General features: G+C 72.2%; 49 protein-coding genes and 1 pseudogene (1 of these 50 cut by a window edge). 29 read left to right on the forward strand and 21 right to left on the reverse strand.

Features of this window, described 5'->3' with window-relative positions:
• The first annotated feature begins 308 nt into the window (after positions 1-308).
• From AB0F56_RS00005 to AB0F56_RS00045, 9 genes are all read left to right on the forward strand, one after another.
• A complete protein-coding gene (locus AB0F56_RS00005; RefSeq protein WP_362003176.1) occupies positions 309-1,190 on the forward strand; it encodes an alpha/beta hydrolase in 882 nt (293 codons plus the stop codon).
• A 106-nt stretch (positions 1,191-1,296) separates the two neighbouring features.
• Positions 1,297-2,133, forward strand: coding sequence for an inositol monophosphatase family protein (locus tag AB0F56_RS00010; RefSeq protein WP_362002328.1), 837 nt, complete (start codon positions 1,297-1,299; stop codon positions 2,131-2,133).
• Positions 2,134-2,208: 75 nt separating this feature from the next.
• Positions 2,209-3,621 (forward strand): NAD(P)/FAD-dependent oxidoreductase, encoded by a 1,413-nt coding sequence (locus AB0F56_RS00015; RefSeq protein ID WP_362002330.1) that lies wholly within the window; start codon positions 2,209-2,211, stop codon positions 3,619-3,621.
• Between the two features lie 78 nt (positions 3,622-3,699).
• Positions 3,700-4,233 (forward strand): O-acetyl-ADP-ribose deacetylase, encoded by a 534-nt coding sequence (locus tag AB0F56_RS00020; protein WP_362002332.1) that lies wholly within the window; start codon positions 3,700-3,702, stop codon positions 4,231-4,233.
• A 116-nt stretch (positions 4,234-4,349) separates the two neighbouring features.
• On the forward strand, positions 4,350-4,535 hold the full coding sequence (locus tag AB0F56_RS00025) for a hypothetical protein (RefSeq protein WP_362002334.1): 186 nt from the start codon (positions 4,350-4,352) through the stop codon (positions 4,533-4,535).
• A gap of 91 nt (positions 4,536-4,626) precedes the next feature.
• Complete coding sequence (locus AB0F56_RS00030; protein ID WP_362002335.1) at positions 4,627-6,159, forward strand: MFS transporter; 1,533 nt, start codon at positions 4,627-4,629, stop codon at positions 6,157-6,159.
• A 93-nt stretch (positions 6,160-6,252) separates the two neighbouring features.
• Complete coding sequence (locus tag AB0F56_RS00035; protein ID WP_362002336.1) at positions 6,253-7,770, forward strand: SDR family oxidoreductase; 1,518 nt, start codon at positions 6,253-6,255, stop codon at positions 7,768-7,770.
• A 78-nt stretch (positions 7,771-7,848) separates the two neighbouring features.
• Positions 7,849-9,225, forward strand: a complete 1,377-nt coding sequence (locus tag AB0F56_RS00040) for a deoxyribodipyrimidine photo-lyase (protein WP_362002337.1) — start codon at positions 7,849-7,851, stop codon at positions 9,223-9,225.
• Between the two features lie 120 nt (positions 9,226-9,345).
• Positions 9,346-9,912, forward strand: coding sequence for a sigma-70 family RNA polymerase sigma factor (locus AB0F56_RS00045; protein ID WP_362002338.1), 567 nt, complete (start codon positions 9,346-9,348; stop codon positions 9,910-9,912).
• Between the two features lie 13 nt (positions 9,913-9,925).
• Here AB0F56_RS00045 and AB0F56_RS00050 read toward each other — a convergent pair whose 3' ends face one another.
• Entirely contained in the window at positions 9,926-10,909 is a 984-nt protein-coding gene (locus AB0F56_RS00050) for a MerR family transcriptional regulator (RefSeq protein WP_362002340.1), read from the reverse strand.
• Positions 10,910-11,032: 123 nt separating this feature from the next.
• Between AB0F56_RS00050 and AB0F56_RS00055 the strand changes: the two genes are divergently transcribed.
• Together AB0F56_RS00055 and AB0F56_RS00060 are read left to right on the forward strand one after the other, a co-directional pair.
• Complete coding sequence (locus AB0F56_RS00055; protein WP_362002342.1) at positions 11,033-11,638, forward strand: fasciclin domain-containing protein; 606 nt, start codon at positions 11,033-11,035, stop codon at positions 11,636-11,638.
• Positions 11,639-11,768: 130 nt separating this feature from the next.
• Positions 11,769-12,332, forward strand: coding sequence for a TerB family tellurite resistance protein (locus AB0F56_RS00060; protein ID WP_362002344.1), 564 nt, complete (start codon positions 11,769-11,771; stop codon positions 12,330-12,332).
• 46 nt (positions 12,333-12,378) lie between these two features.
• Here AB0F56_RS00060 and AB0F56_RS00065 read toward each other — a convergent pair whose 3' ends face one another.
• A complete protein-coding gene (locus AB0F56_RS00065; RefSeq protein WP_362002346.1) occupies positions 12,379-12,837 on the reverse strand; it encodes an Lrp/AsnC family transcriptional regulator in 459 nt (152 codons plus the stop codon).
• Between the two features lie 200 nt (positions 12,838-13,037).
• Here AB0F56_RS00065 and AB0F56_RS00070 point away from each other — a divergent pair, with 200 nt between their 5' ends.
• Complete coding sequence (locus AB0F56_RS00070) at positions 13,038-14,006, forward strand: DMT family transporter (protein ID WP_362002347.1); 969 nt, start codon at positions 13,038-13,040, stop codon at positions 14,004-14,006.
• Positions 13,999-15,231, forward strand: a complete 1,233-nt coding sequence (locus AB0F56_RS00075) for an aromatic amino acid transaminase (RefSeq protein WP_362002349.1) — start codon at positions 13,999-14,001, stop codon at positions 15,229-15,231. The genes AB0F56_RS00070 and AB0F56_RS00075 overlap by 8 nt, the downstream gene beginning before the upstream one ends.
• Here AB0F56_RS00075 and AB0F56_RS00080 read toward each other — a convergent pair.
• A complete protein-coding gene (locus AB0F56_RS00080) occupies positions 15,170-17,098 on the reverse strand; it encodes a cellulase family glycosylhydrolase (protein WP_362002351.1) in 1,929 nt (642 codons plus the stop codon). The two genes, AB0F56_RS00075 and AB0F56_RS00080, sit on opposite strands and share 62 nt — an antisense overlap.
• Before the next feature lie 280 nt (positions 17,099-17,378).
• Between AB0F56_RS00080 and AB0F56_RS00085 the strand changes: the two genes are divergently transcribed.
• Entirely contained in the window at positions 17,379-19,436 is a 2,058-nt protein-coding gene (locus tag AB0F56_RS00085; RefSeq protein ID WP_362002352.1) for a SpoIIE family protein phosphatase, read from the forward strand.
• Positions 19,437-19,469: 33 nt separating this feature from the next.
• On the opposite strand, the gene AB0F56_RS00090 is transcribed toward AB0F56_RS00085, so the two are convergent.
• Positions 19,470-22,241, reverse strand: a complete 2,772-nt coding sequence (locus AB0F56_RS00090; protein WP_362002353.1) for a SpoIIE family protein phosphatase — start codon at positions 22,239-22,241, stop codon at positions 19,470-19,472.
• Positions 22,242-22,495: 254 nt separating this feature from the next.
• Between AB0F56_RS00090 and AB0F56_RS00095 the strand changes: the two genes are divergently transcribed.
• Both AB0F56_RS00095 and AB0F56_RS00100 read left to right on the forward strand, forming a co-directional pair.
• A complete protein-coding gene (locus AB0F56_RS00095; protein ID WP_362002355.1) occupies positions 22,496-23,977 on the forward strand; it encodes an AlkA N-terminal domain-containing protein in 1,482 nt (493 codons plus the stop codon).
• A 7-nt stretch (positions 23,978-23,984) separates the two neighbouring features.
• Positions 23,985-24,488, forward strand: a complete 504-nt coding sequence (locus tag AB0F56_RS00100) for a methylated-DNA--[protein]-cysteine S-methyltransferase (RefSeq protein ID WP_362002357.1) — start codon at positions 23,985-23,987, stop codon at positions 24,486-24,488.
• 7 nt (positions 24,489-24,495) lie between these two features.
• On the opposite strand, the gene AB0F56_RS00105 is transcribed toward AB0F56_RS00100, so the two are convergent.
• A complete protein-coding gene (locus AB0F56_RS00105) occupies positions 24,496-25,212 on the reverse strand; it encodes a Sir2 family NAD-dependent protein deacetylase (RefSeq protein WP_362002359.1) in 717 nt (238 codons plus the stop codon).
• Positions 25,213-25,277: 65 nt separating this feature from the next.
• Between AB0F56_RS00105 and AB0F56_RS00110 the strand changes: the two genes are divergently transcribed.
• The 4 genes from AB0F56_RS00110 (at position 25,278) to AB0F56_RS00125 (ending at position 29,153) form a co-directional block, all read left to right on the forward strand.
• The gene (locus AB0F56_RS00110; RefSeq protein WP_362002361.1) at positions 25,278-25,757 is read left to right on the forward strand and encodes an NUDIX domain-containing protein; all 480 of its coding nucleotides are present in this window, start codon (positions 25,278-25,280) and stop codon (positions 25,755-25,757) included.
• Positions 25,758-25,853: 96 nt separating this feature from the next.
• On the forward strand, positions 25,854-27,074 hold the full coding sequence (locus AB0F56_RS00115; protein WP_362002362.1) for a saccharopine dehydrogenase C-terminal domain-containing protein: 1,221 nt from the start codon (positions 25,854-25,856) through the stop codon (positions 27,072-27,074).
• Positions 27,075-27,178: 104 nt separating this feature from the next.
• A complete protein-coding gene (locus AB0F56_RS00120) occupies positions 27,179-28,732 on the forward strand; it encodes an APC family permease (RefSeq protein WP_362002364.1) in 1,554 nt (517 codons plus the stop codon).
• A 1-nt stretch (position 28,733) separates the two neighbouring features.
• Positions 28,734-29,153, forward strand: a complete 420-nt coding sequence (locus AB0F56_RS00125; RefSeq protein WP_362002365.1) for a universal stress protein — start codon at positions 28,734-28,736, stop codon at positions 29,151-29,153.
• Positions 29,154-29,162: 9 nt separating this feature from the next.
• Here the strand turns inward: AB0F56_RS00125 and AB0F56_RS00130 are convergent, their stop codons facing one another.
• Genes AB0F56_RS00130 through AB0F56_RS00140 form a run of 3 tightly spaced genes read right to left on the reverse strand, consistent with a single transcriptional unit; the run spans position 29,163 to position 32,461 of the window.
• Positions 29,163-29,654: an NUDIX hydrolase gene (locus tag AB0F56_RS00130; RefSeq protein ID WP_362002367.1), complete on the reverse strand. Its 492-nt coding sequence runs from the start codon at positions 29,652-29,654 to the stop codon at positions 29,163-29,165.
• Positions 29,651-30,724 carry an ADP-ribosylglycohydrolase family protein gene (locus AB0F56_RS00135; RefSeq protein WP_362002368.1) on the reverse strand — a complete coding sequence of 358 codons (1,074 nt, stop codon included), beginning with the start codon at positions 30,722-30,724 and terminating at the stop codon, positions 29,651-29,653. Before AB0F56_RS00135 ends, AB0F56_RS00130 begins: the two co-directional genes overlap by 4 nt.
• A 45-nt stretch (positions 30,725-30,769) precedes the next feature.
• Complete coding sequence (locus AB0F56_RS00140) at positions 30,770-32,461, reverse strand: BCCT family transporter (RefSeq protein ID WP_362002370.1); 1,692 nt, start codon at positions 32,459-32,461, stop codon at positions 30,770-30,772.
• 112 nt (positions 32,462-32,573) lie between these two features.
• Here AB0F56_RS00140 and AB0F56_RS00145 point away from each other — a divergent pair, with 112 nt between their 5' ends.
• Complete coding sequence (locus AB0F56_RS00145) at positions 32,574-33,728, forward strand: glycerate kinase (protein ID WP_362002372.1); 1,155 nt, start codon at positions 32,574-32,576, stop codon at positions 33,726-33,728.
• Positions 33,729-34,234: 506 nt separating this feature from the next.
• Here the strand turns inward: AB0F56_RS00145 and AB0F56_RS00150 are convergent.
• Positions 34,235-35,440, reverse strand: coding sequence for a helix-turn-helix domain-containing protein (locus AB0F56_RS00150; RefSeq protein WP_362002374.1), 1,206 nt, complete (start codon positions 35,438-35,440; stop codon positions 34,235-34,237).
• Between the two features lie 179 nt (positions 35,441-35,619).
• Here AB0F56_RS00150 and AB0F56_RS00155 point away from each other — a divergent pair, with 179 nt between their 5' ends.
• From AB0F56_RS00155 to AB0F56_RS00180, 6 genes are all read left to right on the forward strand, one after another.
• Positions 35,620-36,444 (forward strand): ABC transporter ATP-binding protein, encoded by an 825-nt coding sequence (locus tag AB0F56_RS00155; RefSeq protein WP_362002376.1) that lies wholly within the window; start codon positions 35,620-35,622, stop codon positions 36,442-36,444.
• Complete coding sequence (locus tag AB0F56_RS00160; protein WP_362002377.1) at positions 36,441-37,259, forward strand: ABC transporter ATP-binding protein; 819 nt, start codon at positions 36,441-36,443, stop codon at positions 37,257-37,259. Before AB0F56_RS00155 ends, AB0F56_RS00160 begins: the two co-directional genes overlap by 4 nt.
• A complete protein-coding gene (locus tag AB0F56_RS00165) occupies positions 37,256-38,146 on the forward strand; it encodes a branched-chain amino acid ABC transporter permease (protein ID WP_362002379.1) in 891 nt (296 codons plus the stop codon). The genes AB0F56_RS00160 and AB0F56_RS00165 overlap by 4 nt, the downstream gene beginning before the upstream one ends.
• A complete protein-coding gene (locus tag AB0F56_RS00170) occupies positions 38,139-39,248 on the forward strand; it encodes a branched-chain amino acid ABC transporter permease (protein WP_362002381.1) in 1,110 nt (369 codons plus the stop codon). Before AB0F56_RS00165 ends, AB0F56_RS00170 begins: the two co-directional genes overlap by 8 nt.
• Complete coding sequence (locus AB0F56_RS00175; RefSeq protein WP_362002383.1) at positions 39,245-40,519, forward strand: ABC transporter substrate-binding protein; 1,275 nt, start codon at positions 39,245-39,247, stop codon at positions 40,517-40,519. Before AB0F56_RS00170 ends, AB0F56_RS00175 begins: the two co-directional genes overlap by 4 nt.
• A 92-nt stretch (positions 40,520-40,611) precedes the next feature.
• A complete protein-coding gene (locus AB0F56_RS00180; protein WP_362002385.1) occupies positions 40,612-41,154 on the forward strand; it encodes a GNAT family N-acetyltransferase in 543 nt (180 codons plus the stop codon).
• A gap of 75 nt (positions 41,155-41,229) precedes the next feature.
• Here AB0F56_RS00180 and pssA read toward each other — a convergent pair whose 3' ends face one another.
• The 9 genes and pseudogenes from pssA to AB0F56_RS00225 form a co-directional block, all read right to left on the reverse strand.
• Positions 41,230-42,102 (reverse strand): CDP-diacylglycerol--serine O-phosphatidyltransferase, encoded by an 873-nt coding sequence (gene pssA / locus AB0F56_RS00185; protein WP_362003178.1) that lies wholly within the window; start codon positions 42,100-42,102, stop codon positions 41,230-41,232.
• Positions 42,095-42,751, reverse strand: coding sequence for a phosphatidylserine decarboxylase (locus tag AB0F56_RS00190; protein WP_362002386.1), 657 nt, complete (start codon positions 42,749-42,751; stop codon positions 42,095-42,097). Before AB0F56_RS00190 ends, pssA begins: the two co-directional genes overlap by 8 nt.
• 168 nt (positions 42,752-42,919) lie before the next feature.
• Entirely contained in the window at positions 42,920-44,125 is a 1,206-nt protein-coding gene (locus AB0F56_RS00195; protein WP_189834655.1) for an acyl-CoA dehydrogenase family protein, read from the reverse strand.
• A 2-nt stretch (positions 44,126-44,127) separates the two neighbouring features.
• A complete protein-coding gene (locus tag AB0F56_RS00200) occupies positions 44,128-44,652 on the reverse strand; it encodes a MaoC family dehydratase (protein ID WP_030320137.1) in 525 nt (174 codons plus the stop codon).
• A 5-nt stretch (positions 44,653-44,657) separates the two neighbouring features.
• Complete coding sequence (locus AB0F56_RS00205) at positions 44,658-45,632, reverse strand: CoA ester lyase (protein WP_362002387.1); 975 nt, start codon at positions 45,630-45,632, stop codon at positions 44,658-44,660.
• A pseudogene (locus AB0F56_RS00210) lies at positions 45,629-47,647 on the reverse strand (protein meaA); the annotation flags it as partial. The pseudogene AB0F56_RS00210 and the gene AB0F56_RS00205, both read right to left, overlap by 4 nt.
• A gap of 149 nt (positions 47,648-47,796) precedes the next feature.
• Positions 47,797-49,134, reverse strand: coding sequence for a crotonyl-CoA carboxylase/reductase (ccrA, locus tag AB0F56_RS00215; protein WP_362002389.1), 1,338 nt, complete (start codon positions 49,132-49,134; stop codon positions 47,797-47,799).
• 382 nt (positions 49,135-49,516) lie between these two features.
• Positions 49,517-50,368 (reverse strand): TetR family transcriptional regulator, encoded by an 852-nt coding sequence (locus AB0F56_RS00220; RefSeq protein WP_362002391.1) that lies wholly within the window; start codon positions 50,366-50,368, stop codon positions 49,517-49,519.
• Between the two features lie 121 nt (positions 50,369-50,489).
• Entirely contained in the window at positions 50,490-52,271 is a 1,782-nt protein-coding gene (locus AB0F56_RS00225) for a 3-hydroxybutyryl-CoA dehydrogenase (RefSeq protein WP_362002393.1), read from the reverse strand.
• 355 nt (positions 52,272-52,626) lie between these two features.
• Here AB0F56_RS00225 and AB0F56_RS00230 point away from each other — a divergent pair, with 355 nt between their 5' ends.
• Positions 52,627-53,223 (forward strand): adenylosuccinate lyase, encoded by a 597-nt coding sequence (locus AB0F56_RS00230; RefSeq protein WP_362002395.1) that lies wholly within the window; start codon positions 52,627-52,629, stop codon positions 53,221-53,223.
• Here AB0F56_RS00230 and AB0F56_RS00235 read toward each other — a convergent pair.
• From AB0F56_RS00235 to AB0F56_RS00245, 3 genes are all read right to left on the reverse strand, one after another.
• Positions 53,220-53,633 carry a RidA family protein gene (locus tag AB0F56_RS00235; protein ID WP_362002396.1) on the reverse strand — a complete coding sequence of 138 codons (414 nt, stop codon included), beginning with the start codon at positions 53,631-53,633 and terminating at the stop codon, positions 53,220-53,222. The genes AB0F56_RS00230 and AB0F56_RS00235 overlap by 4 nt on opposite strands.
• A gap of 86 nt (positions 53,634-53,719) precedes the next feature.
• Positions 53,720-55,330 (reverse strand): alpha/beta hydrolase, encoded by a 1,611-nt coding sequence (locus AB0F56_RS00240; protein ID WP_362002398.1) that lies wholly within the window; start codon positions 55,328-55,330, stop codon positions 53,720-53,722.
• A gap of 121 nt (positions 55,331-55,451) precedes the next feature.
• On the reverse strand, positions 55,452-56,483 hold the full coding sequence (locus AB0F56_RS00245; RefSeq protein ID WP_362002400.1) for an Rv2578c family radical SAM protein: 1,032 nt from the start codon (positions 56,481-56,483) through the stop codon (positions 55,452-55,454).
• Positions 56,484-56,668: 185 nt separating this feature from the next.
• On the opposite strand from AB0F56_RS00245, the gene AB0F56_RS00250 reads away from it, so the two are divergent.
• On the forward strand, positions 56,669-56,758 hold the 5' end (the start) of the coding sequence (locus AB0F56_RS00250) for an SRPBCC family protein (protein ID WP_362002402.1). 354 nt of this gene lie beyond the right edge of the window; only the first 90 of its 444 coding nucleotides appear in the window; the start codon lies at positions 56,669-56,671; its stop codon lies off the right edge, out of view.

Below are 56,758 nucleotides of genomic sequence, written 5' to 3' on the forward strand. Positions count from 1 at the left end.
AGCCCCGCGACCCCGCAGTCGACGGATCCCGCGGTCAAGGATTCCCGTTCGCACACCGGGCGTCCCGGTTCCCACCCCCAGCCTCCGGGCCGGGGTGGGAACCGGGTGGACACGGCTCACTCATGCCCGGGAAGAGGGCGGACCGCCCGGTCGGGCCGCTTGACTGGCCACGTCGGGTAACCGCTCGGTCCGAGGGAGAATCCATGCAATCCACCGCTGACGACGCACCGGACCAGGTGCGGGGGCTCCGCCCTGCCGCCCGGTGCTCGGGGGCGCCCGGAGCGGAAGCCGGGTCCGGCGCCCCGGAGATCCGCAGTATCACGCTCGACGCCGCGGGCGTTCCGCTGTCCGCCCTGCTCGCCGAGCCGGCCGGCCCACCCCGCGCGGTGGTGGTGGCCATCCACGGCGGCGGCATGAGCGCCGGCTACTTCGACAGCCGGGCCACACCCGGTCTCTCCCTGCTCGAACTGGGCGCCCGGCTCGGCTACTCCGTCCTGGCGGTGGACCGGCCCGGGTACCGGGCGTCCGCCCCCTGCCTGCCCGAAGGGCAGACGGTCCGGCGGCAGGCGGCGACCCTGCACGCCGCGCTCGCCGACTTCGCCTCCACCCACGCCACCGGTGCCGGCTTCTTCCTGGTGGCGCACTCCAACGGGGGCAAGCTCGCCCTGGCCGCCGCGGCCGACTCCCCCCGCCCGCTCGTGGGCCTGGACATCTCCGGGCTCGGCACCACCCTGGCCGTGGACACCCACCGGCTGCCCGGCCTGGACGGCCACGGCGACTGGCGTCGGCACTGGGGCCCCCTGCGGTTCTATCCGCCCGACGCGTTCCGGCTCGGCCGCGCGCTGGTGTCGCCGGTGCCCGTCCTGGAGGCGAAGGAGGGCCCCCTGTGGCCCCGCCTGTACCCGGACATCGCCGCCCGGGTCACGGTCCCGGTCAGGTTCACCTTCGCCGAGCAGGAACAGTGGTGGCGCTTCGACGAGGAGGCCGTCGCGGCGCTCAGAGCACCTCTGTCCGCGGCGAAGGTGACCGTGGAGCTCCAGCCGAACGCCGGACACAACATCAGCCTCGGCTGGGCCGCCCGCACCTACCACCTGCGGGCGCTGGGATTCCTGGAGGAGTGCCTGCTGGCGCGGGACGCGGCCTGCCCCGCGGACCGCTCGCCCGCCGTGTGTGAGGCCACCAAGGGGTGAACCGGTCCAAAGCACACTCCGTGGGTGAACGGAGGGTTACGAAGGCGACGCTTCGGGTGTCAGACCGCCGTGCTTAGCTGGAGGCATGACTGCAGTGACTGGACGCATGACCGAAGAGTTCCTCGAGCACGTCCTCGCCGGTGGCACGACCGAGGTGGAAGAGGCGGTCCGCAAGGCCGCCGCCGCCGAGATCATGCCCCGCTTCCGGCAGCTCGCCGCCCACGAGATCGACGAGAAGAACGGGCCGCACGACCTCGTGACGGTCGCCGACCGGGCCGCCGAGGAGCACCTCACCGCTTCCCTCACGGCCCTGCTCCCCGGCTCCGTGGTCGTCGGCGAGGAGGCCGTCCACGCCGACCCGACGGTGTACGAAGCGATCCAGGGCGACGCCCCCGTGTGGATCGTGGACCCCGTCGACGGCACCCGCCAGTTCGTGCGCGGCGAGGCCGGATTCTGCACCCTCGTCGCCCTCGCGGTCCGCGGCGAGCTCCTCGCCTCCTGGACGTACGCCCCCGCGCTCGACGAGATGGCGGTCGCCGTCCGCGGACGCGGCGCGACGCTCAACGGCGCGCCGATACGGTCCGGTTCGCCGACCCCCGGGGCCGCACTCGAAGTCGCCTCCTCCCACCCCGACTACACCACCGACAGCGAGAAGGCCGCCCTGCTCCGCCTGAACGTCGAGGGCGTACGGCCGCGTCCCTGCGGCTCCGCCGGACTCGAATACCTGGCCGTGGCCCGGGGCCTCCTCGACGCCACCGCCTTCTCCTGGGAGTACGCCTGGGACCACGCGGCGGGACTGCTCCTGGTGGCCGAGGCGGGCGGCGCGGACACGACCGTCGCGGGCGAGCCCTTCCGTATCACCGGAGGCAACGCGCTGCCGTTCACCGCGGCGCGCGACCAGACCACCGCCGAGCGGATCCGGACACTGCTCAGGGGTCGGTGAAGCGCGCCGACGCGCCGGAATATCCTGGGAGTCTTGGCCATCGGCTGACTGACGAAGGAGTCCAAGGTGCCGTCGATGCTCGATGCTGTCGTCGTGGGGGCGGGGCCCAACGGACTGACCGCCGCGGTGGAACTCGCCCGACGGGGCTTCTCCGTCGCCGTGTTCGAAGCCAAACCCACCGTCGGGGGCGGCGCCAGAACCGAGGAGCTGACCCTCCCCGGCTTCCGCCACGACCCCTGCTCCGCCGTGCACCCGCTCGGGATCGGCTCGCCCGTCTTCAAGACGATGCCGCTCGACCGGTACGGACTTGAATGGCTGCAGCCACGGCTGCCCATGGCGCACCCGTGGGACGACGGCACCGCCGCTGTGCTCTCCCGCTCCGTCGCCGAGACCGCCGCCTCCCTCGGGCCGCGCGACGCCGGCACGTACCGCCGCCTGGTCGCCCCGTACCTCGGCAAGTGGGACACCCTGACACGGGACTTCATGTCCCTGCCGCTCACCGCGCTGCCCCGGGACCCGATCACGCTGGCCCGGTTCGGCCTCGACGGGCTGCGCCCGTCGACCTGGCTCACCCGCCGCTTCCGGGACGAGAAGGCGCGCGCCCTCTTCTCGGGCCTCGTCGGCCATGTCATCGCCCCGCTCGACGGGTTCGCCACCTCGGCGGTCGGCCTCGTCTTCGCGCTCGCCGCGCACGAGGGCGGCTGGCCGCTGCCCCGGGGCGGCTCCCAGTCGATCTCGGACGCCCTCGCCGCGTACCTGAAGGACCTGGGCGGCGCGGTCCACACCGACTACGAGGTCAAGCGGCTCGACGACCTCCCGCCGGCCCGCGCGTACGTCTTCGACACCTCACCCACCGCCCTCGCCCGGATCGCCGGCTTCGGCGGCTATTACGACCACTACCGGTACGGCGCCGCCGCCTTCAAGATCGACTACGCGCTCGACGGCCCCGTGCCCTGGACGGCCGAGGAGGCCCGCCAGGCCGGCACCGTCCAGATCGGGCCCACCAGCGGGGAGATCGGCACCGCCCTGCGCCAGGCCTCCTCCGGCACGGCCCCCCGGACACCGTTCCTCATCACCGCGCAGCCCAGCCTCGTCGACCCCGGCCGCGCCCCCGAGGGCAAGCACGTCTTCTGGGCCTACGGCCATGTGCCGAACGGCTGGGACGGCGACCTCACGGACGCCATCGAGCGCCAGATCGAGCGCTTCGCGCCCGGCTTCCGCGACCGCGTCCTGGCCCGCGCCACGGCGGGCCCGGCGGAGCTGGCCGCCCGCAACGTCAACTACGTGGGCGGCGACATCGCCTGCGGCGCGGCGCGCGGACTCCAACTGCTGCTGCGCCCCAAGCTCTCCCTCTTCCCGTACGCGACCCCGCACCCGGCCGTGTTCCTCTGCTCCTCCGCGACCCCGCCGGGCCCGGGCGTGCACGGCATGTCCGGGCACAACGCGGCGAAGGCGGTCTGGCGCAGGCTCCGGGCGACGGGGCGATGACGGGGCGAGACGGGCGAGGCCGGGCGACGACTGGTAAATGACCCCGATCGCCGGCGACGACCGGGAGATGATGGCCTTATGACCACACATCCGGGCATCGTCCTCGTGTTCGGCGACATCACGGACCAAGACGCCGACGCCGTCGTCAACGCCGCGAACTCCTCCCTCCTCGGCGGAGGCGGCGTCGACGGTGCGATCCACCGCAAGGGCGGCCCCGAGATCCTGGCGGAATGCCGCGCGCTGCGCGCCGGCCACTACGGCAAGGGCCTCCCCACCGGCCGGGCCGTCGCCACGACGGCCGGCCGGCTCGACGCGCGCTGGGTGATCCACACGGTCGGCCCGGTCTGGTCCCGAGACGAGGACCGCTCGGACCAGCTCGCCTCCTGCTACCGCGAGTCGCTCCGCGTGGCGGACGAACTGGGCGCCCGTACCGTCGCCTTCCCGGCCATCTCGACGGGCGTCTACGGCTGGCCCATGGACGACGGCGCCCGCATCGCGGTCGAGACGGTACGGAGCACGAAGACCGCCGTCGAGGAGGTCAGGTTCGTCCTCTTCGACGAGGAGGCGTACCGGACGTTCGCCCAGCGGACCCGCTCCGCGCCAGGCAGGTGAAATCGGAACCCTGACGCGGCGTGGTCCTCCACGTGGGAGCTCGGGATTGGGGAGTCTTCGTGGCACACCTGATCTTGGAGGAACCGATGGCCAGCAGTTTCGCAGTCGGGGACAGGGTGACGACACAGGATCTGGGCCAGACCGCGGGCTCGACACCGGTCTCGCGCGCCGACCTCCCGGTCGGCCGCATCACCGCGTTGTCCGGCGACACCGCCACCGTCGAGTGGTACGACGGCGAGAACCTCGACGCCACCACGGACGTACCCGTGGCGCAGCTGCACCTCGTCACGCAGCAGCCGTAGGCGACCCGGCACCCCCAGGCGTGTCTCCGCCGGTTCGGGGCACAAGGAGGGGCGGACAGAGGGTCGCTCGACGGCTCGACGAGAGGGAACCATGACCGCGGAATCGAATCCGGCCTCCGTGCCCGCGTCCTCCGGCACCGTGACCACCGCCGTCCCGGCCCGTCTGGACCGCCTCCCGTGGTCGCGCTGGCACTGGATGATCGTGATCGGTCTCGGCACCGTCTGGATCCTGGACGGGCTCGAGGTCACGATCGTCGGCAACATGGCCGGCCGGCTCGCCGAGGAGGGCAGCGGGCTCCCCATCACCTCGGCCCAGGTCACCGGTGTCGCCGCCGCGCTGTACGTGGCCGGCGCCTGTTCGGGAGCGCTGTTCTTCGGCTGGTTGACCGACCGTTACGGGCGCAAGAAGCTCTTCATGGTGACCCTCGCGGTCTACCTCGCGGCGACCGCGCTCACCGCGCTGTCGTTCGAAACCTGGTGGTTCTTCCTCTTCCGTTTCCTCACCGGTTTCGGCATCGGCGGCGAGTACGCGGCCATCAACTCCGCGATCGACGAGCTCATCCCGTCCACGTACCGCGGCCGTGTCGACCTGATCATCAACGGCAGCTACTGGCTCGGCGCCATCGGCGGCGCCCTGCTCTCCATCGTCATGCTCGACACCGACATCTTCGCGATCAACGTCGGCTGGCGGCTCAGCTTCGCCCTCGGTGTCGTCCTCGGCCTGGTCATCCTGCTGGTCCGCAGACATGTCCCGGAGAGCCCGCGCTGGCAGTTCATCCACGGCCGGGGCGAAGAGGCCGACGCGCTGGTGTCCTCCGTCGAGCAGGAGATCGAGCGGGAACACGGCCGGCCCCTGCCGCCACCCGCCGGTGAGATCACCATCCACCAGCGCAAGAGCATCGGGTTCGGGCTGATCGCCAAGACCGTCTTCCGCAGCTACCCCCGCCGCGCGGTCCTCGGTCTGTCGCTCTTCATCGGCCAGGCCTTCCTCTACAACGCCATCACCTTCGGCTTCGGCGCGATCCTCACCACCTTCTTCGACGTGCCCACCGACCGCACCGGCTACTACTTCGCCGTCATCGCGGCCGGCAACTTCATCGGCCCCCTGCTGCTGGGGAAGCTCTTCGACACCGTCGGGCGCCGGATCATGATCTCCTCGACGTACATCCTGTCGGGCGTGCTCCTCTTCGGCACGGCATGGCTCTTCGGCCAGGGCTCCCTCACCGCCTCCACGCTCACCGCCTGCTGGTGCGTGGTGCTGTTCTTCGCGTCGGCGGGCGCCTCCAGCGCGTACCTGACCGTCTCGGAGATCTTCCCCATGGAGACCCGGGCGATGGCCATCGCCTTCTTCTACGCGATCGGTACGGCCGCCGGCGGAATCAGCGGTCCCCTGATCTTCGCCAGCCTCACCGAGTCCGGTGTCGTCTCCGACACCGTCCTCGCGTTCCAGATCGGCGCCGGGCTGATGTGCGCCGCGGGCATCGTGGCGGCGTTCCTCGCCGTCAAGGCCGAACGCCGGTCGCTGGAGGACATCGCCGAGCCCCTCTCCGTGGCACGCGGAACGTCCTCGCCCGGGAGCTCCTCGGCCGGCGGCGGGTCGCCGGAGAAGCCGGTGCCGTCATAGGGCCGCATCCATGAGAGCGGCCCAGGCAGAACACTCTGGGTGGAACAACGTGTGTCGTCATCGTCCGGAGCTGAGGGAAAGAGGCGGTCGTTCATGAAGTGCCTGGTCACCGGCCCGGGTGGGTACATCGGCGGGCGGCTCGTGCCCGAGCTCCTCGACGCCGGGTACGACGTCCGCTGTCTGGCCCGTACGCCCGCCCATCTCCGCGACCACCCGTGGGCGGACCGCGTCGAGGTGGTCCGGGGCGACGTCAGGGACGCGGACAGCCTCCGGCCCGCCTTGCGCGACGTGGAGGTCGCGTACTACCTCGTGCACTCGATGAGCTCCGGGCGGGACTTCGAGGAGACGGACCGGCTCGCCGCCAGGACCTTCGCCGCGGAGGCCCGGGCCGCCGGGATCCGCCGCATCGTGTACCTCGGCGGCCTCACCCCCGTCGGGATCCCGGACGACGAACTCTCCCCGCACCTGCGCTCCCGGGCCGAGGTCGGCCGGATCCTGCTCGCGTCCGGGGTGCCGACGACCGTCCTGCGGGCCGCCGTCGTGGTGGGTTCCGGCTCCGCCTCCTTCGAGATGCTCCGCTACCTCACCGAACGCCTCCCCGTCATGGTCACCCCCAGCTGGGTCAGCACCCGGGTCCAGCCCATCGCCGTCCGCGACGTCCTGCGCTACCTCGTCGGCAGCGCCCGCATGCCCGCCGACGTCAACCGGACCTTCGACATCGGCGGGCCCGACGTCCTCACGTACCGGGAAATGATGGAGCGGTACGCCCAGGTCGCCCGGCTGCCCCGGCGGCTGATCCTGCCGGTGCCCATGCTCACCCCGGGTCTGTCCAGCCACTGGATCGGCCTGGTCACGCCCGTACCCGCCGCGCTCGCCCGGCCCCTCGCCGAGTCCCTCCGGTACGAGGTCGTGTGCGCCGAGCACGACATCGCCCGCCATGTGCCCGACCCGCCGGGCGCGCCCCTGTCCTTCGACCGGGCCCTCGCCCTCGCCCTCCAGCGCGTACGCGACGCCCAGGTCGTCACCCGCTGGTCCTCGGCCGCGCTGCCCGGCGCCCCCAGCGACCCGCTGCCCACGGACCCCGACTGGGCGGGCGGCAGCCTGTACACCGACGAACGGGAACGGGACGTCGAGGCCGATCCCGAGGCCCTGTGGCGGGTCATCGAGGGGATCGGCGGGCAGAACGGCTGGTACTCGTTCCCGCTCGCCTGGGCCGTACGCGGCTGGCTCGACCGCGTCCTCGGCGGGGCCGGCCTGCGCCGAGGACGCCGCGACGCCGCCCGGCTGCGCGTCGGCGACGCCCTGGACTTCTGGCGCGTGGAGGAGATCGAGCGGGGGAGCATGCTCAGGCTCCGGGCGGAGATGCGGCTGCCGGGCAAGGCCTGGCTGGAGATGTACGCGGAGCGCGACGGCGACGGCCGGTCCCGGTACCGGCAGCGCGCCCTCTTCCACCCGCGCGGCCTCTCCGGGCAGCTCTACTGGTGGAGCGTCGCCCCCTTCCACGCGGTCGTCTTCGGCGGCATGGCCCGCAGGATCGCCCGTACGGCCGAGGAAGCGACCGGGGAGGGTGGTCAGAAGGCTGTTGAGGAGGCCGTCGAGCGGCGGCTTTAGCCGTCCGGCGCATCCATGCGGGGCCCCGGGGCGAAGAAGAAGCGCAGTGCACGCGCGACAACAGCCAGGAACGGTGCCATGAACCCCTCGGTCGTCCTGTTCACCTCCGACCTCCGCCTCCACGACCACCCACCCCTGCGGGCCGCCCTCGAAACGGCGCCCGAGGTGGTGCCGTTGTTCGTACGGGACCCGGCCGTGGACCGGGCGGGCTTCGCCGCGCCCAACCGGCTGGCCTTCCTCGCCGACTGCCTCACCGACCTCGACGCCGGGCTGCGCGCACGCGGCGGCCGGCTCGTCGTCCGGCAGGGGGACACGGTGGCCGAGGTCCGCGCCCTGGTCCGGGAGGTCGACGCGGACGAGGTGCACATGGCGGCGGGGTACAGCGCCTTCGCCCGCGAGCGGGAGCGGCGGCTGCGTCACGCCCTGGAGTCCGACGGACGTCGGCTGTACGTCCACGACGGCGTGATCACCGTGCTGCCCGCGGGGGAGGTCACCCCGGCGGGCGGAGCGGACCACTACGCCCTGTTCACGCCGTACTACCGGCGCTGGTCGGGCGTGCCGCTGCGTTCCCCGGCTCCCGCGCCCAGGACGGTTCGGGTGCCCGCCGGAGTGCGGTCGGAGGCGGTGCCCTCGCGGGCCGACGTCCCCTCCGTGTCCGAGGGCCTTGCCGTCGGCGGCGAGCGCGCGGGGCGCGAGCGGCTGACGGCGTGGATGGCCCGGCAGGTCGACGCGTACCAGGACCGGCACGACGACCTTGCGGGGGACGCCACCTCCCGGCTCTCCCCGTACCTGCACTTCGGCGCCCTCTCCGCGGCCGAGGTGGTGCACAAGGCCAGGGCCGCGGGAGGCGCGGGCGCGGAGGCGTTCGTACGGCAGGTCTGCTGGCGGGACTTCCACCACCAGGTCCTGAACGCCCGCCCGGACATCGCCACCGAGGACTACCGGCCGCGGCACGACCGCTGGCGCCACGGCAAGGGGGCCGAGGCGGATCTCCGCGCCTGGCAGGAGGGCCGGACCGGCTACCCCCTGGTCGACGCGGCCATGCGTCAACTCGCGTACGAGGGCTGGATGCACAACCGCGGCCGGCTGCTCGCGGCCTCCTTCCTCACCAAGACGCTCTACCTCGACTGGCGGCTCGGCGCCCGCCACTTCCTCGGGCTCCTCGTCGACGGCGATGTCGCGAACAACCAGCTCAACTGGCAGTGGGTCGCGGGCACCGGCACGGACACCCGGCCCAACCGGGTCCTCAACCCCGTTCTCCAGGCGAGGAAGTACGACCCGGACGGCGCGTACGTCCGCCGCTGGGTCCCCGAACTCGCCGACCTGGAAGCCCCGTCGATCCACGAACCGTGGAAACTCGCCCCGCACGAGAGGGCGTCGGGCGACTATCCGGAGCCCGTCGTGGGGCTCGCGGACGGCCTGGCGCGGTTCCGCCGCGCCCGCGAGCTCGACTGAGGACGGCTGACGACGCCCGACTGGTCCAAGGAGCGCAAAACGACGCACAAGCGATGCGTTTTGCGTCGCCGCTTCCGTTCGCCGGAACCTGAGGGGGCCGGAAGCGGAGGAGGATCCGTCATGACCACAGCCCTCACAGCGCTCGCGGCGCAGCCGACGGACGCGGAGATCGGCGCCGGGCTCGCCCGGGGCGACGAGGAGTGCCTGGCCCTGGCGTACCGGCGCTGGGGCGGCCTCGTCCACGCGCTCGCCCAGCGGACGGTCGGCGACGCGCGCGAGGCGGAGGACATCACGCAGCAGGTCTTCCTCGCCGCCTGGCGGGGGCGCCAGGGTTACCGGCCCGAGCGCGGGCCCGTCCCGGCCTGGCTGGTCGGCATCGCCCGGCGGAAGATCGCCGACGCCCTCTCGGCCCGGACCCGCAGGACCGCTCTCGTCGCCGCGGCGGGCGCCGCGCTCGCCCCGCACCGCGCACCGGTCGACGGCGCCGACCAGCTGCTCGACCGGATCGTGGTCACCGGCGAACTCGCCCGGCTGCCGAGCGTCCAACGGGACGTCCTGACCCTCGCGTTCTTCGGCGGCCTGACGCAGACACAGATCGCGCGCCGCACCGGGATGCCCCTGGGCACGGTCAAGAGCCACGCCCGCCGCGGCCTCCAGCGGCTCCGCCTCCGCCTGGATCAGAGCTGATGCTCCGCCCGGATCAGAGCTGAGGCAGGCTCGCGTACCGCTGAGTGAGGAGGCCGAGCGCCTCGCGCAGGCCGGCGGGGCGGAGCATGCCCGGAGCGGGCGTCCTGCCGGCCCAGCCGGGACCGGCGAGGAGCACCAGGGGGTGGGTGCGGGCGCCTCGGACGCCGAACGAGGTGTCGGCGACGTGCCGGGCCAGGGCGTGGGCGGCGGTGGAGCGCGACTGGGACCAGAGGACGACGGCCGTGGGGCCGAGCCGCCGGACGGCCGAGTCGAGGGCTTCGGCGGGCACGGAGGCGCCGAACATCCGAGTGGGCAGGGACTGTTCGGCCAGACCCGCCGTCAGGGCCTCCAGAGGGAGGGTGTGTTGCTCGCCGGGAACACAGGCGAGCAGGACCGGTGGGAAGTCGCCGCGGCGGGGGTCGACGGTGTCGGACATGCGGCGCAGGGCCGTGGAGATGTGCCAGGAGAGCAGGTGCTCGACCTCGACGTACCGGTCGCCCGACGACTCCCATTTACGGCCGACGGCGTGCAGCGTGGGCCCCATGACCTCCTCCCAGGAGGTGACGAGTCCGTGCGCGGCCAGCAGGTCGCGCAGCAGCGTGTCCAGGGCCGGGCTGTCGAGCCGTACCGCGGCCCGGGCAAGCCCACGGAACACCTGATGGACGGGGGTGGGCGGCGGCTCGTCGCCGGACCCGGCGGCGGGCGTGGGCGGCTCGTTCCGGAGCCCTGCTTCGGCGTCGGGCTCTATGCCGGTCCCGGTCCCGGCGCCCGTCAGGGCCAGGCGGGCGGCCTCGGCGGGGGGCACGCCGGACGTGGTGAGCCGGCACATCGCCTCGAGCACGGCGACGTCCGCCGGCGACCAGCGCCGGTGGCGGCCGTCCTCGTGCGTGGCCGGGCCGATGCCGTACCGCTGGTCCCAGGACCGCAGCGTGGTGGGGGAGACCCCGAGGCGTCGCGCCACGGCCCCCGTCGTCATACCGGTCACCGGGTCACCCATGTGTCCACTCTACGACCGTCCGACGCACAAGCGATGCGAGCGCTGGAAGGTGCCTCGACGGAGGCTCATCCGACAGGGGGTGTCGCGCCGAATACCTTCCGGGGGACCGGCAGGAGGAAGACCATGAACACCTCACATCCCACCTATCCCACACGCCCCACCCACCTCAGGGGCCGCGCGGCAGCCGCCGTGGCCGCCTTCTCACTCCCGGTGCTGCTGGGCGTACTCGCCCCGCAGGCCGTCGCCGCGGAGACGGACGGGCCGTTCGGTCCGGGCTGTGCCGCGGTACCGGCTCAGGGTGAGGGCAGCCTCGACGGCATGGCCGACGACCCGGTCGCGACCGCCGCGTCGAACAACCCGGAGCTGTCCACGCTCGTCTCGGCCGTCAAGGCCGCCGGACTCGTCGACACCCTGAACAACGCCGAGGACATCACCGTCTTCGCGCCGACGAACGACGCCTTCGCCAAGATCCCGAAGGCCGACCTGAACAAGGTCCTCGCCGACAAGGAGCAGCTCACCAAGATCCTCACCTACCACGTCGTGGGCGAGAAGGTCGACAAGGGCGACCTCGCCGACGGCTCGTTCAAGACGCTCCAGGGCGGCACCGTGACGACCGACGGTTCCGGCGACGCCTTCGTCGTCAACGACACCGCCAAGATCGTCTGCGGCGACGTCCCGACCCGGAATGCCAACGTCCACATCGTCGACACGGTCCTGATGCCGCAGTGACCGTTCCCTCCCGTCCCTCCCGTCCCTCCCGTCCGGCCCGCGCGGGGAACTCGCGGGCGTGCGCCGGAGTTCTCAGGGGGACCGCGCGGTACTCGCGCGGAGGAGCGAACGCGTACGCGAGGTGGCACGGATGGCGATGTGGGACCGGATCAAGGACCAGGCCAAGGGGCTGCAGCAGCAGGCGCAGGGAGCACGCGGTTCCGGCGCCGGCGCCGGAGGCACGGCGCGGCCTGGTCCGGGAGCGGGCGGGGGGTCGAAGGCGCAGCTCGTGGGCGTCCTCAAGACCCAGCTCGCCTCCCTCAAGACGGAGCTCAAGAGCGGCGCCTACCGGGACGCCAGCATGGCCATGTGCGCGCTGGTCGCGGCGGCCGACGGGTCCGTCGACCCGGCCGAGCGCCAGCACGTGGAGTCGCTGATCCTGCAGAACGACGTCCTGAAGAACTTCCCGCCGGACCAGCTGCGGCAGCGGTTCAACAAGCACGTCGACCAGCTGACGTACAACTTCCAGCAGGGCAAGGCCGAGGCGCTGCAGGAGATCGCCAAGGCGGCGAAGAAGCCCGTGGAGGCCAAGGCGGTCGTGCAGACCGGCTTCGTCGTCGCCGGCGCGGACGGCTACGTCGCCCCGGCGGAGGAGCAGGTCCTGCGCGAGGCGTGCGCGGCGCTCGGCGTGTCCCCGCAGGAGTTCGGCCTCTGACAGGCCCTTGAGAACGTCCCCCGCGCCCGCCCGAGGCCTCAGGGTCTCAGGCCGGGCGCGGGTAGATCTTGGACTGCTTCACGCTGCCGTAGGCGAAGCTGGACTCGATCGAGGCGATGCCCGGGATGGCGTGGATCCGGTGGCGTACCAGGGACTCGTACGCCTCCAGGTTCTCGATCACGACCCGGAGCAGGTAGTCGCTGCTGCCCGCCATCAGATAGCAGTCCTGGATGTGCTCGATCCGGCCGACGTGGTCCTCGAAGACGTCGACGATCTCGCGCGTGTGGCGCTCGAGCCGGATCCGTACGAAGACGGTGATCGGCAGGCCGAAGGTGACCTGGTCCACCACGGCCGTGTAGCCGCGGATCAGGCCCGCCTCCTCCAGGCGCCGCACCCGGCGCAGGCAGGGTGACGGGGAGAGCCGGATCCGGTCGGCGAGGTCCTGGTTGGAGAGGCGGCCGTCCGCCTGCAACTCGCGGATGATCTGGAAATCCACGGCGTCCACGTCGTCCACTCCTTCGCACGTCCTCGACCGCTCTTCGGCGGATCCCCGACAGATCCCCGGCCGCTCCACGACCGGTCCCGGCCGATCCTTGGCAGATTCTGCCCTCACGCTAGGTCTGGAGGGCAGAACTGGCAATCGGCTGCCCCGCCCCAAGCCCTACCGTTGCTCGAAAGCAGTGGATTCGAGCGGGAGGCTCCTTCGTGGGGGGTATACGGACGGCGGGAGCACCGCCGCTGGGTCAGGCGCGCCGCGCCACCCGGACCGGCATTACGCTCTCGCCGCAGGCCGTGGGCCTCGTCGCCCTGCTCCTCACCGTCGCCATCTGGGCCGCCTTCGCGCTCAGCGCCCGCGCCCTCGGCGCCTCCACCCTCCTGCCCGCCGACGCGGCCCTCCTCCGCTTCGGCGTGCCGCTCGTCGTCCTGGCCCCGGCCCTCTGGCGGCGCCGACGGCAGCTCGTCGCGGTACGCCCCGCGACCGCCGCCAAGATCGTCTGCGGGGCGGGCGTCCCCTTCTTCCTCGCCGCCATGTACGGCGGCTCGCTGACCTCGGCCGCCTTCGTCGGCGCGATCGTCCCCGGCATGGTCCCGCTCTTCGTCTCCGCGCTCATGGTCGCGGGCGGCAAGAGCGCCCCTCGCGGTACGCAGGCGGCGGGGCTCGCCCTGATCGTCGCCGGAGTCGCCGCCCTGGTCTGGCGGTACACGGCCGCCCTGGACGCGGACGTCCTGCTCGGTGCAGGAACGTTGCTGCTCGCCAGCGGGCTCTGGGCCCTCTACACCGTCGGCCTGCGCGAGGTCGACCTCGACCCGGTCGGCTCCATCGGTCTGCTCTGCCTGCCGTCCTTCGCCGTCGTCGCCCTGCTCGCGCTCACCGGCGTCCTGCCGACCGGGATCGCCCACGCCGCCGCCGGTGACATCGCCCTCTTCCTCGTCGTCCAGGGCCTGGGCGTCGGGCTGTGCGCAGGACTGCTGTACGCGTTCGCCATCCGCCGCCTCGGCCCCGAGCGCAGCTCGGTCGTCGGCTCCCTCAGCCCGGTCGCCGTCGTCCTGCTCGCCGTACCCCTCCTCGACGAGTCGCCGACCCTGTCCGTCCTCGTCGGCGTCCCCCTCATCACCCTCGGCGTCGCGCTCGCCAACCGGCGCCCCCGAACCAAGGTCGCCGCCCATGCTTGAGCTGCTCTCCGCCCCGCCCGTGGACCCGCTGTGGGACCTGTCGGCCGAGTTCGCCGCCGACCCGCGCCCCGAGCGCCTCGACCTCGTCCTCGGGGTCTACCGCGACCACACCGGGGCCACCCCGGTCATGGCCGCCGTCAAGGAGGCCGAGATACGCCTGGCGGACCGGGCCGTCTCCAAGGAGTACCGGGGCCTGTCCGGCAACACCGCCTTCAACCGGGCCATGCTCTCCATGGTCCTCGGCACCGACGCCAGGACCGCCCGCGCGACGGCCGTCCAGACCGTGGCCGGCACCGGGGCCCTGCGCCTGCTCGCCGATCTCGTCCGCCAGACCCGCCCCGGCACCACGGTGTGGATCAGCGACCCCGCGTACGTCAACCACCGCCCCATCCTCGAAGGCGCAGGCCTCACGGTCCGTACGTACGGATACGGCGGCGGCGACGACGTCATGCTGGAGGATCTGCGCGCCGCGCGCCGGGGCGACGTGGTCCTGCTCCAGGGCTGCTGCCACAACCCCACCGGAGCCGACCCCGCCGCGGAGACCTGGGAGGCGCTGGCCGGGCTCGCCGAGGCGAACGGCTGGGTCCCCTTCGTCGACCTCGCGTACCACGGGCTCGGCGACGGCCTCGACGCCGATCTGTGGGCCACCCGGATGCTGGCCGACCGGCTGCCCGAGGTCCTGATCGCCGTCAGCTGCTCCAAGAACTTCGGCCTCTACAGCGACCGCACCGGCTGCGCCATCGTCCTCGGCCCGTCACGGCAGACGCTGCGACACGTCGAGACGGCCCTGCAGAACGCCGCCCGCGTCCTGTACTCGATGCCGCCCGACCACGGCGCGGCCGTCGTCGCCACCGTCCTGGAGGACGCCGGGCTACGGGCCACCTGGCGGGCCGAACTCGACGCCATGCGCGGCCGGATCGCCGCCAACCGGGCCGACCTCGTCGCCCACCTGGAGGCCCTCGGCTGCCCGGACGTGGCGGCCTCGCTCCGGCGCCAGAAGGGCATGTTCTCCATGCTGCCTCTGACACCGGAGCAGATGCGCCGGATGCGCGGACAGTCCGGCGTCTACGGGACGAACGCCGGACGCATCAACATCGCGGGCGTCTGCGCGCACCGGATCCCGTTCCTGGCGCAGGCCGTCGCCGCCACGCTGGACTCCCCGGCTACGCCGCCGGGCGGCACAGCAGGGCTGCCGGCGACGGCCGGGCCCCGAACCGCGTGGTGAACGCGATCCCGGCCGCGTACTCGCCCGGCGCGCACTGCCCCTTGTAGTGGCCCTGCGCGTACTCGCCGCCGGGCGCGCCGGCCGGGCGGTTGTCGCCGCGGTCGAACCACAGCGTGCGGCCCGCGGCCGCCGGGAGCGCCGTGCCCGCGGGGGCGCACAGCGCGGCGGAGACACGGGCGCCCCGCAGGCTGTACCCGATGAGGAACTGCCCTGACGGGCACTGATACTTGGTGTAGCCCGAGGCCCAGTCGCCGCCCGCCGGGACGTGCGACTCGTCGCGGACGACGGTGTGCCCGCCGGAGGCGGCCCGCAGCCCCGAGCTCACGCAGAGGCCCCGGCCCCCGGTGTGGCTGAGCCCGGCGAGCCGCGAACCGTCGGGGCAGACGGCCTTACGGGCGCCGCTGTCCCAGTCGCCTCCGGCCCGCACCCGCAGGGAGGCGTTGTGGTCGCGGTGGTCGGTCGTGAGCTGGTACCACGCCGTGGAGACGGGAACGGGCCCGGTGCGCCCCGGAGTGGAGGCCAGGCCGTTCCAGGCGGGGGTGCGCCAGTCGCCCGCGTCCAGGACGCCGGTCCGCCGGCCCTCGGAGTCGTACCGCAGCAGCGCCCAACTGTCCCCGCCGCCCGAGCCGTTGTTCCAGCCGACCAGCGGCCAGTACGCGAAGTCCACGTCGGCGTCCCGCAGCAGCTCGGTCAGGTTGCCGAACCAGGCGCGCGGCTTGTCGACACGCTCGTCGGCGCCGATGCCGAACTCGCTGACCCATACCGGGGCGGTGAAGTGCGTACCGGTCTCGGCGGAGACGTAGAGCGCCTGGTCGTGGACGACCTGGCGGAGCTGCTCGCGGGTGAGGTCCTGGTAGCGGGGGTCGGTGGTCTCGCCCATGCCGGTGGCGCCGCTGTGGTTCGGGCCGGTGTAGCCGTAGAAGTGCGCCGAATAGACGAGCTTGTTGGACACGACCAGGGTGTGCGAGAGGGTACGGACCGGGGTGAGGGTGGGGCGGCCGTGCGGGAGGCCGTCCACCGGGATGCCCTGCCAGTTGATGCCCTCGACCACGATGAGCAGGTCCGGGTTGGCCTCGGCCAGAATGCGGTCGCCCGCCTCCTGCGCGGCCGCGTGCCAGTCGTGGTTGTCGCCGAGGCCCCAGTTGGGGTCGTCCCAGATGTCCCGGCGGACCTCGTTGTACAGGTCGGCGCCGACCACGCGCGGGTTGGCGCGGTAGCGCTTGGCCATGAAGACCCAGTCGTCGGCCCACTGGGCGGTGGACTGACCGCTGCTGTTCCAGCGCTCGTTGCCGTCCACGGCGCAGCACCAACGGGTCGTCACGGTGTGGTTGTTGAGGACGACGGCGAACCCGCCGTCGGTGAGGGCGGCGACGACGGCGTCGAAGACCTGGAGCGGGTTCTTGCCGCGCAGCCCCGGGTTGGCGGCGACGGCCGAGTCCGGCACGGGCGCCGTGGCGCGCAGCATCTCGTTGGAGAACGGCAGCCGGATGCTGTTCAGGCCGAGGGCGCGGAAGTCGGCGAGGAGCGTGGACAGCGGGGTGCGGTCCAGGCCGATCGGGATGCCGTTCGCGTTCTGCCCGGCGTGGTGGTTGGCGGGGTCGGCGATGTCGCCCGAGCCGTTCCACGAGCCCTGGGCGCCGTCCCAGTTGGCGGAGCGGAGCCGGAAGCGGCCGCCGTCGGCGTCGACGATGTACCGGCCGCGCGTGGACAGCGGCGGCGTCCAGTCGACGGCGGCCGCGACGGGCGCCGCGGAGGGGGTCACGGAGGAGGGGCCGGGCTGCGCCGCGGCGGCGCCCGGCACGACGGCCGGGACCAGCAGGGCGCCCACGAGCAGGGCGCCTCGGGCTGTGCGTAACAAGCTCTGCATCTCGTACCTGCCAGGACGGTGGGGAGTGGGCGGCGCCAAGTTACCGGCGGGTCGGTGACGGCGGAACCCCCGGCGGCCCCGCTTCCCCGGCGGCCCCACTGCCCCAGCGGCCCCTGCTTCCCCGGCGGCCCCGCTTCCCGGGCGGCCCCCGCTTCCCGGGTGGCCCCCGCTTCCCGGTCGCCGCCCCGCCACCCGCTGGAGCCGTACCGCAGGGCTCCGTGACTAGGGCTCGGATAGGGTGATCGGGTAGGAGAGCACCCCCCGGGGTTAGGTCGAACCGTTGGACACTACTGAGTCGGCGAGCCAGATGCCGGAGCGACCGCCGGCGGCCATCGGTTACGCCGGTGTCCTGCGGGAAGTCCTCCCGATCGCCCTCTGGCGGGAGGACGGGGACGGGCGCGTCGTCGAGTGGTCGCTGGCCGCCCAGGACCTGCTCGGATACCGCCCCGAGGACGTGATCGGCCGCCCCGCCGCCCCCATTCTGGTGCCCGACGCCAACCGGCAACTCGCCGACCAGCTGACCCGGCGCGTCCATTCCGGCGAGACCGTCGTCGGCACCCTGCCCGTGCGGCACCGGGACGGTCACGAAGTGACCATGGAGATGTGGATCGTCCCCGAGGTCGACCCCCAGGGGCGGCCCGGGGCCATGCTCATCGCGGTCGAGACCTCCGAGGTCCTGCGCATGCGGGACTCGCTCGCCGCGCTCCAGAGCCTCTTCACCCAGTCGCCGATCGGCCTCGCCACCCTCGGCACCGACCTGAAGTTCATCCGCGTCAACGACGCCCTGGCGCGGATGAACGGCCTCCTGCCCGCCGAACACCTCGGGAAGCGGCTCACCGAGGTCGTGCCCGGCGTCAACGCCGTCGCCCTGGAAGCGACCATGCGGCAGGTCCTGGAGAGCGGCCGGGCCGTCGTCGACGTACGCCGCACCGGCCGGACCCCGGCCGACCCCGACCACGACCGCACCTGGTCCTGCTCCTACGCCCCGCTGGTCGACGGCTCGGGCCGCCGGCTCGGCCTGATCGCCTCCCTCATCGACATCACCGAGGGCCAGCGGGCGCTCGTCGAGGCCGAACGGGCCAACCGGCGCTTCGCCCTGCTCGCCGAGGCGGGCACCCGGATCGGCACCACCCTCGACCTGCGCCAGACCGCCGAGGAGATCGTCCACCTCCTCGTCCCGCAGCTCGCCGACTCCGCCGACGTCCAGCTGCTCGAATCCGTCCTCGAACCCGACGACGCGGGCGCCTCCACCCACGGACTGCTGCGCCGCCTCGCCGCCGTCTTCCCCGACCCGACCGCCCCCACCGCGGTGCTCGTCCCCGGACAGACCTTCCAGATCCCGCTGGGCACGGTGTACGAGCAGGTCATCACCGACGCCCGGCCGATGAACCTCTACCACTCCGACCTGCCCGCGCTCTTCCCCGACCCGCGCACCGAACCCCTGCGCGCCTACTTCGAGGCCAGCATCGGCTGCGCCCGCATCGTGCCGCTCGTCGCCCGCGGCAAGGTGCTCGGTACCGTCTCCGTGACCCGGCTCTACGACCGCGAGATCTTCGACGAACAGGACTTCGTCCTCATCGACGAACTCGTCGCCCGCGCCGCCCTGAACATCGACAACGCCCGCCTGTACACCACCCAGCGCGAGGCCGCCCTCACCCTCCAGCGCAGCCTCACCAGCAACGTCCTGCCCAAGGCCGAAGGCCTGGAGCTGACCGGCCGCTACCTGCCCGCGAGCGACCACGACGTCGGCGGCGACTGGTTCGACGTGATCTCCCTGCCCGAGGGCAGGACCGGGCTCGTCATCGGCGACGTCATGGGCCACGGCATCCACGCGGCGGCCGTCATGGGCCAGCTCCGTACGGCCGTACGGACCCTCGCCCGGCACGGCGTGCCCCCCGCGGAGCTGCTCCGCTCCCTCGACGCCGTCGTCGCCGACCTGGGCGAGGACGAGATGGCGACCTGCGTGTACGCGGTCCACGACGCGGCCACCGGCAGCGTCGTCCTCGCCCGCGCCGGACACCCGCCACCGGCCGTGGCCACCGCCGACGGGTTGATCACCTTCCTGGAGGGGCCGCCCGGCACCCCGCTCGGCACCGGCGGCCAGGACTTCGCCACCGAGGAGGTGCTGCTGCCCCCGGGCAGCCTCCTGGTGCTGTACACCGACGGCCTCATCGAGGCCCGGGACCGCGACCTCGACGAGGGCATGGACCGGCTCGCCGAGGCACTGGTCGACCTCGAACGGCCGCTCAGCCAGGTCTGCGACGCCATCCTCGACCAGCTCCTGCCCTGCGCGCCCCCGGACGACGTGGCGGTGCTGCTGGCCCGTACGTCTCTTTGAGGTGACGTCCGCCCGCAGGGGCCGGGCCCCGGCTCACCAGGCGAGGTCCTCCAGGGCGTCCAGGTCCGGCTCCGGCAGCGGCGGCAGCTCCGAGCCGGCGGTGGTCAGGGGCAGTTCGGCCCAGATGACCTTGCCCCGGTCGGTGTAGCGGGTGCCCCACCGCTCGGCGAACTGCGCCACGAGGAAGAGCCCGCGGCCGCCCTCGTCGGTGGTCGCCGCGTACCGCAGGTGCGGGGCCGTACTGCTGCCGTCGGAGATCTCGCAGATCAGCCGGCGGTCGCGGAGCAGCCGGACCCGGATGGGCTCGGCGCCGTACCGGATGGCATTGGTGATGAGCTCGCTGAGGATGAGCTCGGCCGTGAACGCGACCTCGTCCAGGCCCCAGGCGGCGAGCTGCGCCGCGCCCGCGCCCCGGATCCGGGAGACCTCCGCCGGGTCCGGCGGAACGTCCCACTCCGCGATCCGCTCGGGTTCGAGGCGGCGGGTGTCGGCGACGAGCAGCGCGATGTCGTCGTCCGGCGCGGGCACGAGCACCTTCGTCAGGACGTCGGCGCAGGCCTGCTCGGGGCTGCGGGCCGTGGTGCCCAGCGCGTCGCGCAGCAGCGCGAGACCGGTGTCGAAGTCCCGGTCGCGGTCCTCCAGGAGGCCGTCGGTGAACAGCACCAGACGCGAGCCCTCGGGCAGGTACAGCTCGGTCGTCTCGAACGGCATCCCGCCCACCCCGAGCGGAAGGCCCGCGGGCAGCTCGGGGTACTCGACCAGGCCGTCCTGATGGACGAGTGCGGGCCCGGGGTGCCCGGCCCGGGCCATGGTGCAGCGGCCGTCGGCGGGGTCGTAGATGATGTACAGGCAGGTGGCGCCGGTGATCCGCTCCTGCCCCTCGCCGCCCTGGGCGGCCCCCGTACCGCCGTCGGTCGTGGTGCCGCCCTCCGGGCCGCCTTCCGCCGGGCCCCGGTCGATCCGGTCGATCAGCTCGTCGAGGTGGCCCAGGAGCTCGTCCGGCGGCAGGTCCAGGGTGGAGAAGTTGAGGACCGCCGTCCGCAGCCGGCCCATGGTGGCCGCCGCGTGCAGCCCGTGCCCGACCACGTCGCCGACGACGAGCGCCACCCGGGCACCCGGCAGCGGGATCACGTCGAACCAGTCGCCGCCGACCCCCGCCTTGGCGGGCAGATACCGGAACGCCACGTCCACGGCCGACAGGTCGGGCAGGATCCGGGGGAGCAGGCTGCGCTGGAGGGTCACCGCCATCTCGTGCTCGCGGGTGAAGCGGCGAGCGTTGTCGATGGAGACCGCGGCGCGTGCCGTCAGCTCCTCGGCGAAGTTCAGGTCCTCCTCCCCGAACGGCTCCTCGGTCTCCGAACGCCAGAAGTTCGCCATGCCCAGGACCACGCCCCGGGCGACCACGGGCACCGCGACGAGCGAGTGCAGCCCGTAGTCGAGGGCCCCCTGGGCGCCCTCGGGATCCTGGGCCCGCCAGCCGTCCGCCTGGGACAGATCGGCCACCAGCACGGCGTGACCGCTGTCGAGCGCCTGCGCCATCGGGGTGGTCGGCACGACGCACCGGATCCGGTCGCCCACCGGCTGGAACGGATGCTCCTCGCGGACGCCCCGCAGCGCGGTCCGCCGCATCTCGCTCAGCGCCCGCGACGGCTCCTCGCCCCGCAGCACCGATTCCGGCAGCTCCACCGTGACGAAGTCGGCGAAGCGCGGCACCGCCACCTCCGACAGCTCCTCGGCGGTCCGCACCACGTCCAGGGTGGTGCCGATCCGCACCCCCGCCTCGTACAGCAGCGACAGCCGCCCCCTGGCGACCTCGGCGCGGCCGGAGAGGCTGGCGAGCTCGGTCGAGTCCCGCAGCGTCATCACGGTGCCGGTGGGGCGGCCCCGGTACGGCTTGGTGGGGCGTACGTTGACCGCGAGCAGCCGGTCGCCCGCCAGATGCACCTCGTCGTTGACGACCCGGTCGGCGGAGAGCAGCGCGGCGGTACGGGGATCGAGACCCAGCTCGGTGACGTGCCGCCGCTCGGCGTCGGGCCCGAGGTCGAGCAGCCGCCTGGCCTCGTCGTTGGCGAGCAGCAGCCGCCGGTCCGCGTCGATGATGAGCACGCCCTCGCGCACGGCGTGCAGGACCGCCTCGTGGTGCTCGTTGATCCGGGTCATCTCGACCGGCCCGAGCCCGTGGGTCTGCCGGCGCAGCCGCCGGCTCACCAGCGCCGCGCCGCCCACCGCGAGCAGCAGCGCGCCCGCGGCCGTACCGAGCAGCAGCGGCAGCTGGCCCTCGACGACGTTGCCGACGTTCTCGACGTCGATGCCGGTGCTGACCAGGCCCACGATGTCACCGTCGTCGGTGCGCACCGGGACGATGGCCCGGACCGCGTCCGACGGCTCACCGTGGAAGATCTCCGTGAACGACTCGCCCCCACGGGCCCGCGCGATGTCACCGGTGGTGCGTTGTCCGATCAGCTCGGGCCGGGAGTCGGTGTAGCGGATCCCGTCCGGGGTCATCACTGCGAGGAAGTCGAGCCCCGCGGCCGTCCTGGCGCTCTCGGCCCGCGGCTGGAGCTCGGCGCTCGGGTCGGGCGCCCGCAGGGCCTCGAGGAGCCCGGGGGCGTGCGCGAAGGCCTCCGCCGCGGCGAGGGAGCGGTTGCGCGCGTCGGTCTCCGTGTTGTACCTGGCCTGGAAGATCAGGGCGAGCGCGCCCACGGTGACCAGCACCACGACGATGACCGCCTGGAGCGCGAACACCTGCCCCGCGACACTGCGCAGCCCCAGCCCCTTGGGCCGATGGCCAAGCCGTCCGCTCATGGGGTGCTTCTCGGTGATTCGGCTGTCGTCAGGGTTTGTGCAGTCACCCGTCCACTTCCTCGGTTCCTCGGCCCGCCGGCGGCCTCGGGGATCCACTGCTTCCATGCTGCTCCCCTCACGGTCGGATATCGAGGCGGACCGGGCCACCGGGCGGGACCCGAGGCGAGCCGGGAGGTCCGGCGCGTGCCCGGTCAGGCGAGGTCCATGTCGTTTTCTCGCCAGCGGACGCGTCCGCGGTCCTCGACGATGGAGCCATGTACACCGACACCGAGCGCTGCGTACGGGCCGTCAGGTCGAAGGACGCCCGCTTCGACGGCGTGTTCTTCACGGCCGTCCTGACCACCCGGATCTACTGCCGTCCCAGCTGCCCGGTCGTCCCGCCGAAGGCCGAGAACATGGTGTTCCACCCGAGCGCCGCGTCCTGCCAGCGCGCCGGGTTCCGGGCGTGCAAGCGCTGCCGCCCCGACACCAGCCCCGGCTCCCCGGAGTGGAACGTCCGCGCCGACGCCGTCGCCCGGGCCATGCGGCTGATCCAGGACGGCATCGTGGACCGCGAGGGCGTGCCCGGGCTCGCCGCCCGGCTCGGCTACTCCACCCGCCAGATCGAACGCCAGCTCCTCGCCGAACTCGGCGCGGGACCGCTCGCCCTGGCCCGCGCCCAGCGCGCCCAGACCGCGCGGCTGCTCATCGAGACGACGCCGATGCCGATGGCCGAGATCGCCTTCGCGGCCGGGTTCGCCTCCATCCGGACCTTCAACGACACCGTCCGCGAGGTCTTCGCGCTCACCCCCGGGGAGCTGCGCACCCGAGCGGCCCGCTCACCGGTCCCCGCCGACACACCGAGCACCCCGGGCGTCATCGCGCTCCGGCTGCCGTTCCGCGCCCCGCTCAACCCCTCCAACCTCTTCGGCCACCTCGCCGCGACCGCCGTCCCCGGCGTGGAGGAGTGGCGGGACGGCGCGTACCGGCGGACCCTGACCCTGCCCCACGGCCACGGCATCGTCGCCCTCACCCCCAGGACCGACCACATCGCCTGCCGGCTCTCCCTCACCGACCCCCGCGACCTGACCCTCGCCATCAGCCGCTGCCGCTGGATGCTCGACCTCGACGCCGACCCGGTCGCCGTCGACGAACAACTGTGCACGGACCCGCTGCTCGCCCCGCTGGTCGAGCGGGCGCCCGGGCGGCGCGTGCCGAGGACCGTCGACGCGGCCGAGTTCGCCGTACGGGCCGTGCTCGGCCAGCAGGTCTCCACGGCCGCCGCCCGCACCCACGCCGCCCGGCTCGTCACCGCGCACGGCGTCCCCGTCGAGGACCCCGAGGGCGGCCTCACCCACCTCTTCCCGACCCCCGAGGCGCTCGCCGGCCTCGACCCCGACTCCCTCGCGCTGCCCCGCAGCCGCCGCACGACCCTCCTCACCCTCGTCGGGGCCCTCGCCGACGGCTCCCTGAGCCTCGGCCCGGCCACCGACTGGGACGAGGCACGCGCCCGGCTCCACGCCCTGCCCGGCTTCGGCCCCTGGACCACGGAGGTCATCGCCATGCGAGCCCTCGGCGACCCCGACGCCTTCCTCCCCGGCGACCTGGGCGTCCGCCGCGCCGCCGAAGGCCTAGGCCTGCCCTCCACCCCCGCCGCGCTCACCACCCGCGCCGCCCGCTGGCGCCCCTGGCGCGCGTACGCCGTCCAGTACCTCTGGGCCACCGACAGCCACCCGATCAACCACCTCCCGTCCTGAGGAAGCCATGACCGACGTCCGTCACACCGTCATCGACAGCCCGTACGACGCGCTGACCCTGGTCGCCGTCGACGGCGTCCTGAGCCGTATCCACATGACCGGCCAGCGCCACCGCCCCGCCGAGGAGACCTTCGGCGCACCGGACCCGCGCCCCTTCGGCGAGACGGTCCGCCAGCTCGACGCGTACTTCGCCGGTGAACTCAACCGTTTCGAGCTGCCGTTGAAGCTGATCGGCACCCCGTTCCAGCTCCGCGTCTGGGAGCTGCTGTGCCGCATCCCGTACGGCGAGACCCGCAGCTACGGCGAGTTGGCCGAGGAGCTCGGCAACCCCGGGGCCTCGCGCGCCGTCGGCCTCGCCAACGGCAAGAACCCGGTCAGCATCGTCGTACCGTGCCACCGCGTCGTCGGCGCGAGCGGCTCCCTGACCGGCTACGGCGGCGGCCTCGACCGCAAACGGCGGCTGCTGGCCTTCGAGTCGGGAGCCGCGGCGCCCGAGGACGCGCTGTTCTAGATCCCGCTCAGCGGAGCCGCTCCAGGAGCGCCGGCAGCGCCGTGCCGATCGGCTCGCGCACGATCTCGTCGGCGAGTTCGTCGTACGGGGTGGGCTGGGCGTTCACGATGATCAGCCGCGCCCCGTGCTCGGCGGCGATCCCCGCGAGCGAGGCGGCCGGCTGCACCTGGAGGCTCGTACCGACCGCGATGAACACCTCGGCGCCCTTGGCGATGGACATCGCGTTGGCCAGCACGACCGGATCAAGGCGCTGCCCGAACATCACCGTCGCCGACTTCAGGATCCCGCCGCACACCGAGCACTTCGGATCGTCCTCACCGGCCCGCACCCGGTCGAGCGCCTCCTCCATCGAGGAGCGGGCGTGGCACGCCGTGCACACCACCGACCGTGCGGAGCCGTGCAGTTCGAGGACCTTGCGCTCCGAGAGCCCGGCGATCTGATGCAGCCCGTCCACGTTCTGCGTGATCACCCGCACCGGGTTCCCGGTCCGCTCGAACCCGGCGATCGCCCGGTGCGCCGCGTTCGGCTCGGCCCGCAGCACCGGCCCGTCGAGCCGCATCCGCCACGCACGGCGCCGGACGTCGGCGTCGGCCATGTAGTGCTCGTACGTGGCGAGCTTCTCGGCCTCCGGGTCGCGGGTCCAGACCCCGTCGGGGCCCCGGTAGTCGGGGATGCCGGAGTCCGTGGACATGCCGGCTCCGCTGAGAATCGCGACCATGGTCATGGGGCCGAGCGTAGGCCGGTCCGAACGCCTCCCGCGAACGGATTACCGGCTGCTACGTTCCCGCCATGCCCACCCCACGCCCCACCCCGCGCCGCGCCGCCCGGATCGCCGTCCTCGACCCCCACGGCGCCGTCTTCCTCTTCCGCTACGACAACGACGCGGACGGCGTGCACTGGGCGATGCCCGGCGGCGGGCTCGAACCGGGGGAGAGCCCCCGGGAGGGTGCGGTGCGCGAGCTGCGGGAGGAGACGGGCTGGGAGGGGATCGAACCCGGCGAGCTGCTGTTCACCTGGGAGCACGACTTCACCCGCGTCGGCGTGCGCGTACGACAGCACGAGCACGTCTACGTGGCGTACGGGCCGCGCCGCGAACCGGCCGGGGACCTGACCGCCGCGCACGCGGCCGATCGCATCCAGTACGGACGCTGGTGGAGCCCCGAGGAGCTCGCGGCCGCCGACGAGGCCCTCTGGCCGCCGGACCTCGCCGACCGCCTCGCCCGCTTCCGCGCGGCCACCCGCGACGGAGGCGAGCACACCCCGCGCTGAACCGCGGGCGAGACGGCATCATCGGGAGGGAGGCGGTGCCGGCTCCCTTCTGCGAACGGAGCGGTGCCGCACCGGTCGACGAAGGAGTGCGGTCTCATGCGCGTCCTCATGGTCGGGGCGGGCGGTGTGGGCACGGCGATCACCAGGATCGCGGCCCGCCGTTCGTTCTTCGAGCACGTCGTCGTCGCCGACTACGACCCGAGGCGGGCCGAGGCCGCCGTCGCCGCCCTCGGCGCGGACGAGCGCCGCTTCACCGCCGCCCGGCTCGACGCCTCCGACCCGGCCGCGGTACGGGCGGCCCTCGCCGAGCACCGCTGCGACGTCCTCCTCAACGCCACCGATCCCCGCTTCGTCCTGCCGCTCTTCGAGGCCGCGCTCGCCGAACGCGCCCACTACCTCGACATGGCGATGTCCCTGTCCCGGCCGCACCCCACGCGTCCGTACGAGGAGTGCGGAGTGAAGCTGGGGGACGCGCAGTTCGACCGGGCCGCCGAGTGGGAGGCGGCGGACCGGCTCGCCCTGGTGGGCATGGGCGTGGAACCCGGCCTCGCGGACGTCTTCGCCCGGCACGCCGCCGACACGCTCTTCGACGAGATCGAGGAGATCGGCGTCCGCGACGGCGCGAACCTGGTCGTCGACGGCTACGACTTCGCCCCGTCCTTCAGCATCTGGACGACCATCGAGGAGTGCCTGAACCCGCCCGTCGTCTACGAGGAGGGGCGCGGCTGGTTCACCACCGAGCCGTTCAGCGAGCCGGAGGTCTTCGACTTCCCCGAGGGCATCGGGCCCGTGGAGTGCGTGAACGTCGAACACGAGGAGGTGCTCCTCGTCCCCCGATGGGTGAAGGCCCGCCGCGTCACCTTCAAGTACGGCCTCGGCGAGGAGTTCATCGGCGTCCTGCGCACCCTCCACAAGCTGGGCCTCGACCGCACGGACCCGGTCACCGTGCACGGCGCCGACGGCGAGGCCGCCGTCTCCCCGCGCGACGTCGTCGCCGCCTGTCTGCCCGACCCCGCGACCCTCGGCGACCGCATGCACGGCAAGACCTGCGCGGGCACCTGGGTGAAGGGCACGAAGGACGGCCGGCCCAGGGAGGTGTACCTGTACCACGTGGTCGACAACCAGTGGTCGATGCGCGAGTACGGCAGCCAGGCCGTCGTGTGGCAGACCGCCGTCAACCCGGTCGCCGCCCTCGAGCTCCTCGCGACCGGGGCCTGGCGCGGCCGGGGCGTCCTCGGCCCCGAGGCGCTGCCCCCGGCCCCCTTCCTCGACCTGCTCACGGAGTACGGCGCGCCCTGGGGCATGCGCGAACAGTGACCGTCGAGCCCGGCCTCCCGCACATGCGGGGCGGACGGGGCCTCCTTACGATGAAGGCAGCAGTCTCCCTGTTCTGTCCGGGTACGACCGGGGCGGAGGGACCTATGGCCACCGAAGAAACCGCCCCCGAGGACGCCGCGCCCGCAGGGCGCCCCGCGGGTCTGAAGGCGAATGCCATCGGGTTCGTCGACGCCCTCGTCATCGGACTCAACTCCACCTCGCCCGCCTACTCCCTCGCGGCCGTCATCGGCCCCGTCGTCGCCCTGGTCGGGATCTACGCGCCCGGCGTGATGTTCGCGTCCTTCGTGCCGATGCTGCTCATCGCGTCCGCGTTCTACTACCTGAACAAGGTCGACCAGGACTGCGGCACGACCTTCTCGTGGGTCACCCGCGCCATGGGCCCCTGGGCCGGCTGGCTCGGCGGCTGGGCCATCGCCATGACCGGCGTCCTGGTCGTCGGCTCGCTCGCCGACGTGGCCGTGAGCTTCGCGCTGCTCGCCTTCGGACTCGACAGCTGGGTGGACAACGCCTTCGTACGCCAACTGCTCACCGTGCTCCTCATCCTCGTGATGACGGCCGTGTGCGTCATCGGCACCGAGCTGTCGGCCAAGGTGCAGAACGTCCTCATCCTGGCGCAGGTCGCCTGTCTGCTGATCTTCGTCGCCGTGGCGCTCTACGCGGTCTACGCCGACACCAGCGTCTACGAGTCGGCCGAGCCCTCCTGGAGCTGGCTCAACCCCTTCGGCGCCGGCGGCGCCGCGCTGACCGGCGGGCTGCTCCTGGGCGTCTTCATCTACTGGGGCTGGGAGTCGGCGGTCAACCTCACCGAAGAGGTCAGGGACTCGGCGAGCGCGCCCGGCCGGGCGGGCCTCTGGTCGACCGTCATCCTGCTCGTCACCTACGTGTCCGTCGGCTTCGCGGTCGTCGCCTACGCCGGTCCCGCGTTCCTCGCCGAGAACGCGGACGAGGAGGAGTTCATCTTCGCCCAGCTCGCCGGGGACGTCCTGGGCGGCTGGGACTGGATCCTGCTGATCGCGGTCTCCACGTCGGCGATCGCCTCCACCCAGACCACCATCATCCCGGCCTCGCGCACCGCGCTGTCCATGGCCCGCCGCCGGGCGCTGCCCGAGCACTACGGCCACATCAGCCCGCGCTTCCGTACCCCTGACGTCAGCACCTGGTGGGTCGCCGCCATCGCCATCGGCTGGTACCTCGTGGTGAACCAGATCAGCAGCAACGCCCTCTACGACTCGCTGACCGCGCTCTCGCTGCTGATCTCCTTCTACTACGCGCTCACGGGCCTGGCCTGCGTCGTGTACTACCGCCGCCATCTCTTCGAGAGCGTGCACAACTTCCTGCTGATCGGCCTCGGGCCGCTGGTCGGCGCCGGACTGCTGACCTGGCTGCTCGTGAAGTCGGTCTCGGACATGTCCGACCCGGCCAACTCCTACAGCGGGACCTCGTGGTTCGGCCTCGGGCCCCCGCTCGTCATCGGCATCTGCATCGCCCTCACCGGGGTGGTCATCATGATCGTCCGACGCTTCATGGCACCGGCGTTCTGGAGCGAACGCCCCGGCGTGGCCGACCCCGACCTGGTGCACGGCCACGGCCACGGCCACGGCCACGGCTCCGGCTCCGGCTCCGGCGAGGAGAGCTGAGATGTCGGTCGTGCTGGGATACGACGAATCCCCCGGCGCCGCCCGCGCGTTGCGGATCGCCGTCGAGGTGGCGCGCGCCTTCGACGAGACCCTCGTCCTGGTCTACGGCGCCGCGGTCCCCGGTCCCCTGGGCGAGGAGTACCGGTCCCAGCAGGCGGCCATCCGGGAGGCGGGCCGCAGCGGCCTGCGGCACGCGGTCACGGAGGCCGACCGGGTGGGCGTACCGACCGTCGTCGAGGTGATCGACAAGAAGCCCCCGGATGCCCTGATCGACGCCGCGAACCGGCACGCCGCACGCGTCATCGTGGTCGGCAGCTGGGGCGAGAGCCCGATGCGCGGCGCGCTCCTGGGCTCGACCCCGCACAAGCTGCTGCACATGTCCCACGTACCCGTCCTCTGCGTACCGCCGGACATCCTCTAGCCTCCGGGCTCAGCGGACCGGGCGGCCGTTCTCCAGCTCCACCGGGCCGCCGCCGCGCGCCAGGGCGTCGAGGGCCGCGACCACCCGCCGGCCGAGCGAGCCGGGGAGATGGGCGGGCGCCTCGGAGGGGTCGATCAGCTTCCAGGAGAGCAACTCCTCCTCCTGGAGCCGGATCGCGGCGAACCGCTCGTCCGGCAGCACCCCGCCGTCGTAGATGTACGCCACGATCGGCGGCCGCTCCGTGCCGTGCGCCCAGTCGACCGCGAGCAGCGCCCCCAGCTCCAGGTCCAGGCCGATCTCCTCCGCCGTCTCGCGGCGCGCCGCCTGACGGGGCGTCTCACCCGCGTCCGACTCGATCGTGCCGCCGGGCAGCGTCCAGCCCTCGCGGTAGTTCGGCTCGACGATCAGGACGCGCCCCTCGCCGTCCCGGAAGAGCGCGGCGGCTCCGGCGAGGACGCGGGGCAGGCCGGCGATGTACAAGGCGTAGTCGTTCGTCGTCATACGGTCAGCGTAGCCAGCCGCAGCGTCCGCTCGGCCAGCTCGCTGATCCGCACCCGGTCGAAGCCGAACACCGCACTGCGCACCCGGTCCCGCAGCGGCTCCGACCACTGCGGCGGGATCGCCGCCGCCCCGCACATCACCCCCGCCACCGAGCCGGCCGTGGCCCCGTTCGAGTCGGTGTCCAGGCCGCCCCGTACGGTCAGGGCGATCGTGGCGGTGAAGTCGCCGCCTCCGTACAGCAGTCCGGCCGTGAGGACCGCCGCGTTCGGCACGGTGTGGATCCAGCCCAGGCCTGCCGTCCGTTCCGCGAGTTCGGCGAGGGCGTCGGACCATTCCACGCCCGACTCGTGCAGCGCCATCGCGTGTCGGACCGTGCGCGCCAGTCGGCTGCTCGCCGGGATCCGTTCGAGCGCCGTCTCCAGGGCGGTGCGGACGTCCGGCGCGGTGAAGGCGGCGGCGATCAGGGCGGCCGCCCACATCGCTCCGTACACCCCGTTCCCCGTGTGCGACAGCACCGCGTCCCTGCGGGCGAGCGAGGCGGCGCGGCGGGGGTCGCCGGGGGAGGTCCAGCCGTACACGTCGGCCCGGATCAGCGCGCCGATCCACTCCTGGTGCGGATTGTCGTACGTGGCGGTGAGCGGCGGCTTCAGCCCGTTGGCGAGGTTGCGGTAGGCGGTCCGCTCGGCGGTGAACGTCTGGAGGTACGGCAGCCGCAGCAGCCAGACCTCGCCCACCTGCTCGGTCGTGAAGGCGAACCCCCGGGTCTCCAGGAGGTGCAGGCCGAGGATCGAGTAGTCGACGTCGTCGTCCCGGCAGCTCTCCCGGATCCGCCCGCGTACGCATTGCGGCCACTCGGGCCGCAGCTCGAACCCCTGGGCCAGGGCGTCGGGCGGGGGTGGGGGCAGGTAGTCGGTGAGCGGGAGGGCGTCCGTGACGCGCAGGTACTGGTCGATGAGCTCGGGCGTCCACAGATCGCCGCGCTCGACGGGCTTGCCGAGCATGTTCCCGGCGATCCGCCCCGTCCAGCCACCGAGGATGCGGTCGCCGAGTTCGCTCTCCTTGAACGCCATACATCCGGTCTACCGGCTGCGCCCCCACCCCGCCCGCCGAACACGCTAGCCCTCGTCATCGGTGTCGCTGCGGGACTTCGCCGCGCGGCGCAGGCGGTGATGGCGCGCGGCGCCCTGCTCGGTCATCGCGTCACCCACCATCGCGCGCACCGCGTCCCCTACGCCGTGCAGCGCGTGGTGCCGGGCCGGGCCGGCGCCCGGGTCCTCGCGCAGCTCCTTCAGCAGGGCCCAGCAGAGCGCCAGCATCACGAGCACGAACGGCAGCGCCACGAGGATCGTCGCAGTCTGCAGCGAGTTCAGACCGCCCGCCACCAGCAGGACCGCGGCGACGGCGGCCATGAGGATGCCCCAGGTGACGACGAGCCAGGTGGGCGGGTGGAGCGACCCACGGCTCGTCAGGGAGCCCATCACCAGGGATGCCGAGTCCGCGCTGGTGACGAAGTACGTCATGACCAGGAGCATCGCGATCACCGACGTCAGCGTGCCGATCGGCAGGGCGTCCAGCATCGCGAAGAGCGAGGCCTCCGCCCCGTCCTGCACCGCCCCCGCGAGATCCGCCGCGCCGGTCGACTCCAGCCGGACGGCCGTCCCGCCCATCACGCAGAACCAGACGACCGTCGCCCCGCTCGGCACGAGCAGCACCCCGATGAGGAACTCCCGGATGGTGCGGCCGCGCGAGATCCGGGCGATGAACGTGCCGACGAACGGCGCCCAGGACAGCCACCACGCCCAGTAGAAGATCGTCCACGCGCCCAGCCAGGTGGGGTCGGTGAAGGCGCCCGTACGGCTCGCCATCGGCAGCAGCTCGTGCAGATAGCCGCCGAGGGAGGCGGGGATGGAGTCCAGGATGTAGACGGTCGGGCCGAGGAGGAAGACGAAGAGCATCAGACACGCGGCGAGGACGATGTTGATCGTCGACAGCCACTTCACGCCCTTGTGCAGCCCCGAGAACGCCGACAGGACGAAGGCGGCGGAGAGTGAGGCGATGATGATCAGCTGGGTGGCCGTGGAGTCCTCGACGTCCATCGTCAGGTTGAGGCCCTTGGAGACCTGGAGCGCGCCCACGCCGAGGCTGGTCGCCGTGCCGAAGACGGTCGCGAAGACGGCGAGCAGGTCGATCGCCTGCCCCTGCCACGCCGCCGCCCTGCGGGCGCCGATCAGCGGGACGAACGCGGAGCTCAGCCGCGAGCCCCGGCCCTTGCGGAAGCCCGCGTAGGCAAGGGCGAGGCCCGCGATGCCGTAGATGGCCCACGGGGTGAGCGTCCAGTGGAAGAACGAGTACTCCATGGCGTTGAGGGCGGCCGCACCGGTGCCGGGCGCGGCGCCGCTCGCCGGGGGCGGCGACAGATAGTGCTGGAGCGGCTCGGCGACCCCGTAGAACATCAGACCGATGCCCATGCCGGCGCTGAACATCATGGCGATCCAGGCCAGGTTGGTGAACTCGGGCTCCGAGTCGTCGGGCCCGAGCCGGATCCGTCCGTAACGGCTGACGGCGATCACCACGCACAGGACCAGGAAGGTGTCGGCGGCGATCACGAAGAGCCAGGCGAAGTTGTTCAGGACCCAGCTGAGCGCGGAGGTCGAGGCGCTGTCGAAGGAGTCCTTGCCGAGGGCGGCCCAGGCGACCATGGCGACGACGGCGGCGACGCCGATGCCCACGACGGTGAGGTCGGGGGCGGGGGCGGCGGGGCCGGGGCCGAGGGACTTTTGATCGATCGGATCCGATTCCGAGCTCATATGGCCCCACTATGGTGCGGAATATCGCCTTATCAGGGGGTGGCACGCCGTCTGGGGGTGCGGATAGGGTCGGCCACGGCGCGACTGCACGTTCGAAAGCAAGGGATGCAAGGTGACGGACGGAGCAGTAACTGAGGTCGCACGCGTACTCGTCGCGGCCGACAAGTTCAAGGGCTCGCTCACGGCCGTACAGGTCGCGGAGCGGGTCACAGCAGGTCTGCGACGGGTCGTCCCGGAGCTGGAAGTGGAGACCCTGCCGGTGGCGGACGGCGGCGACGGTACGGTCGCGGCCGCGGTGGCGGCCGGTTTCGAACGCCGTGAGGTACGGGTGACCGGGCCGGTCGGCGACCCGGTGACGGCGGCGTTCGCGCTGCGCGGCACGACGGCGGTCGTGGAGATGGCGGAGGCCTCGGGCCTCCAGCTCCTGCCGACGGGCGTGTTCGCGCCTTTGACGTCGACGACCTACGGCTCGGGCGAGCTGCTGCGCGCGGCGCTGGACGCGGGCGCGACGACGATCGTGTTCGGCGTCGGCGGCAGCGCGACGACGGACGGCGGCGCCGGTATGCTGGCCGCGCTGGGCGCGGTCTTCCTGGACGAGGCGGGCGAGCCGGTGGGCCCGGGCGGAGCGGCCCTGTCGTCCCTGGCGACGGCGGACCTGTCGGGCCTGGACGAGCGCTTCGCCTCGGTGGACCTGATCCTGGCGAGCGACGTGGACAACCCCCTGACGGGCCCGAAGGGCGCGCCGGCGGTCTACGGCCCGCAGAAGGGCGCGACCCCGGAGGACGTGCAGACCCTCGACGCGGCGCTCACGCACTTCGTGACGGTCCTGGAGAAGGCCATCGGCCCCAAGGCGTCCGAGTGCGCGGTCGCGCCGGGCGCGGGCGGCGCGGGCGGCATCGGGTACGGCGCGCTCGTCGGCCTGAACGCGAGCTTCCGCCCGGGCATCGAGCTGATGCTGGACGTCCTGGGCTTCGCCCCGGCCCTCGACCGGGCCACGCTCGTCATCACGGGCGAGGGCTCCCTGGACGAACAGACCCTCCACGGCAAGGCCCCGGCGGGCGTCGCGGCGGCGGCCCGCGCGGCGGGCAAGGAGGTCGTAGCGGTCTGCGGCCGCCTGGCCCTGACGGAGACCGCCCTGACGACGGCAGGCATCAGCCGCGCCTACCCCCTCTCGGCTCTGGAACCGGACCCGTCCAAGTCCATCCCGAACGCGGGCCCCTTGCTGGAAGAGGTAGCGGCAACCATCGCCAGGGACTACTTGGCGTAGCCCCTGGGCGAGGCCCTCTCGCGGCCGCGGCGCGAAGCTGCCGCAGCCGGGCCCACGGAGCGCACGCGCCCGCCAGGGCGCCGTCCCGCTGTGCCCACCCGTCCCGCCCCAGCGGGACGATTGCCCACAGCGGGGCGGGGTCGCCGCCAGTGCGCGGCTGCCGTCCAGCGCGGCGGGGTCCGGCGGTGCGAAGCTGCCGCCCTGCCCGCAGCGGTACGCGTGGCTCACCCCCGCCACCGGCCACGTGGCAGGGGTACCCCCACATCCGCAGCTGTGGGCCCCGCCCGCCCCCGCGACCGTGTGGCGGCGCCCCCGGCAGGGACGCGGGGCGCAGCCCCGCACCTACCCCCTCACGCCCACCAGCCCCGGCAGGGTTTCGGGAAGGGGTGGGGTGGGGGAGATGCCCCCGCCCACCGGGCGGGAAGCCCCCGGCCCCGCCGCACCGGCGGCGGTCGGCCCAGGTCCCGGCGAGGCGCACCCGCCGCCCGGCACGGGGCCCGCCCGCCTCACCCCGCCCCCACCCCCGTCAAGCGGAACGCGTCCAGCGCCAGGGTCATCTCCGTCAGGTCCCTCGGGCGGGACAAGGACCTCGCGGTCAGTTGCTCCAAGCGGCGCAGGCGGTTGAAGACCGTGTTCCGGTGGCAGTACAGGCGGGACGCCGCCCGCCCGGCAGAGCCCTCGCAGTCCAGCCAGACGTCCAGCGTCTCCAGCAGGATCGCCCGATCCGAGGGGTCCAGCTCCAGCAGCGCCCCCAGGACGTCCGCCACCAGCAGGCCCGCCAGCTCCGGCTGCCCCACCACCAGCGCCCCCGCCATCCGGCGGTCGAGGCGGACGATCTGCCGCGACTCCGGCGGACTCGTCCGCAGCGCCAGCTCCGCGAGCCGCCGCGCCCGGCCCAGTTCGGCCAGCCCCGTCACCACCGGGCTGATCCCGCCCGGACCCGGGCACCGCCCCTCCAGGAGCTCCGACAGCGCGTCCAGGCCCGTGCCCTCCGTCAGCGACACGACCCCGAACTCGCAGTCCGCGCCCATCCGCCACAGGAACCGCACCCCGGCCCCCTGAAGCCGCCGGTGGAACGGCTCCGGCACCTCCCGGCGGTCGTGCCGCAGCACCACCACCGCGTACCGCCCGTGCTCCGGCAGGTCCAGGCCCGCCGCCGCCCGTGACGTGACCTCGGGCGAGCGCTGCCCGTGGAGCAGCGCGTCCAGGAGCGCCTGGAGCTGTTCGTCCGTACGCCGCCGCAGCTCCAGCTCCGTCGCCCGGTACGCCTCCGACGCCGTGTCCGCCTGCGCGTCCACCGCCGACCACATGATCGTCGCCGACTGCGTCAGCGCGGCGAGCCGGGACGGAAACCCCGACGCGTCCTCGATCAGCGCGTCCCACACCAGCTGCCCCGCATGCCGGTACGCGTGCACGACCAGCTCCAGCGGCATGCCCTGCTCCGCCCGCCGCCGCCCCAGCTCGTCCGCGTGCTCCAGGTCCCGCCGGGGCGAGTCCCGCGGCGCCGAGATCATCTCGATCCCGATCCGCAGGGCCTCCTGGGCCTCACGCCAGTGCTGGTCGTACGGCACGATCCGGCCGTACGCCGGCTCGTACTCGTGCAACTCCCTCAGATGCTCGTCCACCAGCTCCGGCAGCCGCTCCAGAAGCGCCGTGCACGCCTCCGACAGCAGCTTCCAGTCGTCGCCGGTCCGCGGTCTGCGCCGTCCCATGCCCGGAGGATGCCACCCCCGCCCCCTTCCCGACAGGCCCCTGACACGCGGTGTTGTGCGCGTGCACAACCCACCGCCGCGCCCGCTGGTCACCGGCAGCGTTTCGGCCGCCGCACGTGGACGGGCGGGCAGCGCGGTGCTGGGGTGAGCGCCACTGAACGGGCCACGGAAGGGGAGCCATGGGAGGGACCGCACTCGCCCTCGAGGTAGCGGACCTGTCGGCGGGATACGGACCGGTACGTGCGCTGAGGCAGGTGTCGCTCACCGTGCCGGAGGGCGGAGTCGTCACCGTCCTCGGCGGCAACGGAGCGGGCAAGTCCACGCTGCTGCGAGCCGTCTCGCGCACACTGTCGTTCCACGGCGGAGCCGTTACCTCCGGCACCGTGACCTTCGGCGGCCGCCCGATCGGCGGGCTCGCCCCCGACCGGGTCGTCGCCGCCGGGGTCTCCCAGGTGCCGGAAGGGCGGCAGGTCTTCGCGCGGATGACCGTCGAGGACAATCTGCGCGCCGGGGCGCTCGGCGCGAGCGGCGACCGCGCGGCGAAGGCGACGGCCCTGAAACGGGTCCACGAGCTCTTTCCCGTCCTCGCCGAGCGCGCCCACCAGCGCGCCGGGCTCCTCTCCGGCGGCGAGCAGCAGATGCTCGCCGTCGGCCGGGCCCTGATGGCCTCGCCGAAGCTGCTGCTCCTGGACGAGCCCTCGCTCGGCCTCGCCCCGCTGATGGCCGCCCGGATCGCCGACACGATCCGCGAGATCAACGCCCAGGGCACCGCCGTGCTCCTCGTCGAACAGAACGCGGCGCTCGCGCTGCGGCTCGCCACCCGGGCGTACGTCCTGGAGGTCGGCGAGGTCACCCTCTCGGGACCGGCCGCCGAACTCGCCGCCTCCGACGAGGTCCGCCGCCGCTACCTGGGCGTGGTGGACGAGGACGCCGCCGCCGACGCGGCGACCGCCGCCACCGTCCACCCGGTGCTCTCCCGCTGGCAGGAGGCCACGAAGCGATGACCCCCACAGCCGAGCACCCCGAGCGTCCCGAGGCCCCCGCCGCCCCCGAGGCCCTCGAAGTCCGCGACCTCACCGTCCGCTTCGCCGGGCTCACCGCCCTCGACGCCGTCTCCTTCACCGTCCGCCCCGGTACCGTCCACGCCGTCATCGGCCCCAACGGCGCCGGCAAGTCCACCTGCTTCAACGTGCTCTCCGGGGTCTACCGGGCGACCTCCGGCAGCGTCCGCTTCGGCACGCACGAGCTGACCGCCCTGCCCCCGCACAAGATCGCCGAGCTCGGCGTCGCCCGGATCTTCCAGAACCTCGCGCTGCCGCCCCGCGCCACCGTCGAGGACAGCCTGATGCTCGGCCGGCACCGGCTCACCCGGACCGGCTTCGTCGCCGCCGGGCTCCGGCTGCCGTCCGCCGCCCGCGAGGACGTCCGCCACCGGGCCCGCGTCCGCGAGATCGCTGCCTTCGTCGGCCTGGAGAAGCAGCTCCAGCAGCCCGCGGGCTCGCTTCCGTACGGGCAGCAGAAGCTGGCCGAACTCGCGCGTGCCCTCTGCATGGAGCCCCAGCTGCTCCTCCTCGACGAACCCGTGGCAGGCATGACCGCCGACGAGCGGCGCCGTACCGCTGCCGTCATCGCGGGTGTCCGGGACAGCCTCGGGATCTCCATCGTCCTCGTCGAGCACGACATGGGGGTGGTGATGCGGCTCGCCGACGCCGTCACCGTCCTCGACTTCGGCCGCCGGATCGCCGACGGCGCCCCCGGCGACGTACAGAACGACCCGGCGGTCGTCCGCGCCTATCTCGGAGAGGAGACCGCCGAGTGACCACCTTCGCCGAACTCCTGCTCAACGGCGTCTCGTTGGGCTCGATCTACGCCCTCATCGCCCTCGGCTTCGTGGTGATCTTCCGCGCCACCGAGGTCGTTAACTTCGCCCACGCCTCGCTGCTCCTCGCCGGCGGGTACTTCACGGCCGTTCTCCACGACGACATCGGCTTCTGGCCCGCCCTCGCCGTCGGTATCGGGGGAGCGGCGGCAGTCGGCGCCGCCGTCGAGTTCCTCGTGATGCGCCGCTACCGCGGCTCCGACCACAGCGTCCTCGCCATCGTCACCATCGGCGTCGACATCCTGCTCGCCACCGAGCTGACCCGCCGCATCGGTACGGACATCCTGTCGCTCGGCGACCCGTGGGGTGACGCCGTCGTCACCGTCGGCTCGATCACTCTCGCGCAGACCCGGATCGCAGCCTTCCTCCTCGCGGGCCTGCTCATCACCGCGTTCCTGCTCGCCTTCCGGTACACCTCCTGGGGCGTCGCCATGCGCGCCGCCGCCGAGAACCAGGAGACCGCCGCCCTGATGGGCATCCGGCTCGGCCGCGTCTCGCTCGGCGCCTGGGCGGTGGCCGGCGGACTCGCCGCCGTCGCCGCGCTCTTCCTCACCGTCTTCCCCACCCCCGGCCTGGAGCGCTCCACCTCCTTCGCCGCGATGAAGGCCTTCCCCGCCGCCATCCTCGGCGGCCTCGACTCCACCACCGGCGCTCTCGTCGGCGGCCTCCTGGTCGGCGTCACCGAATCCCTCGCCACCGGCTACCAGGGCGATCTGACCTTCCTCGGCCGGGGCATCGGCGACCTCGCCCCGTACCTGGTGATGGTCGCGGTGCTGCTGATCCGTCCGGCCGGACTCTTCGGTACGAAGGAGCTGGCCCGTGTCTGAGACCCTCGCACCCCGCTCCTTCGCCGCGCTCGCCCGGCCCCGCGTCTACGGGTGGGCCGCCGCCGGCCTCGTCCTCGCCGCGTTCCCCTTCTACCTGGACCGCTTCTGGCTCCAGGCCGGGCTCTTCGCCATGGCCGCCGCGATCGGCGCCATCGGCATCAACCTGCTGACCGGCGCCACCGGCCAGCTCTCCATGGGCCACGCCTTCTTCCTCGCCGTCGGCGCGTACGGCTACTGCGCCTTCGCCGGCGACGGGGCGGACGGGCTCACCGGGCTCGGCCTGCCGGGCTGGCTCGCCGCCGTCCTCGCGGTCGTCCTCGCGGGCCTCGCGGGCGGCGTGTTCAGCCCGATCGCCGGCCGGCTGAGGGGCGCGTACCTCGGCATCGCCACCCTCGCGCTGATCTTCATCGGCCAGCACGTCCTCTTCAACGCCCACGACCTCACCGGCGGCTTCAACGGCCGCGCGGTGCCCCCGCTGAGCCTCTTCGGGATCACCTTCGACGACAGCGAGCTGCTCGTCGCCCAGGTGCCGTTCGGCTCCGCCGAGAAGCTCTGGTACCTCGGCCTCGTCCTCCTCCTCGCGGGCGCCCTCTTCGCCCGCGGGGTCCTGCGCGGCCGCCCCGGCCGCGCCATGAACGCCATCCGGGACCACCGGATCGCCGCGGGCGTCATGGGCATCCCCGTGGCCCGCTACCGCGCCGCCGTCTTCGTCCTGTCGTCCATGTACGCGGGTCTGGCGGGCGTTCTCCTCGCGCTGGTCTTCCAGCGCACCGTGCCGGAGTACTTCGGCATGCTGCTCTCCCTCGAATACCTGGCCATGATCGTCATCGGCGGTCTCGGCTCGGTCGCCGGCGCGGTGGTCGGAGGCGTCTTCGTCTCCCTGCTGCCGCAGCTCCTCAACCGGTACAGCGACGCGCTGCCCCTGGTCTCCGCCCCCGGGACGGGCGGGATCGCACCGGGGGAGGCCGCCCGCTACCTCTACGGCGCCGCCGTCGTCGCGGTGGTGCTCTTCCTGCCCGGAGGCCTGGTCCGGCTGGCCGCCCGGAAACCCAAGCGATCCACCCAACCCTCGACCTCGCACTCCTCTGGGGAGGAACGATGACCCACCGACGACTGGCGTCCAGAACCCTGGCCGTCGCGCTCGCCACCCTCGTCGCCCTGACCGCCGCCGGCTGCAGCTCCAAGGCCAAGACCGGCGAGGACAAGGGCACCGGCGCCGGCGGGGTGAAGACCGGCACGGGCGTCACCAACAAGACGATCACGCTCGGCGCGCTCACCGACATGACCGGCGTGTACGCCACGCTCGGCAAGAGCGTCACGCAGGCCCAGCAACTGTACGTGAAGCAGGTCAACGCGGCCGGCGGGATCTGCGGCCGGCAGCTGGAGCTGACGGTCCGCGACCACGGCTACGACCCGCAGAAGGCGCTCTCCGCCTACACCGAGCTGGAGCCGAAGGTGGTCGGCTACGCCCAGTTCATCGGCTCGCCGTTCGTCGCGGCGGTCAAGCAGCGCGTCGACGGCCAGGACAAGGGGCTCGTGCTGCCCCAGGCCTGGTCCGCCTCGCTGCTCGGCTCCCCGTACATCCGCGTCCTGGGCTCGACGTACGACATCGAGACGATCAACGCCGTCGACTTCCTGGTGAAGGAGAAGGGCCTCAAGGCGGGCGACAAGCTCGGCCACGTCTACTTCGAGGGCGACTACGGCGAGAACGCGCTCGCGGGCTCGAAGTACGCGGCCGAGAAGGCGGGCCTGACCGTCGTCGAGCAGAAGATCAAGCCCACCGACAACGACATGTCGGCGCAGGTCGCCGCGCTCAAGCAGGCGGGCGTCAAGGGGATCGTGATCAGCGCGGGCCCGCGCCAGGCCGCCTCCCTGGTCGGTGTCGCGGCGGCGACCAAGCTCCAGGTGCCGGTGATCGGCAACAACTCGGCCTTCGCCCCGCAGCTGCTCGGCACCCAGGCGGGTCCGGCCCTGGAGAAGATGTACTGGTTCGCCTCGCCGAGCCTGCCGATCGGCGCGGACACGGAGGCGGCGAAGAAGCTCGTCGCCGACTACAAGGCCGCGTACCCGAGCGACAGCCTCGACAACGGCATCGTCGCCGGCTGGACGGCCGCGAGCGTCTTCGGCGAGGCCCTGAAGAAGGCCTGCGCCTCCAAGGACCTCACCCGCGAGGGCATCGACAAGGCGCTGCTCACCCTGAAGGACGTCGACCTCGGCTTCGGCATGAAGCACGACTTCAGCGACCCGAAGGCCCCGTCCTCCCGCGAGTCGGTCATCATCCAGCCCGACAAGACCGTCCCCGGCGGCATGCGTACGGTCCGCGAGCCCTTCGTCTCCGACACGGCGAAGGAGTTCACCCCCAAGGCCGGCTGACCCCCACCGCCCCGATCGCCCCGCCCCGCCCCCGCGCGGCGGGGCTCCGGCGCGTCACCTCCACGAAACAGACCCGTGTGAGGCTCGGCCCCATGAACACCCACACCCCCGCGACCACGGTCGACCGCCTCGACCCCGCCCGGATCCGCGCCCACGCCCAGGACGGCCTCGCCGCCCTCCTCGTCGACGCGGTCGACGGCGGAGCCTCCCTGGGCTTCCTGACGCCCCTGGACCCCACCGAGGCGGCCGGGTACTGGCAGGGCGTCGCCGACGAGGCGGAGCGGGGCGTACGCGACGTCTGGGCGGCCCACGCCCCGGACGGCGAGGTACTCGGCGCGGTCACCCTCGCCCGGACCGACAAGCCGAACGGCCGCCACCGCGGCGAGATCGCCCGGCTGATCGTCCACCGCGCCGCGCGCGGCCGCGGCCTGGGCGCCCGCCTCCTCGCCGCGGCGGAGGCCCACGCGGCCCGCGAGGGCCTCACGCTCCTGGTCCTCGACACCCAGACCGACAGCCCCGCCGAGGCGCTCTACCGCAAGGCGGACTGGACCCCGGCCGGCACGATCCCTGACTACGCCGCCGACCCCACGGGCACCCTCCGCCCCACCACGCTCTACTACAAGCGCCTGACATGAAGCGGACAGCGGACACGACGAAGGGCCCGGAGACCACGTCTCCGGGCCCTTCGTCGTACACGTACACCTGCTTGCCTACGGCACCTGCGCGGCCTCCGCCTGGCGGGCCTCGCGGCTCTCGCGGCGGTTGTCACGGAAGGTGTTCACACGCCGGGCGGTCGCGAAGAGGGGGATCACGGCGCCCAGGACCACCTGCAGCGCGCAGCCGGTCTGGAGCAGCAGCTGCCCGCCCGGGGCGTCGAACGCCCAGGCCGCCAGCATGCCCATCGCACCCACGATCCAGCTGAGCATCGCCACCGCGAGGATGCCCCGCGGCTTCGGGTACTCGACCCGGCTCACCATCAGCCAGGCGACACCGATGATCGCGAGCAGCGTCGGGACGAACGGCAGCTCGAGGAGCACGATCGAGACGACCGTCAGCGCGCCGAAGGGGCTCGGCATGCCCTGGAACATGCCGTCCTTCATCGTCACGCACGAGAATCTCGCGAGCCTCAGCACCACCGCCAGCAGCACCGCGACCGCGGCCACCGCCGAGACCTTCTGCTGAGCCCCGTCCGGGACCGCGACCATGCCGTACACGAGTACGAAGTAGGCCGGGGCCAGACCGAAGCTGATGAGGTCCGACAGGTTGTCGAGCTCCGCGCCCATCGGCGACGAGCGCAGCTTGCGCGCCACGATGCCGTCGAAGAGGTCGAAGATCGCCGCGGCCAGCATGAGGATCACGGCGGTGGCGGCGCTGTTGCGCGCCATGCCGGTCTCCGTGCTGCCCGTGAGGTGCGGGATGAGGATTCCGGTGGTGGTGAAGTACACCGCCATGAATCCACACGTGGCGTTACCGAGCGTGAGGGCGTCCGCTATGGACAGCCTCAGCGACAGCGGCATCTCCTCCGACTCCTCGGCCTCCTCGGCGTCGGCCCAGTCGGCGGCCCGGGTGTCGGGATCAATCACGGTCAATGCGAGTCACCCCCGCGGTCGTGGTCTGACCGACCTCGACGGCGACGTCGACACCTTCCGGAAGGTAGATGTCAACGCGCGACCCGAAGCGGATCAGACCGATGCGCTCGCCCTGCTCGACCTTCGTCCCCTGGGGGATGTACGGCACGATGCGCCGAGCGACGGCACCGGCGATCTGCACCATCTCGATGTCACCGAGCTCGGTGTCGAAGTGCCAGACAACGCGCTCGTTGTTCTCGCTCTCCTTGTTGAACGCCGGGACGAACCCGCCGGGGATGTGCTCCACGGACGTCACCGTGCCGGCCAGCGGTGCGCGGTTGACGTGGACGTTCAGCGGGCTCATGAAGATGGCGACCCGGGTGCGTCCGTCCTTCCACGGCATGATGCTCTGCACCACACCGTCGGCGGGGGAGATGACCCGGCCCTGCGCGATCTCGCGCTCGGGGTCGCGGAAGAACCACAGCATGCCCGCCGCGAGCGCGGTGGTGGGCACGGCGATGGCCGCGGCACGCCGGGACTTGCGCGCACGCGCGAGGCTCAGCGCCGCGGTGGCGACGGTCGGCAGAAGCCACGGCGATGCTCCGCGTGCGATGCGTACGCCGGAGAGGCTGTCGCGAGGTGCAGAGGTTTGGCTGTGGGGCATGGATGACCTTCGTAGCGGATGATGCCGCACTGGCAACGGGGACGGCGGCTTTCAAACGATGCTATCGGTTGCGGGCCGCAACTGGGTAAGCCAGAAGCCGAGTCGGCGGCCGGAAGACGAACACGGGGTGTGATCTTCTTCGCGGCCGAACCGACTCAAAGGCGACAATCAACCCTGGAACCGGTACTCCTCGAGGAGCCTACGACCGATGATCATTTTCTGGATCTCGGCGGTACCTTCACCGATGAGCAGCATCGGCGCCTCACGGTAGAGGCGCTCGATCTCGTACTCCTTCGAGAACCCGTACCCACCGTGGATACGGAAGGCGTCCTCGACGACTTCCTTGCAGTATTCGGAGGCGAGGTACTTCGCCATCCCCGCTTCGAGGTCGTTTCGTTCCCCGGAGTCCTTTTTGCGTGCTGCGTTCACCATCATCGCATGAGCGGCCTCGACCTTGGTAGCCATCTCGGCGAGCTTGAACTGAATCGCCTGGTGCTGGGCGATCGCCTTGCCGAAAGTGTGACGTTGCTGGGCATACGAGACACCCAGCTCGAAGGCACGCTGCGCGACACCGCAGCCACGGGCCGCGACATTCACGCGGCCGACCTCCACGCCGTCCATCATTTGGTAAAACCCTCGGCCGGTGACCCCGCCGAGGACCCGATTGGCCGGAATGCGCAGTCCGTCCATGATGAGTTCGGTCGTGTCGACGCCCTTGTAACCCATCTTGTCGATCTTCCCCGGGATGGTGAGGCCGGGGCGGACCTCTCCGAAGCCGGACTCCTTCTCGACGAGGAAGGTCGTCATCGACTTGTGGGGCGCCGTACCCTCGGGGTGTCCTTCGTCACTTCGGACGAGAACGGCGACCAAGGTTGACGTTCCGCCGTTCGTCAGCCACATCTTCTGGCCGTTGAGGACGTACTCGTCGCCGTCCTTGACGGCCTTGGACGTGATGGCCGACACATCCGAGCCGAGGCCCGGCTCCGACATCGAGAACGCGCCACGCGTCTCGCCGGCCGCCATGCGCGGAAGGAAGTAGTCCTTCTGCTCCTGGGTGCCGTGCTGCTTGAGCATGTACGCGACGATGAAGTGCGTGTTGATGATGCCGGAGACCGACATCCAGCCACGGGCGATCTCCTCCACGCACAGCGCGTAGGTGAGCAGCGACTCGCCCAGGCCCCCGTACTCCTCGGGGATCATCAGACCGAAGAGGCCGAGCTCCTTGAGCCCGTCCACGATCTGCTGCGGGTACTCGTCGCGGTGCTCCAGCTCGGTCGCGACCGGGATGATCTCCTTGTCGACGAACTCCCGGACGGTCTTGAGGATCTCCTGCTGGACGTCCGTGAGCCCGGCGGTCTGGGCGAGTCGGGCCATGGCTACTTCTCCGTCTTCTTCGCGGGCTCGATGAGCTCGGGGCGGCCGGGCTGCTCGCCGCCGCGCTCCTTGATGTACGTCTCGGTGGGGACCATCACCTTGCGGCGGAAGACGCACACCAGGGTGCCGTCCTGCTTGTAGCCCTTGGTCTCCACGTAGACGATCCCGCGGTCGTTCTTCGACTTCGACGGGGTCTTGTCGAGGACCGTGGTCTCGCCGTAGATGGTGTCGCCGTGGAAGGTCGGGGCCACGTGGCGCAGCGACTCGATCTCCAGGTTGGCGATCGCCTTGCCCGAGACGTCCGGCACGGACATGCCGAGCAGCAGCGAGTAGATGTAGTTGCCGACGACGACGTTCTTGCCGAAGTCCGTCGTGTTCTCGGCGTAGTTCACATCCATGTGCAGCGGATGGTGGTTCATCGTCAGCAGACAGAAGAGGTGGTCGTCGTACTCGGTGACCGTCTTCCCGGGCCAGTGCTTGTAGACGGCGCCGACTTCGAACTCTTCGTAGGTACGGCCGAACTGCATGGGACTCAGGCCTCCGGGATCTCGAACTTGCTGGTGCGCTGCATGCCGGCGGCGCGGCCCTTGCCGGAGATGACCAGGGCCATCTTGCGGGAGGCCTCGTCGATCATCTCGTCGCCGAGCATGGCCGAGCCCTTCTTGCCGCCGGCCTCGGAGGTGTAGTAGTCGTACGCGTCCAGGATCAGCTCGGCGTGGTCGTAGTCCTCCTGCGAGGGCGAGAAGATCTCGTTCGCGGCGGCGACCTGGTCCGGGTGCAGCACCCACTTGCCGTCGAAGCCGAGGGCCGCGGCGCGCTGGGCGACCGCCTTGTAGCCCTCCTGGTTGCGGATCTGCAGGTACGGGCCGTCGATCGCCTGGAGGTTGTTGGCGCGGGCGGCCATCAGGATGCTCATCAGGATGTGGTGGTAGGCGTCCGCCGGGTAGCCGGGCGGCTGCTCGCCGACGACCAGGGACTTCATGTTGATGGAGGCCATGAAGTCGGCCGGGCCGAAGATGATCGTCTCCACGCGCGGCGAGGCCTGCGCGATGGCGTTGACGTTGTTCAGACCCTGGGCGTTCTCGATCTGCGCCTCGATGCCGATCTTGCCGACCTCGAAGCCCATCGTCTTCTCGATCTGCGTGAGCAGCAGGTCGAGCGCCACGATCTGCTGGGCGTCCTGGACCTTCGGCAGCATGATGCAGTCGAGGTTCTGGCCGGCGCCCTCGACGACGGTGACGACGTCCCGGTACGTCCAGTGGGTCGTCCAGTCGTTGACCCGCACGACGCGCGTCTTGCCGGTCCAGTCGCCCTCGTTGAGGAACTTGACGATGGTGTGCCGGGCCTCGGGCTTGGCGAGCGGCGCGCAGGCGTCCTCCAGGTCGAGGAAGACCTGGTCGGCGGGGAGCCCCTGGGCCTTCTCCAGGAAGCGCGGGTTGGAGCCGGGGACCGCCAGGCAGGAGCGGCGGGGGCGCAGCCGGTTCACGGGGGAAGCGGGGCTGGTCATGCGGGGACCTCCAGGGGGTCGAGCTTGTTCGCTTTCCGGATCTCGTCGACGATACGGCCGATGATCTCGGTGATGCCGAAGTCCTTCGGGGTGAAGACGGCGGCCACACCCGCCCGCTTCAGTTCTGCGGCGTCGGCGTTCGGGATGATCCCGCCGACGATGACCGGGACGTCGTGCGCGCCCGCCTCGCGGAGGCGGTCCAGGACGTCGGGGACCAGCTCGGCGTGCGAGCCGGAGAGGATCGAGAGGCCGACGCAGTGCACGTCCTCGGCGAGGGCCGCGTTCACGATCTGCTCGGGCGTCAGCCGGATCCCCTGGTAGACCACCTCGAAACCGGCGTCACGCGCGCGTACGGCGATCTGCTCGGCCCCGTTGGAGTGTCCGTCGAGGCCCGGCTTGCCGACCAGGAGCCGCAGCCGTCCGGAGCCGAGCTCCGCGGCCGTCTTCGCCACCTTCTCCCGTACGAGAGCCAGCGGCGTGCCCTCCTCGGCCGTCACCGCCACCGGGGCGGAGGAGACGCCCGTGGGGGCGCGGTACTCGCCGAACACCTCGCGCAGCGCCCCGGCCCACTCGCCCGTGGTGACCCCGGCGCGGGCGCACTCCAGCGTGGCCTCCATGAGGTTCGCGGAGCCCTTGGCGGCCTCCTTCAGGCGCTCCAGCGCCTTGCAGGGCCGCGGGTGGTTGAACGGCGGCTGGTAGCGGGTGTCGCGCCAGTGCCGGAGGGAGGCGACGACCTTGGCCTCGTTCGCCGGGTCGACCGACATGATCGCCGTGTCGAGGTCCGCGGTGAGCGGGTTCTCCTCGGTCGACTGGAAGATGTTGACGCCGATGATCTTCTCGTCGCCGGCCTCGATCCGCGCCCGCCGCTCGGCGTGCGAGGAGACCAGCTGCGACTTCAGGTAGCCGGACTCGACGGCGGCCATCGCACCGCCCATGGCCTGGATCCGGTCGATCTCCGCCAGGCACTCCTCGACGAGCGAGTCGACCTTGGCCTCGATCACGTGCGAGCCGGCGAAGATGTCCTCGTACTCCAGCAGGTCGGACTCGTGGGCGAGCACCTGCTGGATACGGAGCGACCACTGCTGGTCCCACGGGCGGGGGAGCCCGAGGGCCTCGTTCCAGGCGGGCAGCTGGACGGCACGCGCGCGTGCGTCCTTGGAGAGGGTGACGGCCAGCATCTCCAGGACGATCCGCTGGACGTTGTTCTCCGGCTGCGCCTCGGTCAGGCCGAGCGAGTTGACCTGGACGCCGTAGCGGAACCGGCGCTGCTTCTCGTTCTCGATGCCGTACCGCTCACGCGTGACCTTGTCCCAGATGCGGCCGAAGGCGCGCATCTTGCACATCTCCTCGATGAAGCGGACGCCCGCGTTCACGAAGAACGAGATGCGGGCGACCACTTCGCCGAAGCGGTCGGCGGGGACCTGACCGGAGTCCCGGACCGCGTCGAGCACCGCGATCGCGGTGGACATCGCGTACGAGATCTCCTGGACCGGAGTGGCCCCCGCCTCCTGCAGGTGGTAGCTGCAGATGTTGATCGGGTTCCACTTCGGGATGTGGTTCACCGTGTAGGTGATCATGTCCGTCGTGAGGCGGAGGGAGGGGCCGGGCGGGAAGACGTGCGTCCCGCGCGACAGGTACTCCTTCACGATGTCGTTCTGGGTGGTGCCCTGGAGCTTGGTGACGTCCGCGCCCTGCTCCTCGGCGACCACCTGGTAGAGCGCCAGCAGCCACATCGCCGTGGCGTTGATGGTCATCGAGGTGTTCATCTGCTCCAGGGGGATGTCCTGGAACAGCCGGCGCATGTCACCGAGGTGTGAGACCGGGACCCCGACCCGGCCGACCTCGCCGCGGGCGAGGATGTGGTCGGGGTCGTAGCCGGTCTGCGTGGGCAGGTCGAACGCGACCGAGAGACCGGTCTGACCCTTGGCCAGGTTGCGGCGGTACAGCTCGTTGGACGCCTCGGCGGTCGAGTGGCCGGCGTAGGTCCGCATGAGCCACGGCCGGTCCCTTTCCCTACGCGCCTGCGGCTGAGGGCGCTCAGAGCCGGCGTCGACGTTCCTCGGCCCGCGGTCGCTGCGCTCCCTTGCCTTCGTCTCTTTCGACTCCGGCGCGCCCTCAGCCGCAGGCGCAGTCTGACGCTCTGTCATGGACGTGTCCCGCTTTCTCAGATGTTGCGGAAGCGGTTGATGGCGTCGATGTGCTTCGCGCGCATCTCCGGGTCGCGGACGCCGAGGCCCTCCTGGGGGGCGAGCGCGAGGACGCCGACCTTGCCCTGGTGGAGGTTGCGGTGGACGTCGTAGGCCGCCTGGCCGGTCTCCTCCAGGGAGTAGACCTTGGAGAGCGTCGGGTGGATCTTGCCCTTCGCGATCAGCCGGTTGGCCTCCCAGGCCTCGCGGTAGTTGGCGAAGTGGGAGCCGATGATGCGCTTCAGCGACATCCACAGGTAGCGGTTGTCGTACTCGTGCATGTAGCCCGAGGTCGAGGCGCACGTGGTGATGGTGCCGCCCTTGCGGGTGACGTAGACGCTCGCGCCGAAGGTCTCGCGGCCGGGGTGCTCGAAGACGATGTCGATGTCCTCGCCGCCGGTCAGCTCGCGGATGCGCTTGCCGAAGCGCTTCCACTCCTTGGGGTCCTGGGTGTGCTCGTCCTTCCAGAACTTGTAGCCCTCGGCGTTGCGGTCGATGACCGCCTCCGCGCCCATCGCCCGGCAGATGTCGGCCTTCTCGGGGGAGGAGACGACACAGATCGGGTTGGCGCCGCCGGCCAGGGCGAACTGGGTGGCGTACGAACCGAGTCCGCCGCTCGCGCCCCAGATCAGGACGTTGTCGCCCTGCTTCATGCCGGCGCCGTTGCGGGAGACCAGCTGGCGGTACGCGGTGGAGTTGACCAGGCCGGGGGAGGCGGCCTCCTCCCAGCTCAGGTGGCCGGGCTTCGGCATCAGCTGGTTGGACTTGACGAGCGCGATCTCCGCGAGCCCGCCGAAGTTGGTCTCGAAGCCCCAGATGCGCTGCTCGGGGTCGAGCATCGTGTCGTTGTGGCCGTCCGAGGACTCCAGCTCGACCGAGAGGCAGTGCGCGACGACCTCGTCGCCCGGCTTCCACGAGTTCACGCCGGGGCCGGTGCGCAGCACGACGCCCGCGAGGTCGGAGCCGATGATGTGGTACGGCAGGTCGTGGCGCTTGCTGAGCTCGCTGAGCCTGCCGTAGCGCTCCAGGAAGCCGAAGGTCGACACCGGCTCGAAGATCGAGGTCCAGACCGAGTTGTAGTTCACGGAGCTGGCCATGACGGCGACCAGGGCCTCGCCCGGGCCGAGCTCGGGGAGCGGCACGTCGTCCAGGTGGAGCGACTTGCGCGGGTCCTTCTCGCGGCTCTCGAGGCCGGCGAAGATCTCCGTCTCGTCCTTGTGGACGGTCACGGCGCGGTACGACTCGGGGAGCTTGATGTGGGCGAAGTCCGAGGACGTGGAGTCCGGGGACTGGATCGCGTCCAGGATGTCCTTCACGGGGTGCCTCCGGCGGAGCGGTGAACGTCAGGGGAGTTACTGCGGTGGAGGTGTGCCGTCGGTTCGGCGGGGGTGGTGCGGTGGGTCGCGCCTGGTGGGCGCTGACGTTGCCTGTGACGCAGGCGTCCGGGCGCACAATCACGATCGCTTGTGGGGACAGCCGGCGCACGAGGAGATCTCTGCGCGCCGGCCGCCCGGACACCATCAACGTATGGCACCGCGTGTCACCTGACAAGGCACTGCGTGCCAACAATTTCACTCATATGCAATCTGCTGGTCACACATGAGCGATGATCGATCGAAGTGGGCCCGTAATCGGTACGAAAACGGCGAAGGCCGCCCCCCGTGGTCGGGGGCGGCCTTCGCCGTGACTGCTGCTGTCTCAGCCCTTCAGGGCCTGCTGGATGGTCCGCATGACCTCGTCGAGGGATGCGCCCGTGCGGGCCACGGCGATCACCACGTCGCCCTCGCCGGTCACCGTCGCCGCGGCCGGACCGGACGCCGGACCCGACGCCGTTGCCGGCGTCTGTGAGCCGCCCTGCGTGGCCGACGCCGGCCGGGCGCCTATGCCGGAGCCGAAGGTCTCCCGGACGATCGCGAAGGCGTGGTCCAGCTGGGCCTCCACGTCGCCCTGGCCGCCCGCCCGCAGCCAGCGGCGCAGCACGTGGTTGTGGGCCGTGACGACCGCGGAGGCGGCCACCTCGGCGAGCAGCGGGTCGTCGTTGCCGTCGTGGTGGTCCCGCTCGTCGAAGTGGCCGAGCAGATAGCGGGTGAACAGCCGCTCGTAGCGGGCCACCGAGGCGATCTCACGCTCCCGCAGGGTGGGTACCTCGCGGGTGAGCCGGTAGCGCTCCACGGAGACCGCCGGGGACCCCGCGTACATCTTCATGACTTCCTTGATGCCCCGGCAGACGGTGTCCAGCGGGTGCTCGTGCGGCGGCGCGGCGTTCAGCACCGCCTCCGCCCGCACCAGGGTGTCGTCGTGGTCCGGGAAGATCGCCTCTTCCTTGGACCGGAAGTGGCGGAAGAACGTCCGGCGGGCGACCCCGGCCGCCGCCGCGATCTCGTCGACCGTCGTGGCCTCGTACCCCTTGGTCGCGAAGAGCTCCATCGCCGCGGCCGCCAGCTCACGGCGCATCTTCAGGCGCTGCGCGGCCGCACGGGTGCCCGCCGCGCTCTCCGTGTCGGCGGTGGACAGGGACGTGGCACGGGGTGACTTCGCGGCCTTGGACATGTCCTGAACGTACTGCATCAGTGCGGGAGTGTGCCCAGGTGGGGGAGGGTCGCCAGGGCCCGTGCCCGGGGTGCCGGAGGCACTCCCGGGGCTCAGCAACCCTCCCCAGCCCGCGGAGGGCTCAGCGACGGGCATATTCGCGGAAGCCGCGCCCCGTCTTGCGGCCCAGGCAGCCGGCCGCCACCAGGTGCTCCAGGAGCGGCGCGGGGGCCAGACCCGGGTCACGGAACTCGCGGTGCAGCACCTGCTCGATCGCGAGCGAGACGTCCAGGCCGACCACGTCGAGGAGCTCGAACGGCCCCATCGGGTAGCCGCCGCCCAGCTTCATCGCGGCGTCGATGTCGTCCAGGGTCGCGTAGTGCTCCTGGACCATCTTGATCGCGTTGTTCAGGTACGGGAAGAGCAGCGCGTTCACGATGAAGCCGGCCCGGTCGCCGCAGTCCACCGGGTGCTTGCGGATCTTCGCCGTCACCTCGCGGACCGTGGCGTGGACGTCGTCGCCGGTCAGGACCGTACGGACGATCTCCACCAGCTTCATCGCGGGCGCCGGGTTGAAGAAGTGCATCCCGATCACGTCCTGCGGGCGCGAGGTCGCGCGGGCGCAGGCGACGACCGGCAGGGACGAGGTCGTGGTGGCGAGCACCGCGCCGGGCTTGCAGATCTTGTCGAGGCGCGCGAAGAGCTCCTGCTTGATCGCCAGGTCCTCGGCGACCGCCTCGACGGCGAGGTCGACCTCGGCGAAGGCGTCGACGGAGCCCGCCGCGGTGATCCGGGCCAGCGTCTCGTCACGGGCCTCGCCGGTCATCCGGCCCTTGTCGACCGAACGGGCGAGGGACTTCGCGATCCGGGCCTTGGCGGTGTCGGCCTTCTCCTGCGAGCGGGCGGCGAGCACGACCTCGTACCCGGCCTTGGCGAAGACCTCGGCGATCCCGGAGGCCATGGTGCCGGAGCCGGCCACGCCGACCGAGCGGACCTCGCGGCCCTGGGCGGTGGCGGCGCTCTCCAGCGGGGTCAGCGCGTCGCGGACCGTGGTGGCCGAGCCGGCCGCGTCGTACGTGTAGAAACCGCGCCCCGACTTGCGGCCGGTGAGGCCCGCCTCGCTGAGCTGCTTGAGGATCGGGGCGGGGGCGTGCAACCGGTCGCGCGACTCGCTGTACATCGCCTCCAGGACCGTACGGGCGGTGTCGATGCCGATCAGGTCGAGCAGCTCCAGCGGGCCCATGGGCAGACCGCAGCCGAGCTTCATGGCGGCGTCGATGTCCTCGCGGGAGGCGTACTTCGCCTCGTACATCGCGGCGGCCTGGTTGAGGTAGCCGAAGAGCAGCCCGTCCGCGACGAAACCGGGGCGGTCGCCGACCGCGACGGGCTCCTTGCCGAGGTCGTGCGCCAGTGCGGTGACGGCCTCGACGGCCTGCGGAGCGGTGAGGACCGAGGAGACGACCTCGACCAGCTTCATGGCCTGGACGGGGGTGAAGAAGTGCAGCCCGAGCACGCGCTCCGGGTGCGCCGAGTCGGCCGCGAGGCGGGTCACGGAGAGGGCGTTGGTGCCGGTCGCGATGATCGCGTCGGGCCGGATGATGCCGTCCAGGGCCCGGAAGACCTCCTGCTTGGCCTCGTACGACTCGGGCACGACCTCGATGACCAGGTCGGCGTCGGCCGCCGCCTGAAGGTCGGAGTAGGTACGGAAGCGGGCGAGGACGTCCCGCCGCTCCTCCTCGGTGATCCGCTCACGGGCCACCGCGCGGGCGGTGGACGCCTCCAGGGCGGCGACCGCCTGGCCGGCGGCGGCTTCGCTGATGTCGATACCGATGACCTCGCGGCCGGCCCGGGCGAGGACATCGGCGATGCCCTTGCCCATGGTGCCGAGACCGACGACGGCGATGGTGGAGAGAGGGGTGTCCATCAGGGGACTCCAGGAGGTGAAGAGTGACGACTGAAGGCGGCGATCGCGGGAGCGATAAGCGAATCGCGAGGGCGAAATCGGATCGCGTGCGGGCGAACACGAATCGCTCGGGGGCGAAACAGGTCGCGTTGCGGGCGCGTGTGGAACGCGCGGGAAAAGGGGCGACGGACTCTGTCCCGGAGTCACGTCTGAAACTGCCGAACCGACACACTCGATCTCACGACGGCTGCGTCACCAGGCCGTTGTGAGGGGTGCGGGGGTGACCCGCTCACCTGAGATTAACCGGCGGGTAACGAGCGCGCCAGTCCCGGGGAGTTCGGAAAATGTGATCTGGATCGCGGATACGCTGGCGGCCATGGAAATCGCCCAGGACCCCGAATTCTGCTCGATGATCGATCGATTGCGGGACGAGATCCAGGACGGCGGTGAAGCCGATCGAAAAGCATTCGAGGAACTCGTCGCCACCGACGATCACGAGGAGTTCGCGCGCGTCCTGACCGCGCCCGGCCAGCCCCTCCGGTCCCGCGAGCTCGCCGCCTTCCGGCTCGGCCTCGCCGGTGACCCGCGCGCCTTCGAGGCCCTGGTCCTGCTCCTCAACCACCGCGACCCCGAACGGTGCGTCTCCGCCGCGTACGCCCTCGCCCGGCTCGGCGACCCCCGTACGGCGCGGGCCGCCGCCGCCCTCGCGACCAACGAACTCCGCGTTGCCTACGCCCTCTTCCCGGTCCGGCTCCTCACCGACCTGCGCGCCCCCGAGTCCGTACCGGCCCTGGTCGCCGTCCTCGAAAGGCGCCTGGCGCGCGACGATCCGCACTGGCGCGTGGGCCTCGCCTGCGTCGAGGGCCTCGGCACGCTCGCCGACACCCGGGCCAGGCCGGCCCTCGAAGCCGCCCTGCCCCACCCCCGCCTCGGCCCGGCGGCGGAGGCGGCCCTCGCCCGGCTCCCCGACTAGCGCTCGCCGTCCTCCGGTATCAGCGCGAAGGCCTCGATCTCGATCAGCAGCTCCGGGCGGACCAGTGCGGCGACCTGGACCGCCGAGCTCGCCGGGAGCGGCGCGGCGCCGAACGCCTCGTCCCGCGCGGCCCGGACGGCGGGCAGGTGGGCGACGTCCGTGACGAAGTACGTCAGCTTCACGACGTCCTCGAACCCCGCGCCCGCCGAGGCCAGGCAACGGCGCAGGTTCGCGAAGACCTGACGGGCCTGCGCCGCCGGGTCGTCCGTCCCGACGACGGCGCCCGAGGCGTCGAAGGAGCACTGGCCGGATATCGCGACGAACCGGCCCGTGCCCCATACGACATGGCTGTACTGGGGGCTGGCGGCGACCCCGTCGGGGGCGGACACATGGGTCAGGTGCGAACTCATGCCCGACATCCTCGCGCACGCCACTGACAGTCCGGGCCGGGCCCCGACGAGGGGGCCCGGCCCGGTGGAGCAAGGTGCGGAGTGCCTCAGCGCTCGTGACCGAGGAGCGCGTGCAGGACCTCCCCGCCCGTGGCGGCCGGTGCGACCGCGGCCCGCTTCTCCGCGGGCTTCTTCGGCATCGGGTTCGCCTTGGGCTCGGGGAGCGCCGAGCAGACCGCGTCCGCTTCCGCCTGCCCGTCGCCGCGCGGCACGACCCCCGTCGCGAGGTACGACACCAGGTGCTCGTCCATGCAGTCGTTGCCGGCCAGTGTCACCCCGTGGTTCCCGCCGCCCTCCTCGACCACCAGGCTGGAGCCCTGGACCATCCGGCGCAGCGCCACACCGCCCTCGTAGGGGGTGGCCGCGTCGTCCGTCGCCTGGAGGATCAGGACCGGCGGCACCTCGTCGTTCGAGACGTCCGGCGGCGTCAGCGAGCCCACCGGCCAGAACGCGCACGGAGCGTTGTACCAGGCGTTGTTCCAGGTGGAGAAGGGCGCCTTGGTGTGCACGTCCCAGTTGTCGGTGCGCCAGGTGCTCCAGTCGCGCGGCCACTTCGCGTCCCGGCACTGCACGCTCGTGTAGATCGAGTAGCTGTTGTCGGAGGCCGCGTCCATCGCCCCGTAGTTCTCGTACGCCCGGGTCAGCGGGGCCGCGTCCTTGTCGTTGACGTACGCGGAGAACGCCTCGGCCAGCTTCGGCCAGTAGCCGTTGTAGTACCCGCCGGGCAGATACGTGTCCTCCAGCTCGCCCGGCCCCACCTTGCCGCCCGCCGGGGTGGTCCGCAGCGCGTCCCGCATGCCGTACCAGGCGGCTTCGACCGCCGCCGGGTCCGTGCCGAGTCCGTACGTGGCGTTCTCGCGGGCCACCCAGGCCATGAAGTCCTTGTGGCGGGTGTCGAAGGCGTAGTCCTGCGCGATGTTGTCCTCGTACCAGACGCCCTGCGGATTGACGACCGAGTCGAGCGCCATGCGGCGCACCCGCTCCGGGTAGAGCCGCGCGTACACGGCGCCGAGGTAGGTGCCGTAGGAGTAGCCCAGGTAGGTGAGCTTCGGCGCGCCGAGCGCCGCGCGGATCGCGTCCACGTCCCGTGCCGTGCTGACCGTGTCGATGTACGGCAGGACGTCGGCGTACTTGTCCCCGCAGGCCTTCGCGAAGGCCTGCGCCCGCTCGACGCCGAGCTGCTCGCCCTCCGCCCCGCTCGGCACCGAGTCGTGCCGTACCGGGTCGAAGTGGCCGGGTCGGCAGTTCAGCGCGGGCTCGCTCTTTCCGACCCCGCGCGGGTCGAAGCCGATGACGTCGTACTCCGCCGCGACCTTCGCGGGCAGCGAGGCCGCCACGAACCCGGCCATGGTGCGGCCGCTGCCGCCCGGCCCGCCCGGGTTGACGACCAGCGGGCCCTGGAAGGTCGCGGCGGTGTGCGGGATCCGGGTGAGCGCGAGCGAGATGGACCGGCCCGCCGGGTCGTCGTGGTTCAGCGGCACCTTGAGCGTGGCGCACTGGAGCTTCGGATACGCCGCCGTGGCGCAGCCGCTCCAGACGAGCGGCGCGATCGGGCGGGGGGACGGCTCGGGCCGGGGAGCGGCGGACGCGGGCAGGACGGTGGCCGTCCCGGCGACCAGCGCCCCAGCCGCGATCAGCATTCCTGCGCGTGTGGTCATAGGGCGTCCGTGCCCAGAAGGAAAGGGAAAAGGACCTGTTCCGCCCAGAGTTGACCCGAACAGACGATCCGTCAGCTCATCGGACAGCGGAATCCGGCGGAACGCGAGCCGTCGTTCGGATTCAGATCAGGCTGAGCTGCTCGGCCTCCCCCGGGAGCGGCGCGGACTCCTCCGGTACGGGTATCCGGCGCGGCGCGCCCCGGCCGGCGGGTCCGATCCCGAACTCGGCGGCCAGTTCGTGCACCTGACGGGTGATCCGGCGCTGGTACCAGGTCGGCGCGTAGGCCCGGTCCGCGTACATCCGCTCGTACCGTCCCACAAGCCCCGGGTGGTGCTGTCGCAGCCAGGTGAAGAACCACTCGCGCGCCCCCGGCCGCAGATGCAGCACGAGCGGGGTCACGGAGGTCGCGCCGGCCTCGGCGATGGCGCGCACGGTATCCCGCAGCTGCTCGGGGCGGTCGCCCAGGAAGGGGATCACCGGGGCCATCAGCACCCCGCAGCCGATGCCGTGCTCGCCGAGCGTCCGTACGACGTCCAGGCGCCGCTCCGGGGACGGCGTGCCGGGTTCGACGGTGCGCCAGAGTTCCTGGTCGGTGAAGCCGACGGAGACGGAGATGCCGACCTCGGTCACCTCGGACGCCTGGACGAGCAGATCGAGGTCGCGCAGGATCAGGGTGCCCTTGGTGAGGATGGAGAAGGGGTTCGCGTGGTCCCGCAGGGCCTCGATGATCCCCGGCATCAGCCGGTAGCGGCCCTCGGCGCGCTGGTAGCAGTCCACGTTCGTGCCCATCGCGATGTGCGCGCCCTGCCAGCGGCGGGAGGAGAGCTGGCGGCGCACGAGCTCCGGCGCGTTGATCTTCACGACGATCTGGGAGTCGAAGCCGAGACCGGTGTCGAGGTCCAGATAGCTGTGGGTCTTGCGGGCGAAACAGTAGACGCACGCGTGCGTGCAGCCGCGGTACGGGTTGACCGTCCATTCGAACGGCATGCGGGAGGCGCCCGGCACCCGGTTCACGATCGAGCGGGCCCGCACCTCGTGGAAGGTGATCCCGCGGAACTCGGGGGTGTCGAAGGTCCTGGTCGTGACCGCGTCCGTGCCGAACAGCGCGGTCTCGCCGGCGACGGCGTTGTCGCCCAGATTGTCCCAGCGCATGGACGCCTCCTCGGTAGCAGTGTCCTCAGCCGTTCCCAGAATAGAACACCTGTTCCCTTGATCGTCGCAAGCCGGGAGGGGAGTCCCGGCGGGGATGCCAGGGGGAACCCGGATTTGGGAGGCCCGCGCGCAGGTGGTTGGCTGGGCGCCACACCCCTGAAGAACCAAGTGCTGGAGGAAGTGCCATGGCGCAGGTCGAGGCCACGACGGAGCGGATCATCGCGGCGGACCCGGAGACGGTGTTCGACACCCTCGCCGACTACGCCGGCAAGCGC

It is taken from the genome of Streptomyces sp. NPDC026092, from assembly GCF_040638605.1.
GTDB lineage: Bacteria > Actinomycetota > Actinomycetes > Streptomycetales > Streptomycetaceae > Streptomyces.

What these genes read in the sequence shown, in the direction of transcription:
- AB0F56_RS00060 (WP_362002344.1), top strand. Translation starts at nt 11,769, where the DNA reads ATGGCGATGTGGGACCGGATCAAGGACCAGGCCAAGGGGCTGCAGCAG.
- AB0F56_RS00015 (WP_362002330.1), top strand. Translation starts at nt 2,209, where the DNA reads ATGCTCGATGCTGTCGTCGTGGGGGCGGGGCCCAACGGACTGACCGCC.
- AB0F56_RS00040 (WP_362002337.1), top strand. Translation starts at nt 7,849, where the DNA reads ATGAACCCCTCGGTCGTCCTGTTCACCTCCGACCTCCGCCTCCACGAC.
- AB0F56_RS00045 (WP_362002338.1), top strand. Translation starts at nt 9,346, where the DNA reads ATGACCACAGCCCTCACAGCGCTCGCGGCGCAGCCGACGGACGCGGAG.
- AB0F56_RS00195 (WP_189834655.1), bottom strand. Translation starts at nt 44,125, where the DNA reads ATGGCCCGACTCGCCCAGACCGCCGGGCTCACGGACGTCCAGCAGGAG.
- AB0F56_RS00220 (WP_362002391.1), bottom strand. Translation starts at nt 50,368, where the DNA reads ATGTCCAAGGCCGCGAAGTCACCCCGTGCCACGTCCCTGTCCACCGCC.
- AB0F56_RS00020 (WP_362002332.1), top strand. Translation starts at nt 3,700, where the DNA reads ATGACCACACATCCGGGCATCGTCCTCGTGTTCGGCGACATCACGGAC.
- AB0F56_RS00125 (WP_362002365.1), top strand. Translation starts at nt 28,734, where the DNA reads ATGTCGGTCGTGCTGGGATACGACGAATCCCCCGGCGCCGCCCGCGCG.
- AB0F56_RS00030 (WP_362002335.1), top strand. Translation starts at nt 4,627, where the DNA reads ATGACCGCGGAATCGAATCCGGCCTCCGTGCCCGCGTCCTCCGGCACC.
- AB0F56_RS00100 (WP_362002357.1), top strand. Translation starts at nt 23,985, where the DNA reads ATGACCGACGTCCGTCACACCGTCATCGACAGCCCGTACGACGCGCTG.
- AB0F56_RS00130 (WP_362002367.1), bottom strand. Translation starts at nt 29,654, where the DNA reads ATGACGACGAACGACTACGCCTTGTACATCGCCGGCCTGCCCCGCGTC.
- AB0F56_RS00235 (WP_362002396.1), bottom strand. Translation starts at nt 53,633, where the DNA reads ATGAGTTCGCACCTGACCCATGTGTCCGCCCCCGACGGGGTCGCCGCC.
- AB0F56_RS00230 (WP_362002395.1), top strand. Translation starts at nt 52,627, where the DNA reads ATGGAAATCGCCCAGGACCCCGAATTCTGCTCGATGATCGATCGATTG.
- AB0F56_RS00090 (WP_362002353.1), bottom strand. Translation starts at nt 22,241, where the DNA reads ATGAGCGGACGGCTTGGCCATCGGCCCAAGGGGCTGGGGCTGCGCAGT.
- AB0F56_RS00120 (WP_362002364.1), top strand. Translation starts at nt 27,179, where the DNA reads ATGGCCACCGAAGAAACCGCCCCCGAGGACGCCGCGCCCGCAGGGCGC.
- AB0F56_RS00135 (WP_362002368.1), bottom strand. Translation starts at nt 30,724, where the DNA reads ATGGCGTTCAAGGAGAGCGAACTCGGCGACCGCATCCTCGGTGGCTGG.
- AB0F56_RS00240 (WP_362002398.1), bottom strand. Translation starts at nt 55,330, where the DNA reads ATGACCACACGCGCAGGAATGCTGATCGCGGCTGGGGCGCTGGTCGCC.
- AB0F56_RS00115 (WP_362002362.1), top strand. Translation starts at nt 25,854, where the DNA reads ATGCGCGTCCTCATGGTCGGGGCGGGCGGTGTGGGCACGGCGATCACC.
- AB0F56_RS00110 (WP_362002361.1), top strand. Translation starts at nt 25,278, where the DNA reads ATGCCCACCCCACGCCCCACCCCGCGCCGCGCCGCCCGGATCGCCGTC.
- AB0F56_RS00180 (WP_362002385.1), top strand. Translation starts at nt 40,612, where the DNA reads ATGAACACCCACACCCCCGCGACCACGGTCGACCGCCTCGACCCCGCC.
- AB0F56_RS00140 (WP_362002370.1), bottom strand. Translation starts at nt 32,461, where the DNA reads ATGAGCTCGGAATCGGATCCGATCGATCAAAAGTCCCTCGGCCCCGGC.
- AB0F56_RS00160 (WP_362002377.1), top strand. Translation starts at nt 36,441, where the DNA reads ATGACCCCCACAGCCGAGCACCCCGAGCGTCCCGAGGCCCCCGCCGCC.
- AB0F56_RS00080 (WP_362002351.1), bottom strand. Translation starts at nt 17,098, where the DNA reads ATGCAGAGCTTGTTACGCACAGCCCGAGGCGCCCTGCTCGTGGGCGCC.
- AB0F56_RS00155 (WP_362002376.1), top strand. Translation starts at nt 35,620, where the DNA reads ATGGGAGGGACCGCACTCGCCCTCGAGGTAGCGGACCTGTCGGCGGGA.
- AB0F56_RS00010 (WP_362002328.1), top strand. Translation starts at nt 1,297, where the DNA reads ATGACCGAAGAGTTCCTCGAGCACGTCCTCGCCGGTGGCACGACCGAG.
- AB0F56_RS00105 (WP_362002359.1), bottom strand. Translation starts at nt 25,212, where the DNA reads ATGACCATGGTCGCGATTCTCAGCGGAGCCGGCATGTCCACGGACTCC.
- AB0F56_RS00175 (WP_362002383.1), top strand. Translation starts at nt 39,245, where the DNA reads ATGACCCACCGACGACTGGCGTCCAGAACCCTGGCCGTCGCGCTCGCC.
- AB0F56_RS00050 (WP_362002340.1), bottom strand. Translation starts at nt 10,909, where the DNA reads ATGGGTGACCCGGTGACCGGTATGACGACGGGGGCCGTGGCGCGACGC.
- AB0F56_RS00205 (WP_362002387.1), bottom strand. Translation starts at nt 45,632, where the DNA reads ATGACCAGCCCCGCTTCCCCCGTGAACCGGCTGCGCCCCCGCCGCTCC.
- AB0F56_RS00095 (WP_362002355.1), top strand. Translation starts at nt 22,496, where the DNA reads ATGTACACCGACACCGAGCGCTGCGTACGGGCCGTCAGGTCGAAGGAC.
- AB0F56_RS00035 (WP_362002336.1), top strand. Translation starts at nt 6,253, where the DNA reads ATGAAGTGCCTGGTCACCGGCCCGGGTGGGTACATCGGCGGGCGGCTC.
- AB0F56_RS00200 (WP_030320137.1), bottom strand. Translation starts at nt 44,652, where the DNA reads ATGCAGTTCGGCCGTACCTACGAAGAGTTCGAAGTCGGCGCCGTCTAC.
- AB0F56_RS00150 (WP_362002374.1), bottom strand. Translation starts at nt 35,440, where the DNA reads ATGGGACGGCGCAGACCGCGGACCGGCGACGACTGGAAGCTGCTGTCG.
- AB0F56_RS00225 (WP_362002393.1), bottom strand. Translation starts at nt 52,271, where the DNA reads ATGGACACCCCTCTCTCCACCATCGCCGTCGTCGGTCTCGGCACCATG.
- AB0F56_RS00190 (WP_362002386.1), bottom strand. Translation starts at nt 42,751, where the DNA reads ATGCCCCACAGCCAAACCTCTGCACCTCGCGACAGCCTCTCCGGCGTA.
- AB0F56_RS00055 (WP_362002342.1), top strand. Translation starts at nt 11,033, where the DNA reads ATGAACACCTCACATCCCACCTATCCCACACGCCCCACCCACCTCAGG.
- AB0F56_RS00075 (WP_362002349.1), top strand. Translation starts at nt 13,999, where the DNA reads ATGCTTGAGCTGCTCTCCGCCCCGCCCGTGGACCCGCTGTGGGACCTG.
- AB0F56_RS00245 (WP_362002400.1), bottom strand. Translation starts at nt 56,483, where the DNA reads ATGCGCTGGGACAATCTGGGCGACAACGCCGTCGCCGGCGAGACCGCG.